The organism is Lysobacter enzymogenes, assembly GCF_900106525.1.
In the GTDB taxonomy this organism is placed as follows: Bacteria; Pseudomonadota; Gammaproteobacteria; order Xanthomonadales; family Xanthomonadaceae; genus Lysobacter; species Lysobacter enzymogenes.
Genome location: NZ_FNOG01000001.1, coordinates 411,368 through 465,795, shown reverse-complemented (window position 1 = coordinate 465,795; position 54,428 = coordinate 411,368). Strand labels below are relative to the sequence as shown.

Here is a 54,428-nt window from a genome sequence, read left to right as displayed (position 1 = left end):
CATCGCCGGCATCAACGCCAGCGGCGCGCGCTCCGACCGGCTCAAGGACGCCCTGCTCGCGCTCGCCGCCGATCCGCGCAGCGACGGCGAAACCCGCAACGCCGCGGTGTTCGCGCTGCAGAATTTCGCCATGAACCGCGCCGAATACGCGCTGTATCGCCAGGCTGCCGAGCGCGCGGTCGACGGCGACGGTCACGAACGCGAGTATCCGGCGCGCTGAACGCGCGTTTCGTCACTACCGCCGCGGGCGCGGACGCGGCAGTCTGGTCGCCCGACCGCATGGAGACGAACATGGCGCACCGCAGCCGCTTGGCCGGTTTCATCATCGATTGCGAAACCGGCGACATCGACGCCGCCGCGCAATTCTGGGGCGCGGCGCTGGGCCTGCCGCCGGGCGAGCAGGAAGACGACGAAGGCGCGCTCTACGTCGGCCTGGAAAAGCATCCCTCGCAGATGTACGTCGCCGTGCAGAAAGTCGACCACCCCTCGCGCGTGCACCTGGACATCGAAACCGACGACCTCGACGCCGAAGCCGCGCGGCTGGAAGCGCTCGGCGCGACGAAGCTCAAGTTCGTCAAACGCTGGTGGGTGATGCAGGCGCCGACCGGGCATCGGTTCTGCATCGTGCAGATGCATCATCCGGAACTCGGGCCGCCGCCGAACGTGTGGGAGTGATGCGGTCGCGGGAGTCCGGCGCGGTTGCGCGAACCTCGCGCTGTTGTGGGAGGGCCTTCAGGCCCGAGGCTTTTGTTTCAGGCCGCGGCGATCTGGGACAAAAGCGTCGGGCCTGAAGGCCCTCCTACAAAATCAGCGCTCGGCCCGCGGCATGCCCGTCGCCAATCGCAGCACCGCCGAAAACACATCCGCCGCCAGAAGCTTGGTGGTGTTGTGGGAGGGCCTTCAGGCCCTACGCCTTTCGCCCAGGTCCCGGCGATCTGGAACAAGAGCGTCGGGCCTGAAGGCCCTCCTACAAAATCAGCGCTCGGCCCGCGGCATGCCCGTCGCCAACGGCAACGACACCCGGAAGCACGCGCCGCCGCCCGGCGCATCCGTCGCTTCGACCGCGCCACGATGCAATCGCACGATGTCGCGCACCAGATTCAACCCGACGCCGGCGCCACGCTCATGCGGCTGCAGGCGGAAGAAACGCTCGAACACCCGCTCGCGGTGCGCCGGCGGAATGCCGGGGCCTTCATCGCAGACCTCGACCACGCCGTCGCTGCCTTCGATCGCCACCCGGATCGTCACCGTGCCGCGGTTGCCGCCGTACTCGATCGCGTTCTGCACCAGGTTCACCAGCACCCGCTCCAGCGCCAGCGCATCGCCGTTGACCGGCACCGGCAAGGCCTGCGCGTCGAACGCCAGCTCGTAGCCGGCGGCGATCGCCAGCGGCGCCAGCTCGGCGGCCACGCGCTGGCCCAGCTCGCCCAGTTCCAGCGGTTCCAGTTGCGGCTCGTTGCGGTCCAGGCGCTGCAGGTCCAGCAGGTGCTCGGCCAGCACCGACATCCGCGCCACGTCCTGCAGCAGCCGCTCGCGTTCGGCCGAGGCCGGCATCGCCTCCAGCCGCGCGCTGAGGATGGCGATGGGCGTGCGCAACTCGTGCGCGGCGTCGGCGAGGAAGCGCCGGCGCCGCTCGAAGCCTTCGTCGTAACGCGCCAGCGCGCCGTTGACCGCGCTCACCAGCGGCCGCACCTCGTCGGGCACGCCGGACTCGGGCAGGCGCGCGCCGCGCCGCTCCACATCCAGCGCGCGCGCCTGCGCGATCACCGGCTCCAGGCTGCGCAGCGACCAGCGCACCACCTTGGGCGTGGCGATCGCGGTCACCAGCGCCATCACCGCCAGCAGCGGCAGGATCAGCGTGGCGAACAGCGACAGCGTCATCCACAGCAAGCGCGAGGCCGACATCACCCGGCCCTTCTCGGTGGTCAGGATCCGCACCGGGCCGAAGCCCGCGTCGACCCGCTTGAGCCGCGCGCCGGCGATGCGGTCGTCGCCGAACAGATACCCCAGCCGCGCCTGGCTGACCTGATCGAGCGCGCCGCCGATGCCGGCGAATTCGTCCGGCACCGGACCGTGGCGCAGCTCGCGCCCGCCCTCGTCGCGGATCACGTACCACAGCCGGGGGATTTCCTCGCGCAGCTCGCGCAGGTCGGCGGTGTCGCGCAGGCTCAGGCGGCCGGCGGGGTCGCGTTGCAACGCGGCCTGCAGCACTTCCACCGCATTGTCCTCGTCCACCGCCACGTTGGCCGCGAGCAGGCTCAGCGCCACCAGCACGCCGAACGCGGTCAGCAGCAGGCATTGCAGGCCGAGCATGCGCCACAGCAAACGCCCGCGCAGCGAACTGGCCGGTTTCATGCGCTCTCCCGCAACAGATAGCCGACGCCGCGGATGCCGTGGATCTCCACTCCGGCGCCGGCCTCAGCCAGGCGCCGGCGCAGGCGAGAGACATGCGCGTCTAGCGTGTTCGACTGGATCTCGTCGTCGTAGCCGTACACCGCCTGCTCGATGGTCTCGCGCAGCACGGTGCGGCCGCGCCGGCGCAGCAGCGCTTCCAGCAGCAGCAATTCGCGCCGCGGCAGTTCCAGCGCGCGGCCGTCGACTTCGCCGGTGCGCGCGTCCAGATCGAAGGCGAGCCGGCCGATGCGCACGGTGTCGGTCTCCGCGCGCGGCGGGCGCCTTCGCAGCGCGCGCAGCCGCGCCAGCAGTTCCTCGACCGCGAATGGTTTGACCAGATAGTCGTCGGCGCCGGCGTCCAGGCCGACCACGCGGTCGGCCAGATCGCCGCGCGCGGTCAACACGATCACCGGCGTGTCCAGCCCGCGCGCATGCAGCCGCGGGATCAGCGACAGCCCATCGCCGTCGGGCAGGCCGCGGTCGAGCACGATCACATCGTGCGCCTGGGTCGCCGCCGCGGCCTCGCCTTCGGCCAGGTTCGCGGCCAGGTCGGCGACCATGCCGTAGCGCTTGAGCGCGGCGCTCAGCGCCGCGGCCAGTTCGGGTTCGTCTTCGATCAGCAGGATGCGCATGCGCCGATCATCGCCCGGCCGGCGCGCCCGTGCATCGGGCGAACTTCGCTGCCGCCGCGCTCATACGCCCATCGACCGCCAGTCGCGGCGGCGGGTGACCCGGTACACCGAGGCCGGCGGCAGGTTCAGCCGCGCCCGGCCCAGGCGCTGCACCTTGAAGCCATAACGCTCCAGCCACGCGCGCGGCAGCGGGAAGCTCAGGCCGTAGGTGAACTGGTAATAGGCGCCGTCCTCGCCGAGCTGGGCGAACGCGCCCAGCAGCACCGCCAGCCGCTGCCGCGGCGGCAGATTGCGCAGCGGCAGGCCGCTGACCACGGCGCAGGCGCCGGCGTCGCCGAACAGGCGCGCGCGGCGCAGGCGGCGCGCGTCGGCGCACAGCACCCGCGCCTGCGGGAAGCGTTCGCCGAGCATCTGCGCGAATTCGGGGCCGGATTCGATCAGAGTCAGATCGCGCTCGGCCACGCCGCGCTCGAGCAGCGCGCGGGTGAACACGCCGGTGCCGGGGCCCAGTTCCAGCACCGGGCCGGTGTTGGCGTCGATCTGCGCGGTGATCAACCGCGCCAGCGCCGCGCCGGACGGCGCGATCGCGCCGACCCGGCCCGGCGCGCGCGTCCACGACCGCAGGAACGACCAGTAATCGCCGCGCACGCGTTCGGACGCGGCGCGGACGACGGCGGACAGGGGCTGGCTCATGCGGACGAGGCTCCGATGCGGGTCTGCCTCGATTGTCCGCACCGGCATTGCGGCAACATTGCGTCGCCGCGACTTCATTCGCCGGCCGCGCCGCGCGCGGCGCTCAGCCGTCGTCGGCGACCAGGCGGTCGCGGCCGCCGGCCTTGGCCCGGTACAGCGCCTGATCGGCGCGGTCGAACACCTGATCGGGCGCGTCGCGGCCGGGCTCGCCCGCGGCCACGCCGATCGACACGGTCAGCGCGAACGGAAGCGACGAGCGCGCTACCCGCCGGCGGATGCGTTCGCCGACCTCCGCCGCCGTGGCCAGCCGCGTGCCCGGCAGCACCACCAGGAATTCCTCGCCGCCGTAGCGGATCGCCACATCGCCCTCGCGGATCGAACCGGCCACCGCGTCGGCGACCGCGCGCAGCGCGCGATCGCCGAGCAGATGGCCGTGGCGGTCGTTGACCTGCTTGAAGTGGTCGACATCGATCAGCATCAGCGTATAGGCGACGCGGCCGAGCTGGTGCACGGTTTCCGGGTTGCCCTGCAGCTGCGCCAGCGCGCTGCGGTTGAGCAGGCCGGTCAAGGCATCGTGGCTGGCGCTGTGCAGCAATTGTTCGTTGCGCAGTTGCAGGTCGGCCTGGGCGCGTTCGAGCTGCAGCGCGAAGGCCTCGCGCTCGGACAACAGCCGGCGCTGCTCCATCGCGTAGCGGCGCAGTTCGAACAAATGCTGGATCTGCCGCCCCAGCGCCGCCAGGCCCTCGGCCTGGGCCGCGCGCAATTGCCGCGGCGCGGCGTCGAGCACGCAGATCGTCCCCAGCGGGTGACCGTCCGGCGTCCACAGCGGCGCGCCGGCGTAGAAGCGCAGCGCGCGCCCGTCTTCCAGGCTCAACCCGAGCGCGGCGAAGCGCGGATCGGCGGCGACGTCGTCGATCACCAGCAAGCGGCCGGGCTGCGAATGCCAGATCAGCTCGGCGCAGATCGAATGCGAGCGCGGCAGTTCGCTCGGCGCCACGCCGACGCGGGCCTTGAACCAGACCCGCTCGCGATCGAGCAGGGCGATCGCCGCGCCGGGCGCGTCGCACAAGGTCGCGGCTAGGCGCACGATGTCGTCGTAAGCGCTCTCGGCCGCGCTGTCGAGCAGGGCGTAGGCGTCCAAGGCCTGCAGCCGCGCGGATTCGTCCGCCGGCGGCGGATCGGGGACGGCCTGCAAGTGGCGAGGACGGGACACGGTCGAGGCGACGGGTTTGCGGCTCGGGCCTTGGCAGCCTACTGCGGGCGGGATTGGGCGTTCGTGACGGTCGCCGATCTACGGCGCGCGCACGGGCCGCTGGTTCAGTCGCCAGCCAGTCCGGCGCGGCGACGCGCCATAGTCGCTCAACCGGCGCGCGCCAGCCAGACTTCCAGGCCCTGGGCATTGAGTTCGAAATCCACCGCCAACACGTCGCGCGCCTGCTCTTCGCTGAGCGCGCTGCCGTGCTCGCGCGCACGGGCGAGGAAATAATCGGCCAGCGCCGCGGTCAGACGCGCGTGCAGATCTTCGCCGCCGGCCTGCGCGGCCGCGCGCGCGATCCGCACCATGCCGTCGATCTGTTCGATCAAATCGGCGCCCAGGCGCTGCACGTCCTCGACCCGGCCGTAGTGGGTCAGGTACATCGCGACGGGATCGCGCGCCAGCAAGCTGCGGATCGACTGCTTGAGCGGCTCGGGCTCGAACTGCACCGGCGAGCTGGTCGGCAGCGCGAACGGCCCGCGCGCCGAATCGAACTCGCGGTACGACAGGCCGAAGGTGTCGCCGGTGAACCAGGCGCGGCTGCGCTGATCCCACACGCACAGGTGATGGCGGGCATGGCCTGGCGTGTCCACGCACAACAGCGGCCGGCCGGCCAGATCGACCACGAAACCGTCGCCGGCCACGACCACGCGCTCGGCCGGCACCGGCACGATCTCGCCGTAGCTGCGCGCCATCTCCGCCTCGCCGTACACCGCGGTGGCGCCGGCGACCAGGCGCGAGGGATCGATCATGTGCGGCGCGCCGCGCGGATGCACCACCAGCCGCGCGTTCGGCAGGCGCCGCATCAGCGCGCCGGCGCCGCCGGCATGATCGAGGTGGACATGGGTGAGGATCAGCCAATCGACATCGTCCGGCGTCAACCCGTTCGCATCGAGCGCGGCGAGCAAGGCCGGGATCGAATGCTGGGTGCCGCAATCGACGAACGCGGCGCGGCCGCTTTCGATCAGCAGGTAGGCGGCATCGAAGACCGGCCGGTGGAAACCGGTGTCGATGGTGACGATGCCGTGCTCGGCGGCGGACGCGGTGGCTGCGCTCATGGCGATGGCGGGGCTGGGGGCCGGCCTTCAGTCTAGGCCGGCGCGCGTAGCGGCGGCGATGCGGCTTTGGTCGGGTTGGGGGTGGTGGCTGTAGCGATGCCGATGCTGGCAGCGATGCTGGTGCCGGTTGCGGTCGCGATTTCGCTGGCGGCGGCGATGGCCATATCAGTGCGATGAAGGCCTCGAAGCTCGCGACGCCACTCCAAGCCGTCATCCCCGCGGAGGCGGGGATCCAGAGAATTCAGAGTCATGCCTCGATGAAGCCCTGGATGTTCGGCTTCGCCGAAGTAAAACAGAGCCCGCGTTCGCGGGAATGACGTTAGGTGGGTGTCGCCGCGCCTTTAACCAGCCGTCATCCCCGCGAAGGCGGGGATCCAGAGACTTCAGAGTCATGCCTCGATGAAGCCCTGGATGTTCGGCTTCGCCGAAGTAAAACAGAGCCCGCATTCGCGGGAATGACGGTAGGTAGGTTTCGCGAGGGAGGCAGACAAACTCCACGGCCCCGACCTCAAGCCAGACGCCGACTCACTCGCGATAATCCTTGACCCCGCGCAACCACCGCCAGCGCAAGACCACCGCCAAAGCCAGCACCGCCAGGAACACGCCATAACCCAACGACGTGGCCAGAATCTGCGGCCACATCGCGCCGTAGTTGCGCCCGGCGTGCAGATGCGCCCAATGCACCGCCAGCACGAACGCGCACGCCGACACCGCCAGCGACACCGCGTCGAACAGCTTGCGCGCCGGGTTGCGCGGCCGTCGCGGATACAGCCAGAACAGCGCGCCGAGGATCGCGAACCACGGCAAGAACAGGATCAACGCCAGATTGAGCTCGACGAAGCGGCTCACTTGGACTCCGCGTCGGCCAACCTTTGCAGCGCAGCGCGGATCCGCTCGGAACTGCTCGCGCTCCAGGCGTATTCGCAGCCGCCTTCGTAACGCAGCGCGCACAAGAAGCCGGCTTGCTCAGTGGAGAACACCTCCACGCCCGCTCCCGCGCCCTTGAGCGTAGCGATCACCTTGCCGGCATCCTTCGGCGAATCGAACGCGTCGCTCTGCAACAGCACGTCCTCGCCCTCCACCAGCTTGAAATAGAACTTGCCGTCGCGCTCGCGATATTGCTTGAACACCGGCAGCGGCGCGGCGTTCGCGACCTCGTCCCCGCCCGCGGCCTCGAAGTTGCGCGACAGATCGCGCAGCCCCACCGACTCGCGCAGCTGCTGCATCTTGCCGGTCACGTAACGCTCGCGCACGCGCCGCGCGCCGTCGCGCAGGATCGCCTCGATCTCCTGCGGCCGCGCCATCAGCGCCTCGTATTTCTCGCGCAGCGGCGCGATCTCGCTGTCGATGCGCTCGAACAAGGCCTGCTTGGCTTCGCCCCAGGCGATGCCGTCGGCGAAGGCCTGGCGCATGGCCTGGGTTTCTTCGGCGCTGGCGAAGGCCTGGTAGATCTGGAACAGCGCCGAACCCTCGGTGTCCTTGGCCTCGCCGGGCGCGCGCGAGTCGGTGACGATCGAATAGATCAGCTTCTTGAGCTGCTCGCGCGGCACGAACAAGGGAATGGTGTTGTCGTAGCTCTTGCTCATCTTGCGGCCGTCCAGGCCCGGCAAGGTCGCCACGCTTTCCTCGATCAGCGCCTCGGGCAGGACGAAGTGCTCGCCGTAGAGATGGTTGAAGCGCTGGCCGAAGTCGCGCGCCATCTCGATGTGCTGGATCTGGTCGCGCCCCACCGGCACCTTGTGCGCGTTGAAGATCAGGATGTCGGCGGCCATCAGCACCGGGTACATGAACAACCCGGCGGTAATGCCCGCATCCGGGTCCAGGCTCTCGCCCTCGTTCTTGTCCACCGCCGCCTTGTACGCATGGGCGCGGTTGAGGATGCCCTTGCCGGCGACGCAGGTCAGGAACCACGACAGCTCGGGGATCTCGACGATTTCGCTCTGCCGGTAGAACCACACCTTGTCCGGCTCCAGGCCGCAGGCGAGCCAGGTCGCGGCGATTTCCAGGGTCGAGCGCTGCACGCGCGCGGGCTGCTGCACCTTGATCAGCGCATGCAGGTCGGCCAGGAAGTAGAAGCTCTCCACGCCGGGGTCGCGGCTGGCGGCCACGGCCGGGCGGATCGCGCCGACGTAGTTGCCCAGGTGAGGAGTGCCGGAGGTGGTGATGCCGGTAAGAACGCGGGTCGGGGTCATGAGGAATCTGCGGTGGAGCCTGATCGGCCAGTGTAGCGGCTCGCGCCGCGGGCTGAACGCGGGCCGTGGCCGATTGGCTAAACCGTCGGCAACGGCCGCGGCCACCGTCCGCCCCGTCCGCGCCGCGCTAACCCCACCGGCGGCGGGGGCGCGTTAGCAGCCTGCGTACCCGGCCCCGCCGCGCCGCGCGCGGCCCCACAGGAGATCCGCCATGTTCCGCTCGTTCGCCCTGCTCGCCGCCGCCGCGCTGACCGCCGGCGCCTGCACCCCGGTCCAGGCCCGCCCGCTGGTCGATCTGGCGGTAATCGACCGCGACAGCGGCGATTGGCTGCCGAACTGGTCCTGGCGCGGCCAGCAATGGATCGCCGGCGCGCCCGGCCACCGCTATTCGGTGCGCCTGACCAACAACACCGGCCAGCGCGTGCTGGTGGTGCTGTCGGTCGACGGCGTCAACGCGGTCAGCGGCCAGACCGCCAGTCCGTCGCAATCGGGCTATGTGCTCGACGCCTGGCAGTCCACCGAGATCAACGGCTGGCGCAAATCGCTCGACGACGTCGCCCAGTTCGTGTTCACCGACCTGGGCGACAGCTACGCCGCGCGCACCGGCCGCCCGGACAACGTCGGCGTGATCGGCGCGGCGGTGTTCCAGGAACGCCAGGCCTATCGCCCACCGGTGTATCCGTCGCCGCGCCCCTACCCCACGCCGTATCCGCCTTACGCGCGCAGCGACGCCAGCGAAGCCAAGGCCGAGCGCAGCGCCGGCAACGCCGCGCCGGCGCCCGCGGCCGAACGCTCGCGCGAATCGGTCGCCGCCGATGCGGCCGCGCAATCCATCGGCACCGGTCACGGCGCGCGCGAATGGTCGCCGGTCTCGCAGACCGAATTCGTCCGCGCCTCTCGCTCGCCGGCGCAGGTGCTGGAACTGCGCTACGACGACTACGGCAGCCTGGTCGCGCGCGGCGTGGTCCCGCGCTATCGCGATCCGGTCTATCGCCCCGACACCCCGCGCGCGTTCCCCGAAGGCTTCGTCGCCGACCCGCCGTCGCGTCGCTGGTAAGCCCTCGCGTCGATCCGATGGCTACCTGTAGGAGCGGCGCAAGCCGCGACCGCGCCACCGCGACGATGACGACGCTTGCCATTGAGACGAAAGCCACAACAGCGGCGAACGACTGCGACATTCGCGAGATGAAAACGTTCGTCGCAGATCAGTTGTCGCGGTCGCGGCTTGCGCCGCTCCTACAGGGGGCTGCCGCGACAATGCATACGAAAAAGCCGGGCGATGCCCGGCTTTTTCGCGACTCCGGCATCGGCGGGCTCGCGCCCGCCGCGCCGCAGTCAACGCATCAGTTCAAGGTCTTGCCGAACTCGCGCACTTCCTTCTCGGCGCGGTCGCGCTCCCAGCCGTAGCGTTCCTGCAGCTTGCCGGCGAGGTATTCGGCGTTGCCTTCGGCGATGTCGAATACGTCGTCGGTCAGATCGCCCCACTTGGCCTGGGCCTTGCCCTTGAGCTGGGTCCACTTGCCGGCAATGATGTCTTTGTTCATCGGTCCACTCCTTACGTTGGGGGATGCGTCGCGGCGCTGGTATCGCATCGTCGCGAACGACGGTGCGCATCGCCGCTGTAGGTTCCGCAGGGACAGATTCGCATCGACCGCATTCGCGATCGGTCACGAATGCGTTAGCCGGCGCTTGATCTCGATGAACGCTTTGAACGCTTCAGCCAAGAAACGCGAACTGCGCGTCGAAGAAAAGCGAAGGCCGGGTTGCCCCGGCCTTCGCGGTCACGCATGAATCCGGCTCGAGGGCCGGCGCGCATCACTTGCCGTCGCGCACTTCCTCGGCCTTCTGCTCGACCTTCTCGCCAGCCTTCTTCACGTCCTTGCCGGCGCCGGCGACGGTATTGCACGCAGTCAGGGTTCCCATCGAGAACAGGGCCAGCAGCAACAGGGCGGTCAAACGCTTCATGGGATCTCCTTGGTTCGTCGTTGCGGGTGTTGGGTGCGGCCGCGCCGTGGGTCGCGTCCTGGGTCGGGATCAAACGCGAGCGAATGTGAAGCCCGCGTGCAGCGCCGGCCGCGGCTACCGCCAAACAAAGAGTTGCGCGCGCCGGCGACGCCCGCCGTCAGCCGCGATTCATCGCCGCGGCCAAGGCGCTTGCATCAATCGCGCATCAAAGTCGACTTGCCGAACAGGCTCTCGACCAGATCCACCGCCAGCTTGGCGGTGCGGTTGCGCTTGTCCAGGATCGGATTGAGTTCGACGATGTCGAGCGAACCCAGCCGGCCGCTGTCGGCGATCATCTCCATCACCAACTGCGCTTCGCGATAGTTCGGCCCGCCCGGCACCGTGGTGCCCACGCCCGGGGCGATGCTGGGGTCGAGGAAATCGACGTCGAAGCTGACGTGCAGGTGGGTGTTTTCGTCCATGCCTTCCAGCGCTTCCTCCATGACCCGGCGCATGCCGATCTCATCGATGTAGCGCATGTCGTACACGTCCAGGCCGTGCTGCTGGATCAGCTGCTTCTCGCCCGGATCGACCGAGCGGATGCCGATCTGGCGGATCTCGTCGGGCCGCATCGCCGGCGCGTCGCCGCCCAGGCGGGTCAGCTCGTCCGGGCCGATGCCGCACAGGCACGATACCGGCATGCCGTGGATGTTGCCCGACGGCGTGACCTGGCTGGTGTTGAAGTCGGCGTGCGCGTCCAGCCACAGCACGCGCAGCTGCTTGCCGTTGTCGCGGCAGTGGCGCGCGACTGCGGTGATCGAGCCCAGGCCCAGGCAGTGATCGCCGCCGAGCAGGATCGGCAGGCGACCGATGCGCAGTTCGGCGCCGACCGCGTCCATCACCGCGCGATTCCACGCCACCACTTCGGCCAGATGGCGATAGCCGGCGACCGGCTTCTGCCAGGGATTGCGCGGGCCGTCGAGATTGCCGCGATCGACCACGTCGACGCCGCGCGCGACCAGCGCCTCGCCGAGCCCGGCGATGCGCAACGCTTCGGGCCCCAGACGTGCGCCGCGGTGGCCCGCGCCGACATCGGTGGGCGCGCCGATCAGCGAAACCGGGGAATACGTGCGACTCATGCGAATGTCCTCATCGCCGCGCCGGAACACCCCACAGCGCGGCATCGTTAGGTGAACGCGCCAGTGCCGGCGGCACCGCGCGATCGCCGCAACAGGGCCGTTGCGGCCGCCGACGATGCGGGCATTTTAGGCGCTCGCGGACATCCGGGCTATGCCGGGGCCGTGCCGGAGCGGGCCGCTGGGCCGCTGGGCCGCGATTCGGACTTGTTCCGCAGCGCACAAGGCGCGTCGGCCCGCGCGGCGTATGATCGGCCACGGGATCGAAAATCCAGAGGTCGTTCGCAATGGATATTGCAAGGGCCGTTGAAGTTTCATGCTCGTCCGATGGAATGAACAGCATCGTCGATCACGCCATCGACCATCATCTGTTCTACATGCACCGCGCGCGCCAGATCATGATCCGCCGGCTGCTGCCGCCGGCCGACCGCATCCTCGATCTGGGCGGCGCCAATTCGCCGTTGTACTGCATGGGCTACACCCACGCTTTCAGCCATCTGGTCATGGTCGACCTGCCGCCTGACGAGCGCCACGAGTATTACCGCGACGTGCAGGTGGAATCGCCGTCGGGTTCGGTGCTGATCCACTACGGCGACATGACCGAGCTCGACGCGTTCGAAAGCGAGAGCTTCGATCTGGTCTGGTCGGGCCAGAGCATCGAGCACGTGCCGGTGGAAGCGGCGCGGCGCATGTGCGCCGGCGCGATGCGGGTGCTGCGGCCGGGCGGACGTTTCTGCCTGGACACGCCCAACCGCACGCTCACCTACATCCATACGCGCGACTGGCACGGCGGCTTCATCCATCCCGATCACAAATACGAGTACTGCGCGCCGGAACTGCGCGAGCTGGTGGAGCAAGCCGGGTTCGAAGTGTTGAGCGAGGTGGGCATTTGCGAGATGCCGGAGACGGTGCGCACGAACAACTTCCACTACAGCGACTTCGTGCTCGGCAATGTGCTGACCGATCGCGTGGATGAGGCTTATTTGCTTTATCTGGATTGCCGCAAGCCGGGGTGAGCGAGGGCAGGCGCCGTTGCGGCGTCGGGCTTCGGAGGCGTCGAAGCGGTTCGGCGCTCTCGGCTTCGCGCAGTGTGCGCGGGTCGTTGCGCTTTTGCGGGCCGGGATGGGGAGCGGCCTTCGGATGGTTGGCCGGGCGGTTATTTTTTCTCGGGTTCACGTGGTGCCGCTTGTCCGAATCGAACGGACGACCGCTCGCTTACAAGGCGAGTGCTCTACCGACTGAGCTAAAGCGGCAGCGAAAACGTGAAGACCGCCGGGACGGGCCGGCGGGGCCATTCTATCGCGCCGGCGCCGCCGGCGGACAAGCGCGGCCCGTGCGTGCCTTCAGCGCACCTTGTCGCACGAAATGCCGCGCCAGCGCTGCGCGCCGGCGGCCACGCGCAGGGCTTCGCCCTTGGCGGTGGCGGTGGCCGCGTCCAGCCACACCTGGCCGCTGCTCTCGCCCAGGGCCTCGACCTTGACCGCGAAACCGGCCGCGGCCAGTTCGTTGCCGCGCCGGCGCGCGGATTCTTCGCTGCGGAAGCGACCGAGCGCGATCGCATTGGCGTCGGCGCCGCTCATCACGAACAGGTCGCTGAAACCGGCGGTGCGGATGCGCTGCGCCATCGCCTGCGCGGCGTCGGCGTTCGCGGTCGGCAGGTACACCCGCCAACCGCGCGCATTGCTGCCGCCGGACAAGCTGCGGCTGGAGACCTTTTGCGCCAACGGCAGCAGCTTGGCGCGCGCCGCGTCGGCCGCGGCGGCATCGGCGAACGGGCCGACGCTGAAGCATTGCGGCGGCGTCGCCGGCGCGGGCGGCGGTGTCGCGGCGGCGATCGCTTCGGGCTTGGCCGCAGCGGGCTTGGTCTCGGCGGGCGTGGCGGGCGTCGATATGGCGTCGGCGGGTTTGGCGTCTGCAGGCTTCGCCTCGGCGAGCTTGAGCGCCTCGCCCGGTTTGGTTTCGGACCGCGAAGCCTCGCCCGAAGGCGTCTGGGCCGGCTTGCCGGCTGCAACCGACGGCGCGGCCGTCGTCGTGCGCTTGCCCTCGTCGAGCAACTGCAAGCGCGCCACGCCGAGCGGTAGCTTCTCCTCGGCCGGCGGCGGCGGCGCGGGACGCGCGATCCACCACGCGGCGACGCCGAGGTTGAGGGCGGTCAACAAAACGATGAGGGCGCGAACGAGCATGCGGGGATTCTAGCCTGCGCGGTCAGGGCGAAGTCTCGACCGCCGCCCAGATCGCCAGCCCTTGCAGCACCAGCGCCGGCGCCGGCTCGGCCATCGGCAGCGCCGCGGCCAGCGCGTCGCTGCCGCCGCCGTGCAGCAGCAATCGCGGCGTCGCGCCCAGGCGCTGCGCGGCGCGCGCCAGGCTGCGCTCGATCAGCGCGATCGCCGCGCCGTCGGCGCCGGAGGCCAGCGCGTCTTCGGTGTCGGCGGCGAAGTCCAGGGCGCGGCCGCCGTGTTCGGGCAGTTGCGGCGCGCGCGCGTGCAGCGCTTCGCGCATCAGCGTCGGCGACGGCGCGATCAGGCCGCCGTGGTGCAGGCCGTCGGCGTCGAGCAGGTCGATGGTCAGCGCGGTGCCGACCCCGCAGATCAGGCTGGCGCCGCGCGCCTGCGCATGCGCGCCGAGCAGGCCGAGGAAGCGGTCGACGCCGAACTTGCGCGGCTCGGCGTAGGCGATGCGCACCTCGCCGAAGCCCGATGCGCGAAAGCGCGGCTGGGTGCGGGCGATGGAGATGCGGCCGCAGCGCGCGCTCAGCGCCTGCAGCACCGCCATGCGTTGGGCCGGATGGGCGACGCTGGCCAGATAGGCCACGTCGATGCGCTCGCGCGGCAAGTGTTCGGCCAACGCGGCGGCGATGTCTTCCTCGCGATGCGGCAACGCCAGGGCCGCGCCGGGGCGGCCGTCGGCCTGCAGCGGCGCGCACTTGAGCCGGGTGTTGCCCAGATCGAACAGCCACGCGTTCATCGCGGCGCTCCGCGGCGCACGCTGACTTCGCCGGCATGGAAGCGGCGCTCCTCGCCGTCGTCCAGGCGCACGCGCAGGGAGCCGTCGTCGGCCAGGCCGAGCGCGGTGCCTCGGTGCTCGGCGTCGTGGCCGAGCACGCTCACCGCTTGTCCCGCGAGCGCGTCGAACGCGGCGTAGCGGTCGAGGAACGGCGCCAGGCCCTGCGCGTCGAATTCGTCCAGCGCCGGCAGCAGCGCGTCGAGCAAGGCCGCGACGACGGCGTTGCGCGACGTTGGCCGCGCGCCGGCCAAGGTGGCCAGATCGCACCAGGGCTGGTCGATCTGCGCGGCCGCCGCGGCCGGCATGCGCACGTTGAGGCCCAGGCCGATCACCGCGCGCGCCGGCCCGGCGTATTCGCCGCCGCCTTCCACCAGCAGGCCGCCGAGCTTGCGCAGGCCGTCGCCGTCGAGCGCGACCAGATCGTTCGGCCACTTCAGCCGCACCGCCTGGAAGCCCAGCGTGTGCAGCGCTTCGGCCGCGGCGATGCCGGCGACCAGGCTCAAGCCGCCCAGCCGCGCCAGGCCGCCGCCGAACGAACGCGCCAGCGACAGATACAAGTGCGCCGCCAGCGGCGACGCCCAGACCCGGCCGCGACGGCCGCGGCCGCCGGTCTGGCGCTCGGCCAGCAGCGCCGCGGCGCCGCGCGCGGGCGTGGGCCGGCGCAGCAGCTCGCTGTTGGTCGAATCGATCGTCCAGGCGATGTCCAGCGAATCCAGGCGCGCGCGCGCGGCCGGCGTCAGTGCGGTTTCGATCGCCGCCGCGTCGAGCAAATCCAGCGGTTGCGACAGCGCATAGCCGCGCCCGGGCTTGGCCTCGATGGCGACGCCGGCCTCGCGCAGGGCTTCGATCCGCTTCCACACCGCGGCGCGGGTCTGCCCGGCCGCGGCGGCGAGCGCATCGCCGGTGGCCGGGCCTGCGATCAGGCGTTGCAACAGCGCGCGGTCGTCCATCAGCCCCGGCGCCAACGGTGCAGCAGCCGCGCGCGGGCGAAGCGCGATTCGGTGCCGGCGCGCAGGCGCGCCAGATTGCCGCGATGGGTGAACACCACCAGCGCCGCCGCGGCGACGCTGAACCACAGCCGCGGCGCGCCGGCGTCGGTGGCCCAGGCCAGCAGCGGCAGGCACAGCGCGCCGATCACACTGGCCAGGCCGACGTAGCCGGTCAGCACCAGGGTCGCGCCCCACGCCAGCAGCAGCGCCGGTAGCGCGAACGGCCACAGCACCAGCAAACCGCCGACCAGGGTCGCCACGCCCTTGCCGCCGCGGAACCCGTGCCACACCGGCCACACATGCCCGAGCACCGCCGCGAACGCGGCCAGATAACCGTGCGCGGTGACCGACAGGCCGTCATTGAGCGGCGCATAACGCAGCGCCAGCCACGCAGCCAGCGCGCCCTTGCCGATGTCGATGGCGACCACGGCCAGGGCGAAGCGCGCGCCCTGGGTGCGCAGCGCATTGGTGCCGCCGGCGTTGCCGCTGCCCTGGGTGCGGATATCGATGCCGCGCAGCCTGCCCAGCGTCAGGCTGCCGGACACCGAGCCGATCGCATACGCCGCGGCCAGCAGCGCCAGCGAACGCGGCTCCGGAACGGCGACGGACAAGCTGGGCGCGAGGGCGGAAAACGACATGGCGCGAATTATGCGGGAGGCGATGGGAATTGCGCTGCAGCGCGGTGCGGCCGGTGGCAGCGGAGTTCGCGGCCTCGCTCTTGTGGGAGGGCCTTCAGGCCCGACGCTCTTGTGCCAAATCGTTGCGACCTGAGCCGAAAGCCTCGGGCCTGAAGGCCCTCCCACAAAAACAGCGCTCCTACAAAGGCCGCTTCCGCAAACCGGCCAAGCCCCGACTTCAAGCCGCTCCTGGCACCGGCTTCAAGCCGCGCCCGGCACCGGCTGCAGCGACGCCAGCAGCGCGCCGCGCCCGGCGTGCGCGCCCAGCGCCGGCCCGGTTTCGACCAGGAAGGCCTGCTCCAGATCCAGCCGCCGCCGCAGCGCCTCCAGCAACCGCTCGCCGTCGACGCGCGCGTCGCAGTGGCCGACGATGGCGCGCCAGCGCTGCCCGCGCGGCGTGCGTCGGGCGATGTAGCCGGCGAACGCCTCCGGCGCGCCGGCGCGGGCGAACACGCCGCCGCTCACGCCCAGGCGCCCGTCGGCGCGCATCCGCGCGACCGGGGTCAGCCCGGTCCAGCGCGCCAGCCGCCCGGCCCAGGGCGGAATCCGCCCGCCGCGCACCGCGTGCGAGATGTCGCGCGCCATCGCCCAGGTCGTGGTCAGCGGCTTGAGCCGCTCCAGCTCGGCCCACACCGCCTCCGCGGCGATACCGTCGGCCGCCAGCTCGGCCGCGCGCCAGGCCATCAGCGCCTGGCCGCCGGCGGCGTTGCCGGTGTCGAACACCCGCACCCGCCGCGCATCGCTGCGCGCGGCGGCCTGTTCGCCGGCCTGCAAGGTGCCGGAGACCGCGCGCGACAGGCCCACGTACAGCACCTGTTCGCGATGGCCGAGCAGGAAATCGAAGACCCGGCGGAAGTCGCCCGGCGGCGGCTGGCTGGTGCGCGGCAGCTCGCCGCCGGCGGCCATGCGCCGGTAGAACTCGGCCGTGCTCAGGCCGGCCTTGTCGAGATAGTCGCGGCCGTCCACCGACACCCGCACCGGCACGGTCTGGATGCGGTAACGCTCGGCCAGCTCCTCGGGCAGGTCGGCGGCGCTGTCGGTCACCACCGCCAGCGCCTGCGCGCGCTCGATGCTGCGCTGCTGGGCGAGCATGTCGTCGGCCTTCATGCCCTCCACCGAGCCATAGCCGGCGCACACGTCGAACAAGGCCTGCGGCGCGCCGACGTGGCCGTGCACGCGCAGCCGCGCGGCGCCGCCGGCCAGCACCAGCGAATCGGCGCCGATCGCCTCCAGCGCATCGCGCAACGCCTCGCGCGGCAGGCCGTCGCCGAGCAGCAGGCATTCGCTGCACCAGCGCCGCAGCGGGTCGACCGCGTCGTGCGCGGCCGGCACCGCTTCGCCATGGTTGTGGCCGTGGCCGTCGCAGGCATCGTTGGCCGCGCCGGCCTCGCCGCGCATGCGCAGCGCGCGCGGGCCGCCGTCGACGAATTCGGCGATGCCCTCAAGCAGATCGACGAAGCCCTGCGCGCCGGCATCGACCACCCCGGCGCGCTGCAACACCGCCATCTGCAGCGGCGTGCGCGCCAGCGCGGTGCGCGCCCGCGCCAGCGCCTGGGCGAAGCCCGGGCGCGGATCGCCGTCGAGGCTGGCGCGCGCGGCCTCGTCCAGGGCGTCGGCGAAGGCGTTGATGACGCTGAGGATGGTGCCCTCGACCGGATGCGCCAGCGCCGCGCGCGCGTTGTCGGCGCCGTGGCGCACCGCCGCGGCCAGGGTCGCCGCGTCCAGCTGCGGCTGGGCGCGGGCGTATTCGGCCACGCCGAACAGGAACTGGGCCAGGATCGCCCCGGAGTTGCCGCGGGCGCCGTCGATGGCGTCGTCGCCGACCTGCTTGAGCAACTCGCCGATGTGGCGGCTGCGCCGGCTCAGCGCCCCGTTCAGCAGGCTGCCCAGGGTGTAGGCCAGGTTGCTGCCGGTGTCGCCGTCGGCGACCGGAAACACATTGATTCGATTGAGCGCGTCGCGCCCGGCGATGACCCGGCGCGCGCCGGCGATCAGGGCCCGGCGCAGGGCCGGGGCGGTCAGCGGCGGGCGAGGCGTAGGCATGAATGCGAGTCTGGCGCAAATGCGTGCCACGGCTTGCTGCGGCGCACAATAGGTCGTGCCGCAAGCCGCCGGATTCGGTACGCATTTCGCGTTATAGTCGGCAACTGCATCAGCGGTAACCGCACCGCTCCCCGTGAGGGGACCGCGCCGCTCCCCAAGGATTCCGCCATGTTACGGATCTGCCTGTGCCTGCTGTTCCTGTCCGCGAGCCTGGCCGTGGCACAGGCGAGCGCGCGCGAGGTGAGCAAGCTGAGCCCGAACGACGCCTGCGCCAGCAGCAACGGCGGCGCGGCCAAGGACGCGCCGGCGCGGCCGCAGGCGCGCGGCGGCAACCCGCCGCAGACCGCGCGCGACACCAAGGCCAAGCCCACCGTGCACAGCGATTCGGACAGCGGCAACCGGCTGCAGTCGCCGCGCTGGCATAATTTCCTGCCGGGCATGTTCCGCTGACGCGCGACGCTTAGCCCGCCTTCCGCCGGGTCCGCCTTGTTCGAGTTCCTGCGCCGCCTGCGGCGCCCCGCCGCCATCGACGACGCCCTGTGGCGCGACACCGTCGCCGCGGTGCCGTGGGCGCAGGCGCTGGACGCGCCGCGCCGCGAACGCCTGCGCGAGCTGGCCGCGCGCTTCCTGCACGAAAAGACCATCAGCCCGATCGGCGAATTCGAGCTCGGCGATCTGCAGCGCGCGCAACTGGCCGCGCTGTGCTGCCTGCCGCTGCTGGAGTTCGGCGCCGAAGGGCTGCGCGGCTGGTCGCAGCTGATCGTCTATCCCGAAGCGTTCCGGGTCGGCCGCACCCACGTGGACGCCGCCGGCGTACTGCACGAGTGGGAGGACGAGCTGATCGGCGAATCCTGGGAGGCCGGGCCGCTGATCCTGTCCTGGGCCGACGTCGCCGCCGACTGCGAAGACCCGCGCGCCGGCTTTTGCGTGGCCGCGCACGAGATGGCGCACAAGCTCGACGCGCTCGACGGCGCGCTCGACGGCACCCCGCCGCTGCCGCGGCCGTGGCAACGCGAATGGGCGCGCGATTTCCAAAGCGCGTACGACGCTTTCATCGAGCAGGTCGACAGCGGCGGCGAGGTGCTGATCGATCCTTACGCGGGCGAGGCGCCGGAGGAATTTTTCGCCGTCGCCACCGAATACCACTTCAGCGATCCGCACTCGCTGCGCGAGGCGATGCCGGAGGTGGCGGAGCATCTGCGGCGGTTGTACGGGGCGTCGCCGTTCGCTTGAGGGCGCGAGTGTTGCGCCACGTTCGGCGCGGAAAAGTAGCGTCGTTGCCGATGTTTCGCGGTCGCGGCTCGCGCCGCTCCTACAGGGGCTTCGGCCGCATCGCGATCTACCTGTAGGAGCGGCGCGAGCCGCGACCGCGTCAATACAACAACGTCGAAACCCACACCGCGTCCTGCGCCACGACGCCACCCGCCGCTCACAACCCCGGCGGCAATTTCACTTCGAACCGCGTACCGCCCAGTTCTTCCGACGGCGTGACATCGAGCGTGCCGCGATAACCGCGCACCAGATCCTGCACGATCGCCAGGCCGATGCCGTGGCCCTGCACGCGCTCGTCGCCGCGCACGCCGCGCTGCAGGATCGTGGCGACCTTCTCGGCCGGAATGCCCGGGCCGTCGTCGTCCACCGCCAGCAGCAGGCCGGGACGGCGATTGGATGCGGTCTCGCCGGGCTTGACCGTCAGCAGCACCCGCGAATTGGCCCATTTGAAGGCGTTTTCCAGCAGATTGCCGAGCAGTTCCTGCAGATCGCCCGGCTCGCCGTGGAACTGCACGCCATCGGCCAGATCGAACTCGCACAGGATGCCCTTGGACGAGTACACCTTCTCCAGCCCGCGCACGATCTCTTCGGCGTGCGGCTCGATCGCGATCGGCGCGGCGAACAGCGCATGGCCGCCGGACGCGGCGCGCGCGAGCTGGTAGGACACCAGCTCGTTCATGCGCCGCAGTTGCAGGTCGAGGTCTTCGCGCAGCTCCGGCTCCATCTTCGCGCCGCTGTCGTCGTCCAGGCGCGCGCGCAGCACCGCCAGCGGCGTTTTCAGGCTGTGGGCGAGATCGGCCAGGGTGTTGCGCTGGCGGTCGAGGTTCTCGCGCTCGCTCTCGATGAAGGCGTTGATGCTCTCGGTCAGCGGCTCCAGCTCGCGCGGGTGGCGCTCGCTCATGCGCGAGGCGGCGCCGCGCTGCACGCGCTTGAGCTCCTCGATCACGCGATTGAGCGGACGCAAACTCCACTGCATGATCAGCGCCTGCAACAGCAGCAAGATCACGCCGGCGCCGCCGAGGTAGCGCCACAGCGCCTGGCGGAACACGCCGACCTGATGGCGCAGCGCGCTGGTGTCCTCGAGGATGTAGATCGTGTACTGGAACTCGCTCTTGGGATCGCCGTCGGCGCTCCAGATCAGCCCGCGCCCGTAGCGATAAGCCTCGCCGGACTTGCCGTTGATTTCGGTCAGCGGCAGCGGGCCTTCGAACGATTCTTCGGCCGCCTTGAGCATGCCGCCGTCGGGCAGCACCGGCCCCTGCGCCGACATCGAATCCCAGTGCCCGTTGGGCAGGATCACCTCGGCGTACAGGCCGCTGCCGGGGCGGTCGAAGCGCGGGTCCGGAGGGTCGTAGGGCGGGATGATTTCGCCGCCGCGGCCGAAATCGGTGTCGGCGGCGTAAGCCAGCGCGTAGCTGGTCAGGCGCTGGCGCAGGTTGTTTTCGGCGGTTTCCAGGAACGCCCGGTCCAGCGCGACGCCGGCCAGGGCCAGGAACGCGAGCAGGCCGAGACTGGCCGCCAGCAACTGGCGCGCGCGCAACGAACGCGGCTGGCCCCAGCTCATGCCGGCCGCCGCGCGGTCGTGGCCGTCTGGGCCGCAGCGGTAGAAAACGCGGGCCGCATGGGTCCGAACTGCTCCTGGGACCGAACTGGGGAAAGAAAACGCCGCCGCAGGTGCGGCGGCCTATTGGATCGCCGCCGCGCGGAGGCTGTCAACGCGCGGCGGTGGAGCGGGCGATGCCGGAAAGGATCAATCGCCGCTGCGGGGGATGGCGAAACGGTAGCCGCGGCCGCGCACGGTCTCGATCGGCTTGAGCGCGCCGTCCGGATCGAGCTTCTTGCGCAGACGGCCGATGAAGACTTCCAGCACGTTGGAATCGCGGTCGAAATCCTGCTGGTAGATGTGCTCGGTCAGGTCGGCCTTGGAGACCAGTTCCCCGGCATGCATCATCAGATACTCGAGCACCTTGTACTCGTAGCTGGTGAGATCGACGTTGCCGCCATTGACGCTGACCGTCTGCGCGGCCAGGTCCAGCATCACCGGGCCGCATTCCAGGGTCGGCTTGCTCCAGCCGGCGGCGCGGCGGACCAGGGCGTTGAGGCGGGCCAGCAGCTCTTCGACGTGGAAGGGCTTGACCAGGTAGTCGTCGGCGCCCTGCTTGAGGCCCTCGACCTTGTCCTGCCAGCTCGAACGCGCGGTCAGGATCAGCACCGGGAATTTCTTGCCCTCGTCGCGCAACGCCTTGATCAGCTCCATGCCCGACATCTTCGGCAGGCCCAGGTCGATGATGCCCAGGTCGAACGGCACCTCGCGGCCCATGTACAGGCCCTCCTCGCCGTCTTGCGCGGCATCGACCGCGAAGCCCTCGCGCTTGAGGCGCGCAGCCAGGGTCTCGCGCAGCGGCGCTTCGTCTTCGACCAGCAGAATTCGCATGGGCACTCCCTTGATAAATTGCGGCCCGACAGGATCGTTTTGCGGACCGTCGGAGCGAAGGTTAGTCGTTATTGTTGTCGTCGCGGCGTGTAGGGCGGTCGTCGTCGCGGCGCCCGCCCCGCTGTTGCGGGTCGTCCATGTATACCCGGACCCGCCCGCTGGAATCGACTACTTTCACCCGATTGACGTCGCGGCCGTCGAAGGGAACGCGCTCGGCGCTCAAGACCTGGCCGCCGCCGCTTTCGCGCTCGAACCGACGTACCGAGTCGGACAGCGAGCTGCGCTCCTCGCGGCGCTCGTGCCCGCGCCAGCGGCCGTCGTCGTGCTGCGCCCAGGCGTTGCCGGCCGCCAGCGAGGCGACGAGCAGCAGCGACGGGACGCGGGCAGAGCGGATGCGCATGGCGTTCGGACGAGCCCCCAGCGGAACGATGAAGTGGCGAATAAGCGACGTGCCGGCATTTTCGGAACGCAGCGGTGAATCCGATCTGAACTTTTCCGGCGCCTTCAGGACGGCATTCAGCCCGCCCGGACCCCGGTCACATCGTAACCGCACGGGCGTGCGCGCCCTTCAGAACACCTCGCCGACGCAGCAGCGCAGCGAACCGCCGGCGGCCTCGATCGCGTCCAGTTCGACCGCGACCACGGCGAATCCGGCCGCCGCCAGGGCCTGCTGGGTGGCCGGGCGGGCGGCGCGCGCGGCGCCGGCGCTCATCCAAACCGTATACGTCGACAGCGCGATCGCGTTGGCGACGAAGCCGGCCTGCTCGGCCGCGTCGAGCACGATCCCGCGCGGGCCGTAGAACCCGGCGATGGCCGCGGCCACGGCCGGATCGGCGAAACCGGCGGGGCTGACCAGCGCGGCGCGGCCGGCCAGCACCGCCAGCACCACGTTGGTGTGGTACTCGCCGGGGGCCAGGTCGAACAGCAGGGTCGCGCGCAGGCCGAAGGCCTCGTGCATCAGCGCCGCGCCGCGCTCGTCGCAGCGCTCCGACAGGCCGGCGTAGCCCAGGCCGCGGGCGCGGTCGATCACCAGCGCGCCGGTCAGCTCGCACGGGTGGGTCTGCCGCGACAGGTCGCGTTCCTCGTAGCCCAGCACCTGCTCGAAGAAGCCGCGGATGTCGGCGCGCTCGGCTTCGCGCTGGCGCACCGGGTGGCGCATGCGCCCGACCAGGTAGCGTGGCGCGGCCCCGGCCGCGCGCACGGTGGCGAAGACGTTGTTGGGGAACAGCGCATCCGGGGTGTCGGCGTCGCCGGCGAAGCTGATCGTCGGCAGGGTCTGCGACAGCGCCAGGTGCAGGGCGCGGTGCTGGGCGCCGGCGCGGCCGGGGTCGAAGTCCTCGGCCGCGGCCATGTAGCGGTTGTCGTCGGCCGATTGCTCGGCGCGGGCGAACCCGTCCGGGGCGACCAGGAACGCCGCGCGCGCGGTGGCCGCGCCGAAGTCGGGCGCGAGGGTGCGGGCGTGCTCGAAGAAGGCGGTCGGGTCGCGGGAGATCATCGGCGGGCGCTCAGGCGGAGGGTCGATACGCGCCGCGGCGTCCGCTGTGGGCGGTGGCGCGGTCGAGGGAATGGCGGAGCGGAGAGCGGCCGCCGCTCGGAAAACAGCGGATCGCAGTGCGCGGGCGCGCGCTCAGGCGGCATCGCGCGCGGCGAAGGATTCGGTGACCTCCAGCGCGCGCTCGATCAGCGCCCAGTCCGCGCCGGGGCGGTGCGCGCCCTCGCTGAGGATCTGCCGGAACGCGCGGCCGCCGCGCTCGCCGTGGAACAAGCCGAGCAGGTGGCGGGCGATGTGCTTGAGCAAGGCGCCGCGTTCGAGCTGGGCTTCCACGTACGGGCGCAGCGCGCGCAGCAGCTCGGCGCGGCTGCGCTCGACGCCGCCGAACCAGGCCACGTCCAGCCGGTGCAGCAAATACGGGTCGTGGTACGCGGCGCGGCCGAGCATGGCGCCGTCGGCGTGCTGCAGGTGCGCGGTCGCCTCGGCCAGATCGGCGATGCCGCCGTTGACCACCACTTGCAGTTGCGGCCGCTCCTGCTTGAGCCGGTAGGCCCAGTCGTAGCGCAGCGGCGGCACTTCGCGGTTCTCCTTCGGCGACAGGCCCTTGAGCCAGGCGTTGCGGGCGTGCACGACGAAGCTGCGGCAGCCGGCCGCGGCGACCCGGTCGATGAAATCGAGGAACACTTCGAAGCGGTGCTCGTCGTCGACGCCGAGCCGGCACTTGACCGTGACCGGCACAGCGCAGGCGCCGATCATCGCCGCCACCGACTCGGCCACCAGGTCCGGTTCGCGCATCAGGCAGGCGCCGAAGCGGCCGGCCTGGACCCGGTCGGACGGGCAGCCGCAGTTGAGGTTGATCTCGTCGAAACCCCAGTCCGCACCGATCCGCGCCGCCTGCGCCAGCAGCGCCGGCTCGCTGCCGCCGAGCTGCAGCGCCACCGGGTGCTCGACCGGATCCATCGCCAGCAGGCGCTCGCGGTCGCCGTGGATGACGGCGTTGGCGTGGACCATCTCGCTGTACAGGCGCGCGTGCGGGGCGATGAGGCGGTGGAAGACCCGGCAGTGGGAGTCGGTCCAATCCATCATCGGCGCCACCGACAGGCGCAGCTGCGGCGCGTCGATGGCGGGGGAAACGGCGGCGGCGGGCGGGGAAACGGCGTTCATTGCGGCCATTGTAAGGCCTCGGGCACGGGCGGCCGGGCGCGGGCGGGCCGCTGCGGCGCAAGCGCCTGCGGGCGCGCGGGCCGCCGCTGCGGCCGGAATCCAGGGCGGATCCGCGGTGCGCCGGCGCCGCCCGCCCCTGCGCCGCGACCGCCGCCGAACCTCTCGCGACCGCGCACGCCGCCCTCGCCGCATGCACCAGACGTGCCTTTCATCGCCGGAAAACTGCGACTGAAGCTGCTAATCCGCGTTCCGGCGGCTCGGCGGATGCCATTTTTACGTGGCTTTCATCTGCCTGAGTACAGCTTCAAGCTGCGCCTGGACGCGCCCAAGGGGGACGTCGGCCTACCGCCGCTACGCTATGCACACACTCGAACGTCGTTCGCGCTCCGCAGCCCTGCGTTTCGCTATCGCGCTGGCCGCGCTGGCGGTGCTGTGCGCGCCGGCCGCGCAGGCCCAGTTCAAGGTCTCCTCGACCTTCCGCAGCAACACCGAACCGGGCTGGACCATCACCGGCACCAACAACGCCGGCACCGACGACAGCGGCATCCTCACCGGCGGCTATGGCGCCATTCCCAACAACGTCAACGACGCCAACGGCAGCGGCTGGCTGCGCCTGACCACGGGGCAGAACAACCAGCAGGGCCTGGCCTTGTACACCGGCGGCTCGTTCCCGTCCTCGCAGGGCGTCACGGTCGAGTTCGACTACGTCAACTGGGGCGGCAACGGCGCCGACGGCACCACGTTCTTCCTCTACGACGCCACCGGCACCATGGCCGGCGCCCAGCCCGGCGGCTCGCTGGGCTATTGCTACGGCAACGGCGCTTACCTCGGCATCGGCCTGGACGAGTTCGGCAACTTTTCCGGCCAGTTGCCCGGCGTCAGCGGCGGCTGTCCGAACGGCAGCGGCAGCCCCGGCAGCCAGGCCGACCGGCTGGTGCTGCGCGGCCCGACCAGCGACAGCAACCGCTGGCTCGCCGGCGCGTCGGTCGGCGGCGGCGGCATCGACTCGCCCGGCGCCACCACCCGCCCGACCAGCAACCACCTGATGGTGGCGCTGATCCCGAACACGCCGCAGCCCGGCTACACGGTGACCGTCTCGCAGGGCCCGACCGGCGGCACCCAGACCACGCTGTTCAACAACATCAACTTCAATTACACCGCGCCGGCCAACCTGCGCATGGGCTACGCCGCCTCCACCGGCGGGCTCAACAACATCCACGAGGTGCGCAACGTGCTGGCCTCGGTGCCGGCCGACGTGGGCATCGTCAAGACCGTGTCGGCCGCGCGCATCCGCCGCGGCCAGCCGGTCACCTACACCCTGGTGGTCAGCAACAACGACATCAATCCGGTCGTGGCCGGCAACCAGGCGCCGAGCATTCCCGGCACCGACGCGGCCGACATCGCCGACACCTTCCCGACCCAGGTCACCGGCGTGAGCTGGACCTGCGCCGCCAGCGCCGGCTCGACCTGCCCGTCGGCCACCGGCACCGGCAACCTCGCCATCGCCGGCGGCTATTCGATGCTGCCCGGCGGCACCCTGACCTTCACCGTGACCGGCACGGTCGCCAACAACGCAGCCTGCAACGCCACGGTGACCAACACCGCCACCGTCGCGTTCTCCACCACCGACCGCTTCGGCGACATCAACCCCACCAACAACAGCTCCAGCGCGAACTTCGCGGTGGACTGCGTGAACCTGTCGGTGGACAAGACCGCGACCCCGGCCAGCTTCACCGCCGGCAGCACCGGCACCTACACCATCGCGGTCAGCAACGCCGGCAACATCGCCACGGTCGGCCAGCTCACCGTCACCGACGCGCTGCCGGCCGGGCTCAGCGTGCCCGACGGCGCGGTCGCGCTGAGCGGCCCCAACGCGGCCAACTGGGCCTGCACCGCGGCCTCCAACACCCTCACCTGCCAAAGCAATACGGCCATCGCCGCCGCCGGCAGTTCGAGTTTCGCCTTCGTCGTGAACGTCGCCTTCGCCGCGACCGGCCCGCTGATCAACACGGCGCAAGTGGCCGGCGGCGGCGATCCCAACTGCACCCTGGCCACGCCCTGCCCCGACTCGACCCCGACCAGCACCCCGGTGGTCAGGCCGTCGGTGAGCCTGCGCATCAACAAGACCGACAGCAGCGGCACCTACACGCCCGGCGGCAGCGCCAGCTATGTGCTCACCGCCTGCAACCCGAACGGCCCGGACCCGGCCAACGGCGCGACCATCGCCGACACCCTGCCGGCCGGCGCGACCCTGAGCGGCCCCTGGAGCTGCGTCGGCAGCGGCGCCACCCCGGGCACCTGCCCGGCCAACGGCGGCGCGGCCGGCGGCAACGCGATCAGCGTCGCCAACGTGGTGCTGCCGGTCGGCGGCTGCGTCAGCGTCACCGTGCCGGTGAGCTTCAGTTCGAATCCGGCCAATTACTGAGGCGCAGCGCCGCTCGCCGGAACGGAAAAAGCCGCGCGGCTGAGCCGCGCGGCTTGGAACAACCCCGGATTTCGATGGCCGTTTACGAGCGCACCGTCACCCGCCAGCAACGCTTGCCCTGTTGCGTCCAGTCGATCTCGACCGGCAGGAACTTCTCGATCAGGCGCGCGTTGCTGGACAGATGATCGCTGACGAAGGCGGTGGTGAACTCGCCGCCGCCGGCCAGCGCCATCGGCAACAGCAACTGGTCGGACAGGTGCTCGCTCACCGCCGCGTCCGCGCCCAGGTACTCGGACACGCGTCGCGCCAGACCGGCCGCGACCTGCTCGGCGCCGACGCCGCGCTCGCCGAGCGCGTCGAACAGCTCGGTGTGCTGGCCCTCGCCGCTCACCCGCAGCATCAACACATTGGCCGGGCTCTGTGCGGTCGGCGCGCGGCGCAGGTGCAGCGCGTCGGGACGCAGTTTCAACTGCTCGGCCAGCGCTTGCAGTTCGCGCTGGCCGATCGAGTCGGCCAGCGACGCCAACAGCGCGGTCGCCTCCAATCGCGGCGCGGGATCGCGCTGGTCGAAAGTCGCCTCGCGCAAGGCCGTGCCGGCCGCGATGCGCAACTGCACGCAGCCGCCGCCGGCCGGGAAGAAGCCGTGGCGATGCAGCGCGAACGAGGTCTCCACGCCGAAGCGGCGCAACGCCGGCAGATAGCAGTCGGCGAGGAAGTCCGCGCTCGGCGCCAGCGGGTTATGGGTGCCGCCTTCGACGCTGATTTCCGAAGCCGCATCGCACGACCACAGCGCCGGCAGCACGGTCTGCAACACCAGCGTCGCCGAACCGGCGGTACCGATGGAGAAACGGTAGCGGCCCGGCTGCACCTGGCCCGGCACGAAGCGCAGCGTGGTCGCGCCGAGCTGGGCACCATCGACGTAAGCGCGGCCGACCTGCGCGGCCGCGCCGACCGCGGTGAGGTGCTGGCGCATCAGGCCCGGGCGCTTGCGCTTCGCGCGGATGTGCTGCATCTCGAACGCGGTGCCGGTGCACAGGCTCAGCGCCAGCGCCGTGCGCAGCAACTGGCCGCCGCCGCTCGCGCCGCTGATTTCGATCAATTCCATTTTCTTGTCCATGGTTCCACTCGCTTGGACGGTCTCGGCCGTCCTTCGCTTTTCCTTTGTCTGTCCGTTATCCGGGCGGCGCCTGGCCGCCCATGGTTTTCGTTTTCGTCTTCGTCATCGCCCGGCGCTCAACCCTTCACGCACACGACCTGACGCAGGGTATGCACGATCTCGACCAGGTCGCTCTGAGCGGCCATGACCGCGTCGATCGACTTGTAGGCGGCCGGCGACTCGTCGACCACCTCGGCGTCCTTGCGGCATTCCACGTGCGCGGTGGCGCGAGCGTGCTCTTCCAGGCTGATGCGCTTCTTCGCCTCGGTGCGGCTCATCACGCGGCCGGCGCCGTGGCTGCAGCTATGGAAGCTGTCGGCGTTGCCCAGGCCGCGCACGATGAAGCTCTTGGCGCCCATGCTGCCCGGAATGATGCCCAGCTCGCCCTTGCGCGCGCTCACCGCGCCCTTGCGCGTCACCAGCACGTTCTTGCCGAAGTGGTGCTCGCGGTTGACGTAGTTGTGATGGCAGTTGACCGCCTCGGCCTGCGCTTCGAACGGCTTGGCGATGACCTTGCGCGCCGCGTCGACCACATGCCGCATCATGATCTCGCGGTTGTTGCGCGCGAACTGCTGCGCCCACTCCACCGCGAACACGTAGTCGGCGTAGTGCTCGCTGCCTTCCGGCAAGTACGCGAGATCCTGATCCGGCAGATTGATCATCCAGCGGCGCATGTCCTGCTTGGCCAGCTCGATGAAGTGGCTGCCGATGGCGTTGCCGACGCCGCGCGAACCCGAGTGCAGCATGAACCACACGCGCTGCTCCTCGTCCAGGCAGACTTCGACGAAGTGGTTGCCGGTGCCCAAGGTGCCCAGGTGGCTCAAGTGATTGCTGCGCTCGAGCTTGGGGTGCTTGGCGACGATGCGGTCGAAGCCCTCGTGCAAGCGCTCCCAGGCCTGCAGCGACGCCGCCGGCGGGTTGGCCCAGGCGCCCTTGTCGCGCACGCCGCGGCCGACGGTGCGGCCGTGCGGCACGGCCTTCTCGATCGCCGCACGCAGCGGGCCGAGCTGATCCGGCAGGTCGCTCGCCACCAGCGTGGTGCGCACCGCGATCATGCCGCAGCCGATGTCCACGCCGACCGCGGCCGGCACGATCGCGCCCAAGGTCGGCACCACCGAGCCCACGGTCGCGCCCTTGCCCAGGTGCACGTCGGGCATCACCGCGATCCAGCGGTGCACGAACGGCAGCTTGGCGATGTTCTGCAACTGGCGGCGCGCTTCGTCTTCCAGCGGCACGCCGCGGGTCCAATGCTTGATCGGCACCGAGCCGTGGTCGTGGATGACGTCGTAGTTGGCGTTGGCATTGGCGTTCATGGGTGTTGCTCCTGCGGGTCGGGCTTCGTGCCCGTGGCTCATTCGAGCCGATGAAAAGGACGACGCCTTGCGGCGCTTGCGGCCAGCGCGTGCGCCGGGCCGAGATCTTGCGAAGAACAAACGCTCCACACGGAGACGAGAGGGTGGCGGACACGTTCAGACACCCAAAGTTTGTGTAGTCCGCCAAGCATTCGCCGTGCGTTGCGTGATCGAGTGCGGCCGCCCTGCGACTAGGGGTGGCGAAACGTTTTTCCTATGCTCTCCCACTGAGCTACCGTCGATACAGTCGGTGACGAGTGGGAGTCGAACCCACGACCTTAGGCTTGGATGTAGTTTCACCGGCATTCGCCGGACGACCGCGTAAAACATTCGAAACAATAAAAAACCGAAGCATCGAGACCATAGGCGACGGAACGTTTCCTGCTCTATCCAACTGAGCTACCGCCTCGCGGCGGGCGGGACTCGAACCCGCGACCTGGACAATCATGATGTAGTTCCGCCAGCATTCGCGATGCATCGGCCGTCCAACCTTGGCCGGCGGGCACCATTGCCCGCCGGCGTCTTCCCTGCGCCGCCTCGCACCTCCCTGGCGCGTGCGGCCGGCGGGCCGTCCTGGCCCGCCGCGCGGATGCGATCCGTGCATCCGCGTCGCGGCGCGTCCCTGCGCCGCGGCGGCGACGTTCCTTGTCGCCGCCTGTTGCTCGCTCAACCGCCGGGGCTCACAGCGCGATCGAACCGATCCGCTCGGCCCAGCGCGCGCTGTCGCCGCCCTGCGCGGCGAACACCGCGATCAGCTCGAACACCGCATCGCTGAAACCGCCGACGTGCAGCACGTCGGCCGACTCCACCGTCTGCGCGGTCGCCACCGGCTGCAGGTCGATGCAGACCAGCCGCGCGTTCGGGTTGCGCGCCTTCATCTGCGCCCACTCGCGCATGGTCGCGGTCGCGCCGCCCTGGCGGGTGTCGCGCCAACTCTCGTTGTCCGACACCAACACCACCAGATCGACCTTGGCCCGCTCGCTGTTCAACGCCGCGAACGGCGCGCTGACGCAGGTGCCGCCGCCGCACAAGGCGGCCAGCTGCGCGGCCTGGGTCATGACGCTGTCGCGCGGGTTCAAGCGCAGCGAACGCACCGAGGTGTCGAACGGCAGCACTCGCGCGCCCGGGTGCTTGCGCTGGATGCACGCGGCGATCAACGCCGCCACGTCCACGCAGCGCACCTTGCTGGTCGCGCCCTTGCGATAGCCGGTGACCGGCGAGCTCATCGAACCCGACACGTCCACCGCCACCACCACCTCGCCGTCCAGGGCCGGCACCTGCCGGGTCGCGATCTCCATCGCGTCCTGCAAGGCCTCCAGGATCGGCGCCGGCAATCCGCCGCCGGCGTTGTAGGCGCTCATCAGCTGGTACGGGAACGCCCGCGCCTTGGCGATGGCGCGCTCGTCGCGCAAACGCGCCGCGACCTCGGCCACCCGCCGCGGATCCTCGAACACTCCGTGACGCTGGAAGGTGTTGAGGTTCATGCGCAGGGTCTGCCAGGACACGTTGCGCGCCAGCTCGCCCCATTGCGCCGCCTCCAGCGGCAGCGAGGCGAAGTACTGGAACGGCAGCTTCGGCAGCGGGCCGCGGCGGTCGCGCTTGAACGCCTCGTACTCGCGCACCAGCGCCGGCAACGCGCTTTCCTCGTACGGCTTGCCGATCAGCCAGGCGTACAGCGCGGCGCGCTGCGCGTCGGCCGGCTTCGGCCGGACCATCTTGATCACGTCGGCCAGCGAAGGATCGTTGCCGACCGCCGCGCTCAACAGTTGCTCGACCGAAGCGTTCTCGATCCACTGGCGCACCAGCCGCTTGGGCCGCGAGCCCAGCGACTTGCGCCCCACCCGGCCGCTGCGCAGGATCTGCACGAAGTTGCGCAGCATGCGGCCGTTGTCGACCACGCGCGGGAACGCGCGCTGCATCGACTCGCCGTCGCGCAAGCTCAGGCTGGCCAGCAGCAGCGCCGGCATGTCCTTCATGTGGCCGCGCTCGCGGGCATAGACCGCGGTCTTGGCGACGAAGCCGGCATCGGCCACGGCGCTGAGCTGGAGCACGTAATCGAGCTGCTCGTCGGCGCTGGCGTAGTAGGTGCCGTTCAAGCAACCGGTGGCCGCGTACAGCGCCAGCGCCGACTCGGGACGGCGCGCATACGCCAGGCCGCCGGCCTCGTTGCGCACGCTCGCCTTCGGGGCGAGGCGGTTGCGCAGGGAGGCGAAGAGCGAAGTGTTGGCCATCGGGGCATTCCTTTGTTCTGGACTTGCCTGGACTAGAGCAATGGTCGTGCCAACTTTTTCGTCGCGATATCAACTGATTGAAATTAAATGATTTTGTTCTTTTTTTGCCGTCGCTTCTCGCCAATCGCCCTTTCCCATTTATATACTAAGATATCGATATTTATCTGATTGGATAACCCATGAAGCGCCAGGTCGTCATCGGCATGCTCGGCACCCAGCTCGACGCCGCCTCCGGCGCCGGCCGTTGGGAGAAGTGGCGCCCGACCGTGTCGCTGGGCATGCACGAGGACTTCCTGCTCGACCGCCTGGAGCTGCTCGCCGACGAGCGCCGCTTCGATCGCCTCGCCAGCCAAGTCGCCGCCGACCTCGCCCAGGTCTCGCCGGAAAGCGACATCCGCCGCCACGACGTCTACCTCAGCGATCCCTGGGACTTCGAGACGGTCTACGGCGTGCTCGACGACTTCGTGCGCGGCTACGAGTTCCGCCCGGACGAGGAGGACTACTACGTCCACATCACCACCGGCACCCACGTCTCGCAGATCTGCTGGTTCCTGCTGGCCGAAAGCCGGCTGTTCCCCGGCCGGCTGTTGCAGACCGCGCCGCCGCGCAAGCAGGACGGGCGCTCGCCGGGCAGCTACGCGGTGATCGACCTGGACCTGTCGCGCTACGACCGCATCGCGCAACGCTTCGCCGAGCAGCGCCTGCACGACCGCGATCTGCTCAAGAGCGGCATCGCCACGCGCAACCCGGCGTTCAACCGCATGATCGAGCAGATCGAGACCGTGGCCACGCGCTCGAAATCGCCGATGCTGCTGATGGGCCCGACCGGCGCCGGCAAGAGCCAGCTGGCGCGGCGCGTGTTCGACCTGAAGAAGCAGAAACACCAGTTACCCGGCCGTTTCGTCGAGGTCAACTGCGCGACCCTGCGCGGCGACGGCGCGATGAGCACATTGTTCGGCCATATCAAGGGCGCCTACACGGGCGCTGCGGCCGACCGCGCCGGGCTGCTGCGCTCGGCCCACCAGGGCTTGCTGTTCCTCGACGAAATCGGCGAGCTGGGCCTGGACGAACAGGCGATGCTGCTGCGCGCGCTGGAGGAAAAGCGCTTCCTGCCGGTCGGCGGCGACAAGGAGGTGGAGAGCGATTTCCAGCTCATCGCCGGCACCAACCGCGACCTGCAGATCAGCGTGCTGGAAGGGCGTTTTCGCGACGATCTGCTGGCGCGTCTGAACTTGTGGACGTATCGCCTGCCCGGCCTGGCCGAGCGCGCCGAGGACATCGAGCCGAACCTGGAGTTCGAACTGGAACGGCATTCGCGCGAGAACCACCAGCGGGTGACCTTCAATCGCGAGGCGCGCGCGCGTTACCTCGCCTTCGCGCTCAGCGGCGAGGCGCGCTGGACCGGCAATTTCCGCGACCTCGGCGCCTCGGTGATGCGGCTGGCGACATTGGCCGAGGGCGGGCGCATCCGCGCCGATCTGGTCGAGGAAGAGATCGGCCGCCTGCGCGCGCAGTGGCACGGCGCGCGCCCGGCGTCGCTGCTGGACGAACTGCTCGGCGCGCAGGCCGGCGAGCTCGACCGGTTCGACCGCGTGCAACTGGAAGACGTGCTGACGGTGTGCCGACGCAGCAAGACGTTGTCGCAGGCCGGCCGCGAGCTGTTCGCGGTGTCGCGCGCGAGCAAGGCCAGCAGCAACGACGCCGACCGGCTGCGCAAGTACCTGGCACGGTTCGGGTTGGACTGGGAGCGCGTTCGCGCGAACGGATAAGTTACGTCTGAGCGCCTTCGCGCTAGCGGATAAACAACGTCAGAGCGCGTTCGCGCTAACAGATGGAAATGTCCAGGCGCGTCGGCATCACCCGCACGCGCCCGCATCAGCGCACGGCGGCCGACGCGCCGGCCGCCGCCTCAGCGCAAGCCGGTCACTGCACCCCGGCGTTGCGCAACTCGTGGTCGGCCACGATCGCCGCGGCGTTCTGCGCCAGGCCCGCCGGGCCGGTGACGCAGCTGACATAGACGAAGGTGCGCGAGCCGCGAGTCAGCGTGCCGACCTGCCAGCGCACCGACTCGGCGCCGGTGTCGACCTCGCCGGTCTTGACCATCGGCGGCTCGCCGCCGGCCATCGAGCCGGAGTGCGCGATCACCCGGCCGCGCGAGGCGATGATGAAGCCCTGCGGCTGCAGGCTCTCGCGCACGCTGGCCACGGCCTGGCGCGAGACCGGCAACTGGTTGTCGAACAAGCGCTGCAGGAAACGCATCTGCTCGTTCGGCGAAATCTGCAGCGAGCCGCCGTTCCAGTACTCGCCGCCGCTGCGGGTGTCGGCGTTGCCGTAGTTGAAGCGGCTCAGATATTCGCCCATGCGCGCCGAGCCCATTTCGCGGTCGAGATCGCGGAAATAGCCGGACGAGGAATAGGCCAGGGCCTGATCGAGGCGCTCGCCGCCGGACACGCGACCGCTGTTGCGCACCACCGAGGCGTCGAGCCCGGCCAGCGCCGCGGCGATCTCGTAGGTCGCCCCCGGCGACACCCGCCGGTCGCAGCCGTTGGCGGGCTGGCGGCGCAGTTCGATGCCGTTGGTGTCGGCCAGCAGGAAGCACACCTGGATCGGCGTCGGCGGCGGTTGCGGCGAGGCCCCGGGCGGCAGCGGCCGCACCAGGCCTTGCGCCGCCAGCGGCGGCGCGAACGCGGCGACGCACAGCGCGGCGAGCGCGGCGCGGACGAGGATCGTGGCGGAACGGGGCGCGCGGACCGGAACGGCGCGTTCGTTGGAGGCATTCATGCCTGCGGACTCCTTGCGTGAGCGCGACCGGCGCAGGCGCGCCGCCGAGGGCGCAGTGGCCGCGCGGGACGCCCAGCATGCCACGCCGGCCACGACGTTTTCGAGCGCGGCCGCGCAGCGCCGCCGCCCGCCGCGGCCCGGCGCTTGACCCCAAGCGCGCTGGAGGTCCTATGCTCGCGTTCCGCTGCCGCCGCTCCCCAGGACCGCATGACCGCCACGCCCCCGATCGATCCTCCCGCCGACGGCGACGCCCGCGACGGCGCCGCGCCGCTGGCCCGCGCGCAGGGCCGCCGCGGCGACTGGTCGGTGATCGCCTCGCTGCTGCCTTACCTGCGCCCCTACCTGGGCCGCATCGCCCTGGCCCTGCTGATGGTGCTGGCGGCCAAGCTGCTGAACCTGTACGTGCCGATGGCGCTCAAGCAGCTCATCGACCGGCTCAACGTGCCGCTCACGCCGCTGCTGCTGCCGGTCGGGCTGCTGCTGGCCTATGGCGCCTCGCGCATCGGGGTGACGCTGTTCACCGAACTGCGCCAGGTGGTGTTCGCACGGGTGATGGCGCGCACCTCGCGCCAGGTCACCCTGCAGGTGTTCCGCCACCTGCACGGGCTGAGCCTGCGCTTCCACCTGGCCCGCCGCACCGGCGGGGTGGCGCGCGATGTCGAGCGCGGCGGCAGCGCGATTTCCGACCTGCTCGACTGGACCCTCTACACCATCGTGCCGGTGCTGATCGAGGTGACCCTGGTGACCGCGGTGCTGGTGTGGATCTACGACTGGCGCTTCGCCGCGGTCGCGATCGGCACCTTGCTGCTCTACGGCCTGTGGACGGTGGCGGTGACCGAATGGCGCACGCGTTATTACCGCGCCACGGTCGAGGCCGACACCCGCGCCAACGAGCGCGCGGTGGATTCGCTGCTCAACTACGAGACGGTCAAGTACTTCAACAACGAAGAACACGAAGCGCGCCGCTACGACGAGAACCTGCGCCACCTGGAGAACGCCCAGGTGATGTCGATCAAGACCCTGGCCGTGCTCAACCTCGGCCAGAGCCTGGTGGTGGCGCTGGGCGTGACCGCGATGATGTGGCTGGCCGCGCAGGGCGTGGTCGAAGGCCGCATGACCGTCGGCGACCTGGTGCTGGTCAACGCCTACCTGCTGCAGCTGTCGGCGCCGTTGTTCATGCTCGGCATGATGTACCGCGAAGTGAAGCAGGCGCTGACCAACATGGAGCGTCTGTTCGGCCTGCTCGACGAACGCCAGGACGTGCGCGACAGCGCCGGCGCGGTGGCGCTGGCGTCGGCGCGGCCGGCGGTGCGTTTCCGCGAAGTGCGCTTCGGCTACGACCCGCGCCGCGAGATCCTGCGCGGCGTGGATTTCGACATCCCCGCCGGCGCCACCGTCGCCGTGGTTGGCCACTCGGGTTCGGGCAAATCGACGCTGGCGCGGCTGCTGTACCGCTTCTACGACGTCGAAACCGGCGCGATCGAGATCGACGGTACCGACCTGCGCGCGCTGTCGCAATCGTCGCTGCGCGGCGCCATCGGCATCGTTCCGCAGGACACGGTGCTGTTCAACGACACCATCGGCTACAACATCCGCTACGGCCGGCCCGAAGCCGGCGAGGCCGAAGTCGAGGCGGCCGCGCGCGCGGCGCACATCCACGACTTCATCAAAGGGCTGCCCGACGGCTACGACACCCCGGTCGGCGAGCGCGGCCTGAAGCTGTCGGGCGGCGAGAAGCAGCGCGTGGCGATCGCCCGCGCCCTGCTCAAGAACCCGTCGATCCTGATCTTCGACGAAGCCACCTCGGCCCTGGACTCCAAGTCCGAGCGCGCGATCCAGGCCGAACTCGACCGCCTGGCGGTGGGGCGCACCACCCTGGTGATCGCGCACCGCCTGTCGACGGTGATGGATGCCGACCAGATCCTGGTGATGGACGCCGGCCGCATTCTCGAACGCGGCACGCATGCGCAGTTGCTGGCGCTGGACGGCGTGTATGCGCAGATGTGGGACCTGCAATTGCGCCAAGGCGACGAAACGCCCGCCTGAGCCCACGCTCGGGATGCAAACCCCGCCCGCCCCCTGTAGGAGCGCCGCAAGTCGCGACCGCGAATCCACGACTTGCGGCGCAAGCCCGAAGCCCCGCAGTCGCGGCTCGCGCCGCTCCTACAGGTAGCCCATCGGCCTGCGCGATCACTCGGCGCGCGGAGCCTCCCAGACCATGTACACATCGGCGCGCTGGTAGTGCGAGCCCGGCCGCGGCGCCGGGCGATGGCGGAAGCCGACGCTCTCGTACAGCTTCAACGCCGGCGCCAGCTTGGTGCTCGACTCCAGGAACAATTCGCGGCCGCCCATCTGCGCGAAGGCCTCGATGGCGCCGCGCATCAGCCGCCGGCCGATGCCGCCGCCGCGCAGTTCCGGCGCCACCGCCATCTTGGTCAGTTCGACGCTGCCGTCCTCGTACGGCAGCAACGCGACCGTGCCCAGGGCGCGGTCGTCGGCATCGATGGCGAACAGGATGCGGCCGCCGCCCGCGAGCAGATGCGTTTGCGGGTCGCCGAGCACCTCGCGGTCGATCGGCTCGACCACGAACCAGCGCTCGAGCCATTCGATGTTGAGGCGGGCGAAATCCTCGCGCCAGCGCGGGTGGTAGTCGACGATGCGGACGCTGTCGGCGGCAATCGCAGGAGGTATCGGAGCGCTCATGCCGCGATGATAGCCGCGCCGCCGCAGCGCCGCGCTTCGACCAAAGGCGCAGGCCGCGGCGAACGCGGACCGCGGCCGATGCCGCCGCGGCGGCTCAGCCCTTGCCCTGCCCTTTGCCGCCCTGCGCGGGCGGATGCTTGCCGCCCTGCGGCTTGGCGGAGCCGGCCTTGCCCGCCGCCTTGCCCGGCTTGGCCTTGTCGCCGGCCTTGGCGTCCTTGGCCTTCGCCGGCGCCGGCGTTTCCACGTCGCGGAACGGGCGGTTGGGGTAATCGCGGCGCAACTCGCTGTCGATCAGGATCGGCCGACCCCAGCGGTCGTAGGTGGGCACGAAGCCGCGCTTGAGCTTGTGGAAATCGCCCGAGCCGGGCTTGATCCCGAGCCGCTGCGCGACCGCGCCCCAGCCTTCGGCGTGGTCGCGATCCCATTCGTCGACCACGTAGCGGCACGGGCGGCCCAGCACCTGGGCGATGGCGCAGGCGTAGTAGACATCGCCCGGCGTCCAGCGGCGGCGGTCGAGCAGTTCGCCGACCAGTTCGCGCGGCGCGCCGTAGTAACGCACCATCTCGTCGACGAACGGCTCGCGATAGCGCGCGCCGTAGCGGTTGATGTCGCCCAGCCACACGTCCACCCAGCCGTCGCCGCTGCGCGGCTGCCAGCCTTGCGGCAGGTCCTGGGCGTGCAGGGGCGTGCCCAGCAGCGCCGCCAGCGAGGCGGTCAGGGCGAAGAATTTTCGTTTCAGCGGATGCGGCATGGGCGGGTTCCTCGCGTCGTCGTCGCGTCGGCACAGTCGCTGGATGCGGATGCCGGATCCGGGCGTTTGGCCCGGCCACCTGGGCTAGATCGGGCTGGCCGGGCGCGGATCAACGCACGGCGCGGCGCCAGTTCAGCGCGCAGCCACGGCGCGTTAGCGATCCAGTCAGCAGCGCGGCAGATTCAGCGCGAGAGGGTGAACTTACCGAAGGCCACGCCCAGATCCCAGCCCTGGCCGGTGCCGGCCAGCGCCAGCGAGACCTCGCCCTTGGTCATCACCTGGGCCTTGCTCGAACGCGCCGCGCCGGCGTGGGCCTCGGCCGAGGCGTAGCTGCCGAGCACGTCGGAGATGCGGTGCACGCCGGCGAATTCGCCGGTGCCGTGATCGATGCGCGACTTGCCGACGGTGAGCCCGCCGCCCTTGGCGCGGATCTTCACCCCGAAGCTCTGGCCGTTGCTGCAGCTGACCGTGCCCGAGCCGGACGAGGTCTTGTAGAACACCGACCAACCCGACATCGAGAAGCGCAGCTTGCAGGTCAGCGTGCCGCCGGCCGCGGCGGTGCCCGGCAGCGCGAACGCGGCCAGCAGCGCGGCGGCGAGCGCGGCGCGACGCGCGCGGCGGAAGCGCGACGGGCCGTAGCCTGCAGCGCGGACGGAAGCATGGGACATGGCGGGCCTCGTGCGGACGGAGCGCGGACGCCGGCGGCGGCCGCGGGGAAAGCAGGCTATCACCCCATGCTTACGCCTGCCGCCGTTGCCGCGCGCAGCGGCGGCCGCAAGCGGCGACGGCGCCCCGTGGGGCGCCGTCGCGGTGGAACGGGAGGCGGGCTGTCTCGCGGCGGCGGGGCCGGCGCCGGGGCAGCGTCGATCAGGCCAAGATCGCAGCGCGGATCGAACCGGACCGATTCAGATCGGACCGATCGACCGGCGCCGATCAATCGTCGTCGCGATCGCGCCAGCGGCCGTTGTGGCGGCCGTGATCGTAATAACGGTTGTCCCAGCGATGATCGTTGCGGCGATCGTAGCGGGCGTCGTAATAGGTGCTGCGGCACTTGCCGTGCTTGTTGCAGTCGCGATCGTAGTAGCGGCGGTCGTCGTAGCGACGGTCGTTCGCGTAATAGCGCGGCGGCGGCGCCGGGCGATAGCGGTAATCGGCGTAGCGCGGGGCGTTGCGGTAGTAGGTCGGCCGGCCCCAGCGATCGTGGACCACGACCAGGCGGTCGTTGTAGCCGTAGTTGCCGTAGCGCCAGTACGGGGTGTTGTTGCGCACGATCACGTCGGCGATGTCGACGATGACCCGGGTCAGATCGTCGGCGCGGGCCGGCGCGGGCAGCGCGACGGCCGCCGCGCCGAGACCGGCGGCGAGAGCGACGGGGGCGAGCCAGCGGGAAAGAACGGTCATGGCGGTCTCCTGGGGGATGCCCGCATCGTCGGCGGGCAGTGCGACTTTGCGGCCGCCAGGGTGAACCGGTTTTTAACCGTTCGCGCCGCTTTCACGGCCGCTTAGTCGCGGTTGCCGCGCGCTGCGGCGCGGGCGCAGGCTGGTACCGTTTTCAGCCGGCTTCGGCCGCGCGCGCCAGCTCGCGCACCGTCTGCGGCAGGTCGGCGGCGCTGGTCACCCGGCGCAGACGCGGCGCGTCGGCGGCCACCTCGGCTTCGTTCTCGTGTGCCCAGGTGGTGTGGTACGGGACGTGGATGCCCCAGCCGCCGAGCTCCAGCACCGGCGCGATGTCCGAGCGCAGCGAATTGCCGATCATCGCGAACTGCGCCGCCGGCAGGCCGAACTCGCGCAGCAGCCGGGCGTAGGTGCCGGCGTCCTTCTCGCTGACGATCTCGATGCGGCGGAACAGGTCGGCCAGGCCGCACTGCTTGACCTTGGCTTCCTGATGGAACAGGTCGCCCTTGGTGATCAGCACGACCTCGAAGTCCGCGGCGATCGCCGCCACCGCATCGGCGATGCCCGGCAGCATCTCGACCGGGTGGCGCAGCAAGTCCTTGCCCAGCTCGACGATGCGGTGCAGGTCGGCCGCGCTGATGCGCTGGCCGGTGATCGCCACCGCCGCCTCGATCATCGACAAGGTCATGCCTTTGACGCCGTAACCGAACACGCCGATGTTGTTCTTCTCGATCTCGTACAGGCGCTCGTGCAGGCGCGCGTCGCCGAGATCGACGTACTGGCCGACGATGCGCTCGAAATCGAGCTGGGCCTGGTCGAAGTAATCCTGGCTGCGCCAGAGGGTGTCGTCGGCGTCGAAGCCGACCATGCGAAGAGGTGCGCTCATGCGCAGATTATCGCGCATTTGCGTGACGCCCACGGTGGGCGCGGCGGCGCGCGCGCGGCCGCCAGGCGGCGCACAGCGGCGCGGCGCGACCGCAGTCGCAAATCCGCGCCGGCGCCGCGAAGGGCCGGCGCGAGAGACCTACAAAAAAAGGGCGGCCGCAAGGCCGCCCTTCGCACAACGCAGGAAGTTCCTGCACCCCAAGGGGGCGGCCGGGCTGGCCCGGCCGCCCTGACTGCGCTTACTTGCCGCCGCTGCTGGCGGCGCCGCCGCCCGACTGGGCCTTGGCGACGTAATTCTTGTACTCGTCCGGCGTCAGCTGGCCGTTGGCGTCGCTGTCGGCCTGCTCGAACACCTGGCTCAGCGCCGGCACGGCCGAGGCCTCGCCCTTGCTGAGGTTGCCGCTCTTGTCGGTGTCGACGTCGGCCCAGCTCTTCTTCTGCGCGCTCGGCGCCGGCGCCGCGGTGGCGGCGGCCGGATCCTGGGCGGCGCTGGAAGCGGCCGCGTCGCCGGTCGGCGGCGCCTGGTCGGCGGCCGACTGGGCGAACGCCATCGGCGCGGCCAGCGCGGCGGTCAGGGCCAGGGTAGCGATCAGCGGCTTGCGGGACTTGATGTTCATCCGTCGGTACTCCTTCGGTAGGTGAGCCGTGGTGCGAAACGCCGCCTCGTCGTCGGCGCATCGCAGGGCGTGTGGTGCTGCGAAGCACGGGTCCACCTTGCCGCCGCGGTTCTGAACCGATCACCGCGCGCGAGAGTTAAAGCTACGTTCGTTTAACCACCACGCCGCGCACAGCGGTTAGGCACGACACGAATCGCGGCGACGCAGCGCGGCAAAACGTGACTCGGCGCGGCAAATCGTTAGCGCTTCGTTCGGCGCGATTCGCTGAACGCAACACAACCTTTACGAATGCGCGGCGCGATGCGGTGGCGGGTGCTGCGTTTGCGGGAGGCTGTGGAGCGGAAACGAGCGAAGAGGAAAGAGGAACGAGCGTCGCGACTCGTTTCTCTTTCCTCTTCGCTCGTTTCAAGGCTTCCGGATCGCGCGCACCGCGAGATCGGTACGCATCGCCCCAACGCTAGACAGGCTTCTGTACCCGCGCGTAGCGCACATCGTGCGTCTGGCGATCCGCCGCGGCCACGCGCAGGCAATCGGCCGCCTGCGCTTCCAGTTCGGCGCGCTCGGCCGCGGCCAGGCGGCGGAACGGGAACACCGTCAGCGTCGCCGAGCGCGCGTCGCGCTGCAGTTTCCACACCCCGGCGACGAAGCCGTCGACCAGCACGGTCGCGGCGACCAGGCCGTTGCGCGTGTACACCGCCGCGCGCGCGGACGGGTCGAGGATGCGCTCGCGCTGCGTGTGGGCGAGCAGCACATTGTCGAACTCCGGCAGCAGGCGCGGCGCCGCCGGCAGCTCCGGTGGTGGCCGCGGCGCGTCGGGCAGGTCGAACAGTTCCGTGCCGTCTTCGTCGCGAAACACTTGCAACTGCGGCCGCAGCCGGCGCAGGCGTTCGGCCGGCGCGGACAGGCCCGACCACGCGCCGAAGTCGCGCGCGCTGGCCGGGCCGAACGCGCGCAGATAACGCAGCCCCATCGCATCGGCGGCGTCTTCGCCGGCCTCATCGGCGACCGCTGCGCCGAGCCAGTCCAGCGCGGTGGCGAAGGCCGCGGGCTTGTGCCAATCCCAACAGCCGGCCGGCGGCACGTGCACCAGCGCCTCGGCGCTGCGCACCAGCAGCGCCAGTTCGCCGCAATCGTGATCGGGCCAATGCGCGCGCAAGGCGTCGCCGAGCTCGGCCGCGTTCAACGGCGCGGCGCGCAAGGCCTCGAAGCCGGCGCGGCGCAGCGCGTCCAATTCCAGTCCGCGCAGCGCCTTGGCGTGGCCGCTGGCCAGCGACAGGCGCCGCAGCGCGGGCTGCAGCACCGGACGCAGCGCGCGATAGTCGGCGGCGCTGACCAAGTGCAAGGTGCCGCGCATCATCGTCGCGCGCACGATGCGCCGTTCTTGCAAGGCGCGGGTCAAATCGTCCAGCGCGAACCGCTGCAGCCGCGTCCACAGCCCCAGGTACGGCGGATTGGGCGCCTGCGCCTGCAATCCGACCAGACGCTCGGCCATCGCCTCGACCGATTCGTCGCTGCGTTCGAGCAGCGATTGCCGCGCCAACAGGGCACGGTTGAGCGCACGCGCGGACAGGGTCGGCGGCGCCGCGCCACGCGTTTTCGTCGTCATCGGCCCGGTCACCGGCGCGGACAGCGCGGCGGCCAGTCCGGATCGCCCTTGCCGTCGCGCCACAGGAACAGTTCGCCCGAGCGCTCGCCCTTGAGGTCGCACGCGAACAGCATCGAATGCCCGTCCGGCGACCACAGCGCGCCGATCTCGCTGCCGTTGGCGTCGATCGCCGGGCCGAGCTTGACCCGCTGCGACCAGCCATGCGCGCCGCGAACGCTCTGGTACAGGCCGTCGGCCGCCATCAGGACCATGCGCTTGCCGTCGGCGGAGACCAAAGGCTCATATTCGTCGTCGGGCGTATTGAGCGCCGGACCCAGGTTCTGCACGGCCCAGGCGCCGTCGCGGCCCTGGCGCGCGCGCCACAGGTCGGTCTTGCCCAGGCCGCCGGGGCGGTTGGATCCGAAGTACAGCCAACCGTCCGGCGCCAATCGCGGGAACCACTCGGCGTCGGGCGAATTGACCGGCTCGGGCAGGCGCTGCGGCCGGCCCCAGCGGCCTTGCGCGTCGCGCTCGACCCGCCACAGGTCGAGATCCTTGCGCTTGCCGCCCGCGGCCGGCGGCGCCGCGCCGTCGGGCGTGCGCGAGGAAATGAAGTACAACGCGCGGCCGTCCGGGGTGAACCATGGATCGGCCTCGACGCCGTCGCCGGCGAACGCCGGCTCGACCGGCTCGCTCCAGCCGTCGCCGCCGCAATGGCTGGTGAGGATGCGCCAGCCGGTGAAATCCGCTGCGCTGCGCACGAAGTAGAGATCGCCGGTGAGCGGGTCGAATGCCGGGTGCGATTCGAAGCGCGCGCTGGCGATGCGCGCCGGCGCCCAGGGCTCGACGCTTTCGCCGCGCGCGCCGAAGCCCGGAACGGCCGCGAATGCCGACGAGGCGGCCAGGCATGCGGCCAGCGCTGCGAGCGCGAGCCTCATGCGTCGTCCTCCGCGTACACCGCCACGTCCGGTTCGCCGTCTTCGTCGACGCTCACCGCGACCACGATCGGGCGGCAGCAGACCTGGCAATCCTCGATGTAGCGCTGGTCGCCGGCGGACTCGTCGATCAGCAGCTCGATCGGTTCGCCGCAATAAGGACAGTGCACTTCCACGCTGGGCAGCATGCGCGACTCCGGGAGGCGATGGCGGCCGCAGGATGCGCGGCGCGGGCGGTCCGCGTCCAGTGACGTTCCTCACCCGCGGCGAGCGGCGGCCGGGCTCACCGCGGCTTAACCCGACCCGGCGGAGTCTGGCGCTACACGGCCCGGCGGGCACGCCGCCGTGCCCGGCCGGTGCCGACCGGCGTCCCGTGCGGACGCCAGCGACGGCGGCGCGCGGAGGGCGACATGAAGACCCGCCATGTGTTCAGCACCCCCGATTTGATCGTCGCGCAAACGGCGATGGACGCCGCGCGCGAAGCCGGCGTGCGCGACGACGACATCCTGTTGATCGCGCGCTCGGACATCGAGCTCGAATCGATCCCCAACGAACGCAAGGAAGCCGACACCGACCTCATGCCCGCGGCGCTGCGCGGCGCCGGCTACGGCGGCGCGGCCGGACTGCTGGCCGGCTTGCTCGCGGTGGTGATCACCCCGATCGGGCTGACCGTGGCCGGCACCGCCGCGGCGCTGGCCGCCGGCGCGATGGTCGGCTGCTGGGCCTCGGCGCTGATGGGCTCGGCCCTGCCCGACCCGATCCGGCGCAAGTTCGACGCGCACATCCGCGCCGGCCGCATCCTGGTGGTGATCGATGGCGACCGCGATCTGCTCGGCCGCGCCGAAGCCTATGTGCTCGCGCACGCGCCCGGGGTCGAGATCCTGCCGTTCGACGCGCCCACTGCGCTGGCCTGAGGCGAGAGGCGCGGCGCGGCTGCGGCAGCGCGTTCGCCGCCTTCGTCGCGCGCGGCTGATGCGTGCGGGCGAACGCGCGTTCGCAACACGCGCCTGCGCCGACGCGCGACGGCGCGGCGCACGCGCATATGCAGCAATCGCGTGACGCGCGTACGCAGCGAATTCGGCCGCGTGCGGCACGGCATCTCGCCCGCTTACGATTTCCTAGCGCGCAAGCCTCATTGCGCGCGTGATCGCGGTTGAAGATCGCTCGCGGTGCGCGCGCGCCCGCGGCGAACTGCCGAGGCGGTCGCAAGATCGCGCACGCAGCGGGTGGCACTCTCGGCCGGCCTTTCCCAACGCACCACGCCGGAGAACCGCCATGAAGCTCACCTCGCTGTCCCTGTTGTGCGCCGCCGCGCTGGCGCTGCCCGCGGCCGCCGCGTTCGCACACGATGCGCAGGACGCGCCGGCCGACGCCGCGGCGGCCAAGGCCAATCCGTTCACCGCCACCGAAGTGGCGCGCTTCAACGAACCCTGGGCGATGACCTTCCTGCCCAACGGCCGCCTGCTGGTCACCGAGAAGCGCGGCCAGCTCAAGGTGCTGACCATCGGCGGCAGCGCGCAGACCATCACCGGCGTGCCGGCGGTCGCCTACGGCGGCCAGGGCGGCCTCGGCGATGTGATCCTGCATCCGCAGTTCGCCAGCAACGGCCTGATCTACATCAGCTACGCCGAGAAAGGCACGACCAGCGGCACCGCCGGCGCCACCGTCGCGCGCGCCAAGCTCAACCTCACCAGCACCGGCGGCTCGCTGAGCAATCTGCAGGTGCTGTGGCGCCAGCCCAAGGTCACCGGCAGCAATCACTACGGCCATCGCCTCGCGTTCGGGCCGGACCACAAGCTGTGGATCACCTCCAGCGAGCGGCAGAAGTTCGACCCGGCGCAGGATCTCAATTCGCCGCTGGGCAAGGTGATCCGGCTCAACGACGACGGCAGCGTGCCGACCGACAATCCGTTCTACAACCGCGGCGGGGTCGCCGCGACGGTGTGGTCGTACGGCCACCGCAACCTGCTGGGCATCGCCTTCGATGCGCAGAACAAGCTGTGGATCCACGAGATGGGCCCGGCCGGCGGCGACGAGCTCAACCTGATCGAGCGCGGCTCCAACTACGGCTGGCCGGTGGTGTCGCAGGGCGATCACTACGACGGCACGCCGATCCCGCGCCACAGCACCCGCCCCGACCTCAACGCGCCGGAAGCGTGGTGGACGCCGGTGATCGCGCCGGCCGGCTTCGTGATCTATTCGGGCACGCGCTTCCCGGCCTGGGCCGGCAGCGGCCTGATCGGCGGCCTGGCCTCGCAGGCGCTGGTGCGGGTCAAGTTCAACGGCAACACCGCAGCGGAAGCCGAGCGCTATCCGATGGGCAAGCGCATCCGCGAGGTCGAGCAAGGGCCGAACGGGGATGTGTGGCTCCTGGAGGACGGGACGAACGCGCGCTTGCTGCGGTTGACGCCGATCTGATGCGGCGGCGGTTGTTGCGACGATGGCAAGAGCGGGCTACGGCCCGCTCTTTCGTTGCTGGCCTTGCTGCGGTTTCGCAAGCCAGGGTGCTGAGATCGGAAACGCCGCTGCGAACCCCACGTACCGTCGCGCGCGCGAACCCCACCTATCGTCATGCCCAGAACCCTACCCATCGTCATTCCCGCGAACGCGGGCTCTGTTTTACTTCGGCGAAGCCGAACATCCAGGGCTTCACCGAAGCATGACGCTGAAGTCTCTGGATCCCCGCCTTCGCGGGGATGACGGCTGGAAGCGGCGCGGGGAAACCCACTTGCCGCGAAATCCGCTCGCGACACACCCACTGCACCTACTCACAGCGAAACCCACCTAACGTCATGCCCGCGAACGCGGGCATCCAGGGCTTCACCGCGGCATGACTCTGAAGTCTCTGGATCCCCGCCTACGCGGGGATGACGGCTGGGAGCGGCGCGGGGAAACCTACTTGTCGCGAAAGCCGCTCGCGACACCCACCACACCTACTCACAGCGAAACCCACCTAACGTCATGCCCGCGAAGGCGGGCATCCAGGGCTTCACCGCAGCATGACTCTGAAGTCTCTGGATCCCCGCCTTCGCGGGGATGACGGCTGGGAGCGGCGCGGGGAAACCCACTTGCCGCGAAATCCGCTACTGCGCCGCCCGCAACGCCGGCTTGCGCGTGCCCAGCGCCAGTTGGTAGCTCTGCAGCAAGGCCTCGACCTTGGCGATGTATTCCTGCGTCTCGCGATACGGCGGCACGCCGCGGTAGCGCGTCACCGTGCCGATGCCGGCGTTGTAGGCGGCGGTGGCCAGGGTCAGGTCGTTGTTGTAGCGGCGCAGCAGCGACTTGAGGTGGCGCGCGCCGGCCTTGATCGATTCTTCCGACGAGAACGGATCGCCGACGCCGTATTCCTTGGCAGTTTCCGGCATCAGCTGCATCACGCCCTGCGCGCCCTTGCTCGACACCGCCTTGGCGTCGAAGCCGCTTTCGGCGTGGGCGATCGCGCGCAGCCAGGCGTCGTCCAGGCCGTTGGCCTTGGCGGCGCTGCGGAACTGCGCGGAGAACTTGTCCAGTTGCGGCTTGCCGACCTTGCCCAGGCCCGGATGCGCCGGCTCGCCCGGCGGCGTTTCCACGGTGAAGCCCATCACCCGCACCGAGCCGGGCAGGTTGCGCGTGCTGTAGACGGTCTTGCCGTCCTGCTGGCGTTCGTAGAGGTTGCCGTTGATGACGCCCATCTCGCCCCACAGGTTGGGCAGCTTCACCGCGTCGTCGTCGATCTGTTTGGCTTCGCAGCGCGAGCCGGGCTCGGGCGCGGTGGCGAGGCTGACGGTGCCGTCGCGCACGCAGCGGTAGACGGTGCGCGCCTGCGCCGCGGTGCTCGCCAAGGCCAGCAGCGCCACGGCGGCGGCCAGGCGCAAGGCAAGGGTTCGGGCGGGCGCGGCGGCGATCATGAGGCGCGATTCTAGGGCCGCGCGCGCGGCCGCACAGCGCCGGAAGTCAGGGGCCGGGGGCTGCGTTCATTCAGGTCAAGACGCCGTGGGCGGATGGGGCGAAGTGCGCGACGTCGGGGACGAAAGCCTCGGGGGCTCAAGCCCCTCCCACAAAATCAGAGCCTTGCCGCACAACCTGCAGCCGCTGCCGCAACCCCGACCCGCCGCAGCGCGCGTGATGTGGGAGGGCCTTCAGACCCGACGCTTTCCGGCCCGACGCGGTGAGGCGCCCGTCAGCCAAGCGGCGAAGCGCCCATCGGCCAAAAAGCGGGCGCAACGCGATCGACTCGCCCAACCACGCCGCGCCCGAGTGAACCCGCCCGAGCGAACTCGATCCGGGTTCTTCGCTGTCCGATCGGTTGCGGCCCGACCGGTACTGCCTGAATGCCGCGGCCGATCCGTAGGGCCGGCCGCGGCATTCTAGAAACGATGTACGACCGGATCGCCACCGCCTCGGCGCAAATCCGGCAGCGGCGGCCGGGCATGCCGGCCGCCGCAAGGATCAGCCGCCGTCGCCGCTGGTCGGCGGCGGCGCGGCGGCCGCATCGGCCGGCGCGCTCGCGGGGGCGGTGGACGCGGCCGGCGCGGCCGGCGTGGTTTCGCCCTTGCTCTTGCAAGCGGCGAGCGACAGCGCGCCGAGCACGATGGCGGCATAAGCGGCAAAGCGCAGATCGATCTTCATGGAAGCATGCACCTCAGATGGTTTCGGCCGGCCTCGGGGTCGCGGCGCGGCCGGGTGGGCCACGGCCGCGGCTGCGGCGCGGTGCGGGGGAACACCGGGGGACCGCCGCAGCCGCGGCCGGCTGCACGTGCCGCAGGGGAAGTGGGACGGCACGGGCTGCACACTGCCGTCATCGCGATGAACGAAAACGGGGGCACACACTTCGCCGCTACGTTTGTTTAACCAACCCGCGACAGCGCTGCGTTAGGCCGCGACCGGATCGCGGCGCAAAGCGTGATCGCTTAATCGCTATTCGCACCGCGCGCGCCGGCGCCGCGGCTGAACGCAACAAAACGTTTACGAACGCCGCCGATTCAGCGCGCCGCGCCCGGCGCCGCGCCCGCTCATGACGATGCCGGCGCCGCACATGCCGCAGTGCGCATTGCAGTGCGCGCCGCGCTGGCTCTAAGGTGGCCCGATTGCGGCCGCCCGCGCGCGCCGCCCGCCACCGAGCGAGGGGACCATCGTTTTGAGCCAGCCGTCGAGCGAGCCGACTTCCGTCCGCGCACCTGCCGTTTCCCCTTCCGCCTCCCAATCCGGCTCCGAACCCGGCGACTCCGGCACCGTCCGCGCGGTCAGCCGCTGGCAGATCGTCGGCCTGTCGATCAACGACGTCATCGGCAGCGGCATCTACCTGCTGCCGGCCACCGCGGCGATGCTGCTCGGCCCGGCCAGCCTGTGGGCGGTGCTGCTGGCCGGCTTCGCCGTCGCCCTGCTGGTGCTGTGCTACGCGCAGGCGGCGAGCTATTTCGACCAGCCCGGCGGCGGCTACCTGTATGCGCGCGAGGCGTTCGGGCCGTTCGCCGGTTTCGAGGTCGGCTGGATGCTGCTGGTGACCCGCATCTCCACCGCCGCCTCGCTCAGCAACGGCCTGGCCGAGGCGGTGGCGCTGTTCTGGCCGGCGGCCAAGGCCGGGCCGGCGCGCGTGTTCATCGTCGCCGGCTCGCTCGGCCTGCTGGTGCTGATCAACGTGCTGGGCGTGCGCACCGCCGCGCGCGCCGGCGTGGCGCTGGCGATCGGCAAGCTGGTGCCGCTGGTGCTGTTCGTGGCGATCGGCGCGTTCTACTTCGATCCCTCGCTGCTGCGCAGCGATGCGCCGCTGCCGATGGACCACCTCGGCGAAGCCGCGCTGCTGCTGTTGTTCGCCTACGCCGGCTTCGAGAACCTGCCGGCGGCCGCCGGCGAATACCGCAATCCGCGCCGCGACGTGCCGTTCGCGCTGCTGACCATGATCGTGCTGGTGACGATCATCTATTTCACCGTGCAGCTGGTCGCGCTGGGCACGCTGCCCGGCATCGCCTCCTCGAGCAGCCCGCTGGCCGAAGCCGCCGCCCACTTCAGCGGCACCGGCCTGGCGTTGGTGCTGACGGTGGGCGCGGCGATCTCGATCCTGGGCACCAACAGCAACACGGTGATGATGGGGCCGCGCTATCTGCTGGCGCTGTCGCGCGACGGTTACGGGCCGCGCGCGCTCGGCGAAATCCATCCGCGCTTCCATACCCCGACGCGGGCGGTGCTGTTCCTCGGCGCGATCGCGCTGGTGCTGGCGCTGACCGGCTCGTTCCAGCAGCTCGCGCTGCTGTCGGTGGTGGCGCGGCTGTGCACCTACATCGGCACCGCGGTGTCGGTGCTGGTGCTGCAAAAACGCCACCGCGGCCGCGAGGGCGCGCTGCACCTGCCCGGCGGGCCGCTGATTCCGATCGCCGCGATCGTGCTGTCGCTGGGGCTGCTCGCCAGCGCCAGTGCGCAGAACCTGATCGCCGCGGCGGTCGCGCTGCTGGTGGGCGCAGCGATCTACAAGCTGCGGCGCAAGCCGGAGGCGGACGCGGCCGCCTGATCGCGGCGAACGTCGCGGCCGCTACCTGTAGGAGCGACGCGAGTCGCGACCGCGAAACTTCGCTTGCGTCGCAGGCGCGATGTCGCGGTCGCGACCGCCTGATCGCGGCGAACGTCGCGACTGCTACCTGTAGGAGCGACGCGAGTCGCGACCGCGAAACCTGGCTTGCGTCGTAAGCGCGATGTCGCGGTCGCGACTTGCGTCGCTCCTACAGGGGGGCTTCGGGTGGATCGCGCTTGACCTAAACTAAAGTTCAGGTCTTAGCCTGCCGGCAGTTTCCAGCAGGATCTGCGTTCATGGCTTCCAATCTCCGCCTCGCGCTGGTCTACGGCAGCGCGCGCGAAGGCCGTTTCTGCGATGTGGTCGGCGCCTGGGCGCAGCGCCGCGTCGCCGCCCACGGCGGGTTCGACACCGACCTCATCGATCCGGCGCAATGGCCGCTGTCGGGCCGCGCCGACGAGGCGCCGCTGCAATCGCTGCGCCAGCGTCTGCATGCGGCCGATGCGTTCTTGATCGTCACGCCCGAGTACAACCACGGCTATCCGGCGCCGCTGAAGGCGCTGATCGATGCCTGCTACGAACCGTGGCGGGCCAAGCCGGTCGCGTTCGTCAGCTACGGCGCCAGTTCCGGCGGGCTGCGCGCGATCGAACAACTGCGCCAGGTGTTCGGCGAATTGCACGCGGCGACCTTGCGCGACTGCGTGTGCCTGGTCCATGCCGGGCGTCAGTTCGGCGCCGACGGCGAACTGCGCGAGCCGCAAGCCACGCATCGGGCGATGGACGTGGCGCTGGCGCGGCTGCGCTGGTGGGCGCTGGCGCTGCGCGAGGCGCGCGAGGCGATGCCGTATGAAGCGGCGGCTTGAGCGGCGGCGCCGGATGGCCGCGCCGGTTCGAAGCCGGCGCAAGCTGCGCTGTGCGGGCGACGACGTCCGCTGAAGCGCCGCGCGCTCAGCGCAGCGGCGGCGCCGGCAGCGGCGGCGGCGCGCCTTCGGGCAAGGCCACGAGCTGCCGCTGCAAGTCGTACAGCACCTCAGCGTCGCCCGGCTGCCAGTCGCGCGCTTCGTTGCCGCGGAAGCGGCGATGGAACGCGGCCAGCGCCGCGCCGGGGTCGCGCAGGTCGTAGCCGACCAGGCGCAGCGCCGCCCACGGGTCGAACCCCGGCGGCGGCGCAGCCAGCGGTTCGCGCGGCCACAGGCCGAAACCGGCCTCGGCCAGACGCTTCCACGGGAACTGCACGCTCGGGTCGCTCTTGCGCTCCGGCGCGAGGTCGCCGTGGGCGAGGATCGCCTGCGGCGGCAGGCCCAGCCGGCGGGTCAGATCGGCCAGCAGGCGCAGCAGGCTCTGAATCTGCGCCTCGGCGAAAGGTTCGCTGCCGTCGTTGTCGAGCTCGATGCCGATCGAGGCCGAATTCAGATCCGACACATCGCCCCAGCGGCCCGCGCCGGCGTGCCACGCGCGCCGCTCTTCGGCCACCAGCTGATAGATGCGCCCGTCCTCGCCGATCAGGTAATGCGCGCTGACCTTGCCCTGCGAGTTCGCGGTCTGCAGCGTGCGCAAGGCTTCGCCCACGCTGTCCATCTGGGTGTGGTGCAGCACGATCAACTGCGCGCGCCGCTCGTTGAAGTTGGGCGAGCCGCGCCACTGCGCCAACGGATTGTGCGGCGGCGCGCTGGCGCAGCCGGCCAGGACGAGCGCCAGCGCGACGGCGCCGAGCGAAGGAAGGCGGCGAAGGTTCATGCGGTCTTCGAGGCGGGAAAAACCCAGTGTAGGGCAAGCGCGCCGGCCTCGGCGGCGGCGCCGGCGGGCGCGGTGCGGCGCGCTTACAACTGTCACCTGCGCCGCGTTCGGTGACCCAGTCGGCGTTGGCGGCGCCAGCGCGCGCCTACAGTGCCGGCGTCGCGGGCGCGCTGGCGTCGTCCGCTGCTATCGGAGGATCGCGCATGAAACGCAAGTCGCAGGTTTGGCTGGCCGCATTCGCGCTGGCCGCGTTCGGATTCGGTTTCGGCGTCCAGGCCGCCTCGTCGGCGCCGCCGGACAAGGCGCTGTGCAGCATCAAAGTCTGCCAGGACCGCTGCGGCGGGCTGCCGGGCTGGAATCCCGGCAACGGCCAGCCCTGCCGCTGCTGCGATTGAACCCATCGCACGGTCGCGACCGCGCCGCAGCGGCGCGGCCGTCGACCGAACGGTCGTATCCGCGCGCCGGGCGTGCGGCCGCTGCGTTTAGCGGATGCCGGGACGCTCGAGCTGCGGCTCGGCGCGGTTCTTCTGCTCGTCGCGGCGCTGCGACACGCTCTTGCACACCTTCTCGATGCGGTTGGAACCGATCGAGCGCACCCGCTGGCAGACCACCTTCTCGTCCGGATCGGCCGAGGCGGTCGCATTGCCGGAGGCCTGGCCGATCCAGGCCAGATCCTGGTGCGCCTGGTCGCGCTCGCTGGCGCTAAGCTGGTCGTAGCTGCGGCCCTGCAGCAGCTGGTTCAAGCGGTCCTGGCGCGTGCGCAGTTCGTCGCGCTTGGCCGGTTCGAGCTTGGCGTAGTCGCCGCGGCCGGCGTCGATGTCGCCGCGGATCTGCTTCTGCTGTTCGAGCACGCTGGCGGTATCGAAGGGCTTGGGCTCGCCCGAGGCGGACGCCACGGCGCACACGCCGGCCAGCAGCAGGCCGGCCACGCATTGGCCGAGCAGGCGCGAAACGGGCGCGCGCGAAGAAATGAAACGGTGCGACAACAGGTTCGACTCGATCTTGCGCATGACTCCCTTGCCTCGTCGATGGCGGCCGCGAACGCCGCAGGATCGGGCCGGGGCGGCCCTTCGCTTTCCATTGAGTAGTGCCGGTACCGCACGGGGACCGCTTGCGGCGCGTTCCCCGACGCGACCGGAAGGCCGATCCTAAAAGAGACCGGCGGCACAACTCCATAGACTTTCGACCTAGGCGCACTGTCAAAACTTTGCCGACTCGGGCGCTTGACAAGCGCATGCGGCCGGCCCGCGACGCGCGCGGGCCGGCCCCAGCGATCGGGCGTCCTGCGATCAGGCCGCAAGGATCAGGGCTTGAGCCAGTTGTTGGTCACCGCCAGCATCGACAGCAGCTTGACGCTGTCGCCGTAGTAATCGCTGGTGCTGCCGTTGGCGAGGTAGGTCCATAGCTTGTCGAGCCAGGCCTGGTCGGTGTCCACGGTGGCGGCGACCGCGAACGGCGCGGTGAAGAAGGTGCTGTTGTAGTTCTCGGTCACCGTGCCGTCGAGCTTGTAGCCGCTGCGGATGTTGTTGGCGTTGTTGCCGGCCTTGACCTTGATCCACTGGCTGAGCTTGCGCGCGGCGTTGCGCGAACGGCTGTCGCCGCTGACCGCCGCGTCGATGCCGATGCGCCACGGCACCCGGCCGGCGTTCCACGAGTACGCGCCGTCGTATTCCGATTCCAGGAAATTCGCCGGCGCCGGCTTGGCCGTGGCGTTGGTGTTGACGATGAAGTCCGGCAGCAGGCCGGTGTTGGGCGCGTAGCTGCTCTGCATCTTGCCGATCAGGGTCTGGTGGGCGTCGAGCACGCCGGTCCAGTAGCTGTCGCCGAGCTTGCTGGCGAAGCCGCGGAAATGGCCGAGCATCCAGTCCGAGCTGCGGGTGGAGTTGTAGTAGTTCGGCTCGCTGCTGCTGACCCAGTCGCCGAGCGTGACCAGCTTGGTGCTGGCGTTGACGTTGCTGCTGCGGATCGCGGCGATCACTTTGCGCGCTTCGGACAGGTAATTGATCGAGCCGGCCGAGCCCCATTGCAGATCGGCGAGCAGCAGCGCGTAAGCGATGTCGAGGTCGCCGTCGGTGGCCGAATCGGGACCGGCCACGTTCTTGCAGTTGGCGTCCTGCGCCCACGCCAGCAGCGCCGGATTGCCGCTGCTGGGATGGCCGCGGTTGTAGCGGTGCAAGCCGTCGAACAGCGTCTGCGCGTCGGGGTCGTTGCCGGCCATCATCACCGTGATGAGCATGCCGTAGCCCTGCCCTTCGGACACCACATACGCGGTGTCGGTGCTGGCCTTGACCCGGTATTCGCCGGCCTTGCAGCCCGCGACCAGATAGCGCTGCTTCCACGCGCGATAGAACGAGGCGGTGGATTGATCGGCCGCGGCGCGGCCGACGCTGGGGCTGAGCGTGCCGCTGACGTAGGCCTGGCGATGGCTGCCGAACGGGTAGTTCGGTGCGGCCTGCGCGGCGAGCGAGGCGCCGAGCGCGGCGGCGGTGGCCAGGACCAGCGACAGCAGTTTGAGGCCGCGGCGCGGTAAGGCGGTGGCGTGGTGCATGGGAAGTCTCCGCAAGAGGAAGGTCGGTGGGCGACCGCGCACGCAGCGGCGCGCGCGGACGCCAGGCGTCCGCGCCGCGACGGCGGCGGGAGGGGAACTACGCAGCGCGGCGGGTGCGGCGCAGCGCGCACGGTCGGGTGCGGCCGCGGCGACGCGCATGCTTCGGCGCTGCGGGCGCAAGCAGGCTAGCGCGGACGCAAGCGGCAAAGCGCGACCGCCGTCATCGCACGCATGAACGCAGTTGCGTGGGTTCGCAGATCGACTTTGGTCGTAGCGCGGCGGGTGCGCGCAGTCGCGGTATACGCGTGCCGGCGGTTGCAGTCGCGGGTGGGGCGTTGCGCTTGGCGCCGCCGGAGGATCGGTTTCGCGGCTTTTGGCCGGGGCCGCCGCGTCGCATGGGAGCGCAAAGCGTCGGGCCTGAAGGCCCTCCCACAAGAGCCGCTCGGTGCTTGTGGCCTGGCTCGC

Annotated in this window: 53 protein-coding genes, 1 tRNA gene and 3 pseudogenes (1 of these 57 cut by a window edge); 15 read left to right on the top strand and 42 right to left on the bottom strand. The window is 70.6% G+C overall.

Features of this window, described 5'->3' with window-relative positions:
- The 3 genes and pseudogenes from BLU84_RS02025 to BLU84_RS28120 all read left to right on the top strand — a co-directional run.
- Window positions 1–220, top strand: partial view of a HEAT repeat domain-containing protein gene (locus BLU84_RS02025; RefSeq protein ID WP_083382250.1) — the final stretch only. 710 nt of this gene lie to the left of the window's left edge; the window shows 220 of its 930 coding nt (coding positions 711–930); the start codon falls outside the window, past its left edge; the stop codon is at window positions 218–220.
- A 71-nt stretch (window positions 221–291) separates the two neighbouring features.
- Window positions 292–675, top strand: a complete 384-nt coding sequence (locus tag BLU84_RS02020; RefSeq protein ID WP_074863273.1) for a VOC family protein — start codon at window positions 292–294, stop codon at window positions 673–675.
- Between the two features lie 45 nt (window positions 676–720).
- Window positions 721–939 (top strand): annotated as a pseudogene (locus BLU84_RS28120) (DUF6053 domain-containing protein); the annotation flags it as partial.
- Here the strand turns inward: BLU84_RS28120 and BLU84_RS28115 are convergent.
- The 9 genes and pseudogenes from BLU84_RS28115 to BLU84_RS01985 all read right to left on the bottom strand — a co-directional run.
- Window positions 894–1,049, bottom strand: a pseudogene (locus BLU84_RS28115) (DUF6053 domain-containing protein); the annotation flags it as partial. The pseudogenes BLU84_RS28120 and BLU84_RS28115 overlap by 46 nt on opposite strands.
- The gene (locus BLU84_RS02015) at window positions 976–2,355 is read right to left on the bottom strand and encodes a sensor histidine kinase (RefSeq protein ID WP_074862220.1); all 1,380 of its coding nucleotides are present in this window, start codon (window positions 2,353–2,355) and stop codon (window positions 976–978) included. The gene BLU84_RS02015 and the pseudogene BLU84_RS28115, both read right to left, overlap by 74 nt.
- Window positions 2,352–3,026, bottom strand: coding sequence for a response regulator (locus BLU84_RS02010; RefSeq protein ID WP_074862218.1), 675 nt, complete (start codon window positions 3,024–3,026; stop codon window positions 2,352–2,354). Before BLU84_RS02010 ends, BLU84_RS02015 begins: the two co-directional genes overlap by 4 nt.
- Before the next feature lie 60 nt (window positions 3,027–3,086).
- Complete coding sequence (locus BLU84_RS02005) at window positions 3,087–3,719, bottom strand: class I SAM-dependent methyltransferase (protein ID WP_074862215.1); 633 nt, start codon at window positions 3,717–3,719, stop codon at window positions 3,087–3,089.
- A 103-nt stretch (window positions 3,720–3,822) separates the two neighbouring features.
- Window positions 3,823–4,932 carry a GGDEF domain-containing protein gene (locus BLU84_RS02000; protein WP_083382249.1) on the bottom strand — a complete coding sequence of 370 codons (1,110 nt, stop codon included), beginning with the start codon at window positions 4,930–4,932 and terminating at the stop codon, window positions 3,823–3,825.
- 146 nt (window positions 4,933–5,078) lie between these two features.
- Window positions 5,079–6,032: an MBL fold metallo-hydrolase gene (locus BLU84_RS01995; RefSeq protein ID WP_074862209.1), complete on the bottom strand. Its 954-nt coding sequence runs from the start codon at window positions 6,030–6,032 to the stop codon at window positions 5,079–5,081.
- A gap of 32 nt (window positions 6,033–6,064) precedes the next feature.
- Window positions 6,065–6,196, bottom strand: coding sequence for a hypothetical protein (locus BLU84_RS27915; protein ID WP_267889169.1), 132 nt, complete (start codon window positions 6,194–6,196; stop codon window positions 6,065–6,067).
- 361 nt (window positions 6,197–6,557) lie between these two features.
- Window positions 6,558–6,881 carry a hypothetical protein gene (locus BLU84_RS01990; protein WP_233431043.1) on the bottom strand — a complete coding sequence of 108 codons (324 nt, stop codon included), beginning with the start codon at window positions 6,879–6,881 and terminating at the stop codon, window positions 6,558–6,560.
- Window positions 6,878–8,224 (bottom strand): tryptophan--tRNA ligase, encoded by a 1,347-nt coding sequence (locus tag BLU84_RS01985; protein WP_074862206.1) that lies wholly within the window; start codon window positions 8,222–8,224, stop codon window positions 6,878–6,880. The genes BLU84_RS01990 and BLU84_RS01985 overlap by 4 nt, the downstream gene beginning before the upstream one ends.
- 211 nt (window positions 8,225–8,435) lie before the next feature.
- On the opposite strand from BLU84_RS01985, the gene BLU84_RS01980 reads away from it, so the two are divergent.
- Window positions 8,436–9,281 (top strand): hypothetical protein, encoded by an 846-nt coding sequence (locus BLU84_RS01980; RefSeq protein WP_074862204.1) that lies wholly within the window; start codon window positions 8,436–8,438, stop codon window positions 9,279–9,281.
- Between the two features lie 286 nt (window positions 9,282–9,567).
- Here BLU84_RS01980 and BLU84_RS01975 read toward each other — a convergent pair whose 3' ends face one another.
- The 3 genes from BLU84_RS01975 to rocF all read right to left on the bottom strand — a co-directional run bounded on the left by BLU84_RS01975 (window position 9,568) and on the right by rocF (window position 11,307).
- Entirely contained in the window at window positions 9,568–9,768 is a 201-nt protein-coding gene (locus BLU84_RS01975) for a CsbD family protein (RefSeq protein WP_074862201.1), read from the bottom strand.
- 271 nt (window positions 9,769–10,039) lie between these two features.
- Window positions 10,040–10,189 (bottom strand): entericidin A/B family lipoprotein, encoded by a 150-nt coding sequence (locus tag BLU84_RS01970; protein WP_031372696.1) that lies wholly within the window; start codon window positions 10,187–10,189, stop codon window positions 10,040–10,042.
- 194 nt (window positions 10,190–10,383) lie between these two features.
- On the bottom strand, window positions 10,384–11,307 hold the full coding sequence (gene rocF / locus BLU84_RS01965; RefSeq protein ID WP_074862199.1) for an arginase: 924 nt from the start codon (window positions 11,305–11,307) through the stop codon (window positions 10,384–10,386).
- Window positions 11,308–11,636: 329 nt separating this feature from the next.
- On the opposite strand from rocF, the gene BLU84_RS01960 reads away from it, so the two are divergent.
- Window positions 11,637–12,320 (top strand): class I SAM-dependent methyltransferase, encoded by a 684-nt coding sequence (locus BLU84_RS01960; RefSeq protein WP_074862196.1) that lies wholly within the window; start codon window positions 11,637–11,639, stop codon window positions 12,318–12,320.
- Between the two features lie 161 nt (window positions 12,321–12,481).
- On the opposite strand, the gene BLU84_RS01955 is transcribed toward BLU84_RS01960, so the two are convergent.
- The 7 genes and pseudogenes from BLU84_RS01955 to BLU84_RS01930 all read right to left on the bottom strand — a co-directional run bounded on the left by BLU84_RS01955 (window position 12,482) and on the right by BLU84_RS01930 (window position 18,016).
- Window positions 12,482–12,557, bottom strand: a tRNA-Thr gene (locus BLU84_RS01955).
- Between the two features lie 90 nt (window positions 12,558–12,647).
- Window positions 12,648–13,487 (bottom strand): SPOR domain-containing protein, encoded by an 840-nt coding sequence (locus BLU84_RS01950; protein WP_074862193.1) that lies wholly within the window; start codon window positions 13,485–13,487, stop codon window positions 12,648–12,650.
- Window positions 13,488–13,509: 22 nt separating this feature from the next.
- Window positions 13,510–14,268, bottom strand: coding sequence for a type III pantothenate kinase (locus BLU84_RS01945; RefSeq protein WP_074862191.1), 759 nt, complete (start codon window positions 14,266–14,268; stop codon window positions 13,510–13,512).
- A complete protein-coding gene (gene birA, locus BLU84_RS01940; RefSeq protein ID WP_074863269.1) occupies window positions 14,265–15,257 on the bottom strand; it encodes a bifunctional biotin--[acetyl-CoA-carboxylase] ligase/biotin operon repressor BirA in 993 nt (330 codons plus the stop codon). The genes BLU84_RS01945 and birA overlap by 4 nt, the downstream gene beginning before the upstream one ends.
- Entirely contained in the window at window positions 15,257–15,934 is a 678-nt protein-coding gene (plsY, locus tag BLU84_RS01935; protein WP_074862188.1) for a glycerol-3-phosphate 1-O-acyltransferase PlsY, read from the bottom strand. The genes birA and plsY overlap by 1 nt, the downstream gene beginning before the upstream one ends.
- Window positions 15,935–16,018: 84 nt before the next feature.
- A pseudogene (locus BLU84_RS28110) lies at window positions 16,019–16,099 on the bottom strand (DUF6053 domain-containing protein); the annotation flags it as partial.
- A gap of 75 nt (window positions 16,100–16,174) precedes the next feature.
- A complete protein-coding gene (locus tag BLU84_RS01930) occupies window positions 16,175–18,016 on the bottom strand; it encodes a DegV family protein (RefSeq protein ID WP_074862185.1) in 1,842 nt (613 codons plus the stop codon).
- 168 nt (window positions 18,017–18,184) lie between these two features.
- On the opposite strand from BLU84_RS01930, the gene BLU84_RS01925 reads away from it, so the two are divergent.
- A complete protein-coding gene (locus tag BLU84_RS01925) occupies window positions 18,185–18,466 on the top strand; it encodes a hypothetical protein (RefSeq protein ID WP_074862182.1) in 282 nt (93 codons plus the stop codon).
- A gap of 36 nt (window positions 18,467–18,502) precedes the next feature.
- The gene (locus tag BLU84_RS01920) at window positions 18,503–19,249 is read left to right on the top strand and encodes a M90 family metallopeptidase (protein ID WP_074862179.1); all 747 of its coding nucleotides are present in this window, start codon (window positions 18,503–18,505) and stop codon (window positions 19,247–19,249) included.
- 196 nt (window positions 19,250–19,445) lie between these two features.
- Here the strand turns inward: BLU84_RS01920 and BLU84_RS01915 are convergent, their stop codons facing one another.
- From BLU84_RS01915 to dusA, 5 genes are all read right to left on the bottom strand, one after another.
- Complete coding sequence (locus BLU84_RS01915; RefSeq protein ID WP_074862176.1) at window positions 19,446–20,852, bottom strand: ATP-binding protein; 1,407 nt, start codon at window positions 20,850–20,852, stop codon at window positions 19,446–19,448.
- 186 nt (window positions 20,853–21,038) lie between these two features.
- Complete coding sequence (locus BLU84_RS01910) at window positions 21,039–21,722, bottom strand: response regulator transcription factor (RefSeq protein ID WP_031372686.1); 684 nt, start codon at window positions 21,720–21,722, stop codon at window positions 21,039–21,041.
- A gap of 61 nt (window positions 21,723–21,783) precedes the next feature.
- Window positions 21,784–22,122 (bottom strand): hypothetical protein, encoded by a 339-nt coding sequence (locus BLU84_RS01905; RefSeq protein WP_074862173.1) that lies wholly within the window; start codon window positions 22,120–22,122, stop codon window positions 21,784–21,786.
- 168 nt (window positions 22,123–22,290) lie between these two features.
- Entirely contained in the window at window positions 22,291–23,217 is a 927-nt protein-coding gene (locus tag BLU84_RS01900; RefSeq protein WP_074862169.1) for an arginine deiminase-related protein, read from the bottom strand.
- Window positions 23,218–23,349: 132 nt separating this feature from the next.
- Window positions 23,350–24,378: a tRNA dihydrouridine(20/20a) synthase DusA gene (dusA, locus tag BLU84_RS01895; protein WP_074862166.1), complete on the bottom strand. Its 1,029-nt coding sequence runs from the start codon at window positions 24,376–24,378 to the stop codon at window positions 23,350–23,352.
- A gap of 358 nt (window positions 24,379–24,736) precedes the next feature.
- Here dusA and BLU84_RS01890 point away from each other — a divergent pair, with 358 nt between their 5' ends.
- Complete coding sequence (locus BLU84_RS01890; protein WP_074862163.1) at window positions 24,737–26,803, top strand: DUF7933 domain-containing protein; 2,067 nt, start codon at window positions 24,737–24,739, stop codon at window positions 26,801–26,803.
- Window positions 26,804–26,885: 82 nt separating this feature from the next.
- Here BLU84_RS01890 and rtcA read toward each other — a convergent pair whose 3' ends face one another.
- The 3 genes from rtcA to BLU84_RS01875 form a co-directional block, all read right to left on the bottom strand.
- Entirely contained in the window at window positions 26,886–27,920 is a 1,035-nt protein-coding gene (rtcA, locus tag BLU84_RS01885; RefSeq protein ID WP_233431042.1) for an RNA 3'-terminal phosphate cyclase, read from the bottom strand.
- A gap of 116 nt (window positions 27,921–28,036) precedes the next feature.
- Window positions 28,037–29,272, bottom strand: a complete 1,236-nt coding sequence (locus BLU84_RS01880; RefSeq protein ID WP_074862159.1) for an RtcB family protein — start codon at window positions 29,270–29,272, stop codon at window positions 28,037–28,039.
- 719 nt (window positions 29,273–29,991) lie between these two features.
- Window positions 29,992–31,542: a vWA domain-containing protein gene (locus BLU84_RS01875; RefSeq protein WP_074862156.1), complete on the bottom strand. Its 1,551-nt coding sequence runs from the start codon at window positions 31,540–31,542 to the stop codon at window positions 29,992–29,994.
- 179 nt (window positions 31,543–31,721) lie between these two features.
- Between BLU84_RS01875 and rtcR the strand changes: the two genes are divergently transcribed.
- The gene (gene rtcR, locus BLU84_RS01870; RefSeq protein ID WP_074862153.1) at window positions 31,722–33,311 is read left to right on the top strand and encodes an RNA repair transcriptional activator RtcR; all 1,590 of its coding nucleotides are present in this window, start codon (window positions 31,722–31,724) and stop codon (window positions 33,309–33,311) included.
- Window positions 33,312–33,465: 154 nt separating this feature from the next.
- Here the strand turns inward: rtcR and BLU84_RS01865 are convergent, their stop codons facing one another.
- On the bottom strand, window positions 33,466–34,323 hold the full coding sequence (locus BLU84_RS01865; RefSeq protein WP_074862150.1) for a penicillin-binding transpeptidase domain-containing protein: 858 nt from the start codon (window positions 34,321–34,323) through the stop codon (window positions 33,466–33,468).
- A 207-nt stretch (window positions 34,324–34,530) separates the two neighbouring features.
- Here BLU84_RS01865 and BLU84_RS01860 point away from each other — a divergent pair, with 207 nt between their 5' ends.
- Window positions 34,531–36,369, top strand: a complete 1,839-nt coding sequence (locus BLU84_RS01860; RefSeq protein WP_074862147.1) for an ABCB family ABC transporter ATP-binding protein/permease — start codon at window positions 34,531–34,533, stop codon at window positions 36,367–36,369.
- Window positions 36,370–36,513: 144 nt separating this feature from the next.
- On the opposite strand, the gene BLU84_RS01855 is transcribed toward BLU84_RS01860, so the two are convergent.
- The 9 genes from BLU84_RS01855 to BLU84_RS01815 form a co-directional block, all read right to left on the bottom strand.
- Window positions 36,514–37,026, bottom strand: a complete 513-nt coding sequence (locus BLU84_RS01855) for a GNAT family N-acetyltransferase (RefSeq protein ID WP_083382247.1) — start codon at window positions 37,024–37,026, stop codon at window positions 36,514–36,516.
- A 94-nt stretch (window positions 37,027–37,120) separates the two neighbouring features.
- The gene (locus BLU84_RS01850; RefSeq protein ID WP_074862144.1) at window positions 37,121–37,777 is read right to left on the bottom strand and encodes a hypothetical protein; all 657 of its coding nucleotides are present in this window, start codon (window positions 37,775–37,777) and stop codon (window positions 37,121–37,123) included.
- Window positions 37,778–37,959: 182 nt separating this feature from the next.
- A complete protein-coding gene (locus tag BLU84_RS01845; protein WP_233431041.1) occupies window positions 37,960–38,445 on the bottom strand; it encodes a hypothetical protein in 486 nt (161 codons plus the stop codon).
- 265 nt (window positions 38,446–38,710) lie between these two features.
- Window positions 38,711–39,178: a hypothetical protein gene (locus BLU84_RS01840; RefSeq protein WP_074862141.1), complete on the bottom strand. Its 468-nt coding sequence runs from the start codon at window positions 39,176–39,178 to the stop codon at window positions 38,711–38,713.
- 151 nt (window positions 39,179–39,329) lie between these two features.
- Window positions 39,330–40,058, bottom strand: coding sequence for an HAD family hydrolase (locus BLU84_RS01835; RefSeq protein WP_074862138.1), 729 nt, complete (start codon window positions 40,056–40,058; stop codon window positions 39,330–39,332).
- A gap of 238 nt (window positions 40,059–40,296) precedes the next feature.
- Entirely contained in the window at window positions 40,297–40,674 is a 378-nt protein-coding gene (locus tag BLU84_RS01830) for an EF-hand domain-containing protein (RefSeq protein ID WP_074862136.1), read from the bottom strand.
- Window positions 40,675–41,131: 457 nt separating this feature from the next.
- The gene (locus BLU84_RS01825; protein WP_074863261.1) at window positions 41,132–42,280 is read right to left on the bottom strand and encodes a winged helix DNA-binding domain-containing protein; all 1,149 of its coding nucleotides are present in this window, start codon (window positions 42,278–42,280) and stop codon (window positions 41,132–41,134) included.
- 8 nt (window positions 42,281–42,288) lie between these two features.
- Complete coding sequence (locus tag BLU84_RS01820; protein WP_074862134.1) at window positions 42,289–43,197, bottom strand: TolB family protein; 909 nt, start codon at window positions 43,195–43,197, stop codon at window positions 42,289–42,291.
- Window positions 43,194–43,382, bottom strand: a complete 189-nt coding sequence (locus tag BLU84_RS01815) for a CPXCG motif-containing cysteine-rich protein (protein WP_074862131.1) — start codon at window positions 43,380–43,382, stop codon at window positions 43,194–43,196. The genes BLU84_RS01820 and BLU84_RS01815 overlap by 4 nt, the downstream gene beginning before the upstream one ends.
- 222 nt (window positions 43,383–43,604) lie before the next feature.
- Between BLU84_RS01815 and BLU84_RS01810 the strand changes: the two genes are divergently transcribed.
- Both BLU84_RS01810 and BLU84_RS01805 read left to right on the top strand, forming a co-directional pair.
- Window positions 43,605–44,108 (top strand): hypothetical protein, encoded by a 504-nt coding sequence (locus BLU84_RS01810; RefSeq protein ID WP_074862129.1) that lies wholly within the window; start codon window positions 43,605–43,607, stop codon window positions 44,106–44,108.
- Window positions 44,109–44,469: 361 nt separating this feature from the next.
- Window positions 44,470–45,612: a PQQ-dependent sugar dehydrogenase gene (locus BLU84_RS01805; RefSeq protein ID WP_074862127.1), complete on the top strand. Its 1,143-nt coding sequence runs from the start codon at window positions 44,470–44,472 to the stop codon at window positions 45,610–45,612.
- 665 nt (window positions 45,613–46,277) lie between these two features.
- Here the strand turns inward: BLU84_RS01805 and BLU84_RS01800 are convergent.
- Together BLU84_RS01800 and BLU84_RS01795 are read right to left on the bottom strand one after the other, a co-directional pair.
- Entirely contained in the window at window positions 46,278–47,081 is an 804-nt protein-coding gene (locus BLU84_RS01800) for a lytic transglycosylase domain-containing protein (protein WP_074862123.1), read from the bottom strand.
- Window positions 47,082–47,622: 541 nt separating this feature from the next.
- The gene (locus BLU84_RS01795) at window positions 47,623–47,802 is read right to left on the bottom strand and encodes a hypothetical protein (protein WP_074862120.1); all 180 of its coding nucleotides are present in this window, start codon (window positions 47,800–47,802) and stop codon (window positions 47,623–47,625) included.
- A gap of 628 nt (window positions 47,803–48,430) precedes the next feature.
- On the opposite strand from BLU84_RS01795, the gene BLU84_RS01790 reads away from it, so the two are divergent.
- Complete coding sequence (locus BLU84_RS01790) at window positions 48,431–49,678, top strand: APC family permease (protein ID WP_074863260.1); 1,248 nt, start codon at window positions 48,431–48,433, stop codon at window positions 49,676–49,678.
- A 296-nt stretch (window positions 49,679–49,974) separates the two neighbouring features.
- The gene (locus BLU84_RS01785) at window positions 49,975–50,541 is read left to right on the top strand and encodes an NADPH-dependent FMN reductase (RefSeq protein WP_074862118.1); all 567 of its coding nucleotides are present in this window, start codon (window positions 49,975–49,977) and stop codon (window positions 50,539–50,541) included.
- Window positions 50,542–50,626: 85 nt separating this feature from the next.
- On the opposite strand, the gene BLU84_RS01780 is transcribed toward BLU84_RS01785, so the two are convergent.
- Complete coding sequence (locus BLU84_RS01780) at window positions 50,627–51,415, bottom strand: N-acetylmuramoyl-L-alanine amidase (protein WP_074862115.1); 789 nt, start codon at window positions 51,413–51,415, stop codon at window positions 50,627–50,629.
- 203 nt (window positions 51,416–51,618) lie between these two features.
- On the opposite strand from BLU84_RS01780, the gene BLU84_RS01775 reads away from it, so the two are divergent.
- The gene (locus BLU84_RS01775) at window positions 51,619–51,810 is read left to right on the top strand and encodes a hypothetical protein (protein ID WP_074862112.1); all 192 of its coding nucleotides are present in this window, start codon (window positions 51,619–51,621) and stop codon (window positions 51,808–51,810) included.
- A gap of 87 nt (window positions 51,811–51,897) precedes the next feature.
- Here BLU84_RS01775 and BLU84_RS01770 read toward each other — a convergent pair whose 3' ends face one another.
- Both BLU84_RS01770 and BLU84_RS01765 read right to left on the bottom strand, forming a co-directional pair.
- A complete protein-coding gene (locus BLU84_RS01770; RefSeq protein ID WP_074862109.1) occupies window positions 51,898–52,425 on the bottom strand; it encodes a hypothetical protein in 528 nt (175 codons plus the stop codon).
- A 293-nt stretch (window positions 52,426–52,718) separates the two neighbouring features.
- Window positions 52,719–53,963, bottom strand: a complete 1,245-nt coding sequence (locus BLU84_RS01765) for a family 8 glycosyl hydrolase (protein ID WP_083382245.1) — start codon at window positions 53,961–53,963, stop codon at window positions 52,719–52,721.
- Window positions 53,964–54,428 lie beyond the last annotated feature (465 nt).

What these genes read in the sequence shown, in the direction of transcription:
- BLU84_RS02020 (WP_074863273.1), top strand. Translation starts at nt 292, where the DNA reads ATGGCGCACCGCAGCCGCTTGGCCGGTTTCATCATCGATTGCGAAACC.
- BLU84_RS02015 (WP_074862220.1), bottom strand. Translation starts at nt 2,355, where the DNA reads ATGAAACCGGCCAGTTCGCTGCGCGGGCGTTTGCTGTGGCGCATGCTC.
- BLU84_RS02010 (WP_074862218.1), bottom strand. Translation starts at nt 3,026, where the DNA reads ATGCGCATCCTGCTGATCGAAGACGAACCCGAACTGGCCGCGGCGCTG.
- BLU84_RS02005 (WP_074862215.1), bottom strand. Translation starts at nt 3,719, where the DNA reads ATGAGCCAGCCCCTGTCCGCCGTCGTCCGCGCCGCGTCCGAACGCGTG.
- BLU84_RS01995 (WP_074862209.1), bottom strand. Translation starts at nt 6,032, where the DNA reads ATGAGCGCAGCCACCGCGTCCGCCGCCGAGCACGGCATCGTCACCATC.
- BLU84_RS27915 (WP_267889169.1), bottom strand. Translation starts at nt 6,196, where the DNA reads ATGGCCATCGCCGCCGCCAGCGAAATCGCGACCGCAACCGGCACCAGC.
- BLU84_RS01985 (WP_074862206.1), bottom strand. Translation starts at nt 8,224, where the DNA reads ATGACCCCGACCCGCGTTCTTACCGGCATCACCACCTCCGGCACTCCT.
- BLU84_RS01980 (WP_074862204.1), top strand. Translation starts at nt 8,436, where the DNA reads ATGTTCCGCTCGTTCGCCCTGCTCGCCGCCGCCGCGCTGACCGCCGGC.
- BLU84_RS01975 (WP_074862201.1), bottom strand. Translation starts at nt 9,768, where the DNA reads ATGAACAAAGACATCATTGCCGGCAAGTGGACCCAGCTCAAGGGCAAG.
- BLU84_RS01970 (WP_031372696.1), bottom strand. Translation starts at nt 10,189, where the DNA reads ATGAAGCGTTTGACCGCCCTGTTGCTGCTGGCCCTGTTCTCGATGGGA.
- rocF (WP_074862199.1), bottom strand. Translation starts at nt 11,307, where the DNA reads ATGAGTCGCACGTATTCCCCGGTTTCGCTGATCGGCGCGCCCACCGAT.
- BLU84_RS01960 (WP_074862196.1), top strand. Translation starts at nt 11,637, where the DNA reads ATGAACAGCATCGTCGATCACGCCATCGACCATCATCTGTTCTACATG.
- BLU84_RS01950 (WP_074862193.1), bottom strand. Translation starts at nt 13,487, where the DNA reads ATGCTCGTTCGCGCCCTCATCGTTTTGTTGACCGCCCTCAACCTCGGC.
- BLU84_RS01945 (WP_074862191.1), bottom strand. Translation starts at nt 14,268, where the DNA reads ATGAACGCGTGGCTGTTCGATCTGGGCAACACCCGGCTCAAGTGCGCG.
- birA (WP_074863269.1), bottom strand. Translation starts at nt 15,257, where the DNA reads ATGGACGACCGCGCGCTGTTGCAACGCCTGATCGCAGGCCCGGCCACC.
- plsY (WP_074862188.1), bottom strand. Translation starts at nt 15,934, where the DNA reads ATGTCGTTTTCCGCCCTCGCGCCCAGCTTGTCCGTCGCCGTTCCGGAG.
- BLU84_RS01930 (WP_074862185.1), bottom strand. Translation starts at nt 18,016, where the DNA reads ATGCCTACGCCTCGCCCGCCGCTGACCGCCCCGGCCCTGCGCCGGGCC.
- BLU84_RS01925 (WP_074862182.1), top strand. Translation starts at nt 18,185, where the DNA reads ATGTTACGGATCTGCCTGTGCCTGCTGTTCCTGTCCGCGAGCCTGGCC.
- BLU84_RS01915 (WP_074862176.1), bottom strand. Translation starts at nt 20,852, where the DNA reads ATGAGCTGGGGCCAGCCGCGTTCGTTGCGCGCGCGCCAGTTGCTGGCG.
- BLU84_RS01910 (WP_031372686.1), bottom strand. Translation starts at nt 21,722, where the DNA reads ATGCGAATTCTGCTGGTCGAAGACGAAGCGCCGCTGCGCGAGACCCTG.
- BLU84_RS01905 (WP_074862173.1), bottom strand. Translation starts at nt 22,122, where the DNA reads ATGCGCATCCGCTCTGCCCGCGTCCCGTCGCTGCTGCTCGTCGCCTCG.
- BLU84_RS01900 (WP_074862169.1), bottom strand. Translation starts at nt 23,217, where the DNA reads ATGATCTCCCGCGACCCGACCGCCTTCTTCGAGCACGCCCGCACCCTC.
- dusA (WP_074862166.1), bottom strand. Translation starts at nt 24,378, where the DNA reads ATGAACGCCGTTTCCCCGCCCGCCGCCGCCGTTTCCCCCGCCATCGAC.
- BLU84_RS01890 (WP_074862163.1), top strand. Translation starts at nt 24,737, where the DNA reads ATGCACACACTCGAACGTCGTTCGCGCTCCGCAGCCCTGCGTTTCGCT.
- rtcA (WP_233431042.1), bottom strand. Translation starts at nt 27,920, where the DNA reads ATGGACAAGAAAATGGAATTGATCGAAATCAGCGGCGCGAGCGGCGGC.
- BLU84_RS01880 (WP_074862159.1), bottom strand. Translation starts at nt 29,272, where the DNA reads ATGAACGCCAATGCCAACGCCAACTACGACGTCATCCACGACCACGGC.
- BLU84_RS01875 (WP_074862156.1), bottom strand. Translation starts at nt 31,542, where the DNA reads ATGGCCAACACTTCGCTCTTCGCCTCCCTGCGCAACCGCCTCGCCCCG.
- rtcR (WP_074862153.1), top strand. Translation starts at nt 31,722, where the DNA reads ATGAAGCGCCAGGTCGTCATCGGCATGCTCGGCACCCAGCTCGACGCC.
- BLU84_RS01865 (WP_074862150.1), bottom strand. Translation starts at nt 34,323, where the DNA reads ATGAATGCCTCCAACGAACGCGCCGTTCCGGTCCGCGCGCCCCGTTCC.
- BLU84_RS01860 (WP_074862147.1), top strand. Translation starts at nt 34,531, where the DNA reads ATGACCGCCACGCCCCCGATCGATCCTCCCGCCGACGGCGACGCCCGC.
- BLU84_RS01855 (WP_083382247.1), bottom strand. Translation starts at nt 37,026, where the DNA reads ATGAGCGCTCCGATACCTCCTGCGATTGCCGCCGACAGCGTCCGCATC.
- BLU84_RS01850 (WP_074862144.1), bottom strand. Translation starts at nt 37,777, where the DNA reads ATGCCGCATCCGCTGAAACGAAAATTCTTCGCCCTGACCGCCTCGCTG.
- BLU84_RS01845 (WP_233431041.1), bottom strand. Translation starts at nt 38,445, where the DNA reads ATGTCCCATGCTTCCGTCCGCGCTGCAGGCTACGGCCCGTCGCGCTTC.
- BLU84_RS01840 (WP_074862141.1), bottom strand. Translation starts at nt 39,178, where the DNA reads ATGACCGTTCTTTCCCGCTGGCTCGCCCCCGTCGCTCTCGCCGCCGGT.
- BLU84_RS01835 (WP_074862138.1), bottom strand. Translation starts at nt 40,058, where the DNA reads ATGAGCGCACCTCTTCGCATGGTCGGCTTCGACGCCGACGACACCCTC.
- BLU84_RS01830 (WP_074862136.1), bottom strand. Translation starts at nt 40,674, where the DNA reads ATGAACATCAAGTCCCGCAAGCCGCTGATCGCTACCCTGGCCCTGACC.
- BLU84_RS01825 (WP_074863261.1), bottom strand. Translation starts at nt 42,280, where the DNA reads ATGACGACGAAAACGCGTGGCGCGGCGCCGCCGACCCTGTCCGCGCGT.
- BLU84_RS01820 (WP_074862134.1), bottom strand. Translation starts at nt 43,197, where the DNA reads ATGAGGCTCGCGCTCGCAGCGCTGGCCGCATGCCTGGCCGCCTCGTCG.
- BLU84_RS01815 (WP_074862131.1), bottom strand. Translation starts at nt 43,382, where the DNA reads ATGCTGCCCAGCGTGGAAGTGCACTGTCCTTATTGCGGCGAACCGATC.
- BLU84_RS01810 (WP_074862129.1), top strand. Translation starts at nt 43,605, where the DNA reads ATGAAGACCCGCCATGTGTTCAGCACCCCCGATTTGATCGTCGCGCAA.
- BLU84_RS01805 (WP_074862127.1), top strand. Translation starts at nt 44,470, where the DNA reads ATGAAGCTCACCTCGCTGTCCCTGTTGTGCGCCGCCGCGCTGGCGCTG.
- BLU84_RS01800 (WP_074862123.1), bottom strand. Translation starts at nt 47,081, where the DNA reads ATGATCGCCGCCGCGCCCGCCCGAACCCTTGCCTTGCGCCTGGCCGCC.
- BLU84_RS01795 (WP_074862120.1), bottom strand. Translation starts at nt 47,802, where the DNA reads ATGAAGATCGATCTGCGCTTTGCCGCTTATGCCGCCATCGTGCTCGGC.
- BLU84_RS01785 (WP_074862118.1), top strand. Translation starts at nt 49,975, where the DNA reads ATGGCTTCCAATCTCCGCCTCGCGCTGGTCTACGGCAGCGCGCGCGAA.
- BLU84_RS01780 (WP_074862115.1), bottom strand. Translation starts at nt 51,415, where the DNA reads ATGAACCTTCGCCGCCTTCCTTCGCTCGGCGCCGTCGCGCTGGCGCTC.
- BLU84_RS01775 (WP_074862112.1), top strand. Translation starts at nt 51,619, where the DNA reads ATGAAACGCAAGTCGCAGGTTTGGCTGGCCGCATTCGCGCTGGCCGCG.
- BLU84_RS01770 (WP_074862109.1), bottom strand. Translation starts at nt 52,425, where the DNA reads ATGCGCAAGATCGAGTCGAACCTGTTGTCGCACCGTTTCATTTCTTCG.
- BLU84_RS01765 (WP_083382245.1), bottom strand. Translation starts at nt 53,963, where the DNA reads ATGCACCACGCCACCGCCTTACCGCGCCGCGGCCTCAAACTGCTGTCG.